At 67.7% G+C, this 57671-nt stretch carries 45 protein-coding genes and 2 tRNA genes (1 of these 47 running past the window's edge); 22 read left to right on the forward strand and 25 right to left on the reverse strand.

All coding sequences use genetic code 11. The features are described from left to right. Both BN3001_RS00565 and BN3001_RS00570 read left to right on the forward strand, forming a co-directional pair. On the forward strand, positions 1–1630 hold a 1630-nt coding region (locus BN3001_RS00565), incomplete at its 5' end, for a vWA domain-containing protein (protein ID WP_235814998.1). A gap of 36 nt (positions 1631–1666) precedes the next feature. Beyond that, positions 1667–3193, forward strand: coding sequence for an ATP-binding protein (locus BN3001_RS00570; RefSeq protein ID WP_058269899.1), 1527 nt, complete (start codon positions 1667–1669; stop codon positions 3191–3193). Positions 3194–3278: 85 nt separating this feature from the next. Here BN3001_RS00570 and BN3001_RS00575 read toward each other — a convergent pair whose 3' ends face one another. The 3 genes from BN3001_RS00575 to BN3001_RS00585 all read right to left on the reverse strand — a co-directional run bounded on the left by BN3001_RS00575 (position 3279) and on the right by BN3001_RS00585 (position 4721). Continuing rightward, entirely contained in the window at positions 3279–4487 is a 1209-nt protein-coding gene (locus tag BN3001_RS00575) for an FprA family A-type flavoprotein (RefSeq protein ID WP_058269900.1), read from the reverse strand. Between the two features lie 70 nt (positions 4488–4557). Then, positions 4558–4633 (reverse strand) — tRNA-Lys (locus BN3001_RS00580). A 12-nt stretch (positions 4634–4645) separates the two neighbouring features. Then, a tRNA-His gene (locus BN3001_RS00585) sits at positions 4646–4721 on the reverse strand. A 348-nt stretch (positions 4722–5069) separates the two neighbouring features. On the opposite strand from BN3001_RS00585, the gene BN3001_RS00590 reads away from it, so the two are divergent. From BN3001_RS00590 to BN3001_RS00615, 6 genes are all read left to right on the forward strand, one after another. Next, complete coding sequence (locus tag BN3001_RS00590) at positions 5070–5420, forward strand: hypothetical protein (RefSeq protein ID WP_058269901.1); 351 nt, start codon at positions 5070–5072, stop codon at positions 5418–5420. Next, positions 5417–10108 carry a VaFE repeat-containing surface-anchored protein gene (locus BN3001_RS00595; protein WP_058269902.1) on the forward strand — a complete coding sequence of 1564 codons (4692 nt, stop codon included), beginning with the start codon at positions 5417–5419 and terminating at the stop codon, positions 10106–10108. Before BN3001_RS00590 ends, BN3001_RS00595 begins: the two co-directional genes overlap by 4 nt. Further along, on the forward strand, positions 10105–10878 hold the full coding sequence (locus BN3001_RS00600; RefSeq protein ID WP_058269903.1) for a class B sortase: 774 nt from the start codon (positions 10105–10107) through the stop codon (positions 10876–10878). The genes BN3001_RS00595 and BN3001_RS00600 overlap by 4 nt, the downstream gene beginning before the upstream one ends. 188 nt (positions 10879–11066) lie before the next feature. Continuing rightward, a complete protein-coding gene (locus BN3001_RS00605) occupies positions 11067–11951 on the forward strand; it encodes a transporter substrate-binding domain-containing protein (RefSeq protein WP_058269904.1) in 885 nt (294 codons plus the stop codon). A 131-nt stretch (positions 11952–12082) separates the two neighbouring features. Then, positions 12083–12736 (forward strand): amino acid ABC transporter permease, encoded by a 654-nt coding sequence (locus tag BN3001_RS00610; RefSeq protein WP_058269905.1) that lies wholly within the window; start codon positions 12083–12085, stop codon positions 12734–12736. Continuing rightward, complete coding sequence (locus BN3001_RS00615) at positions 12729–13556, forward strand: amino acid ABC transporter ATP-binding protein (RefSeq protein ID WP_082629858.1); 828 nt, start codon at positions 12729–12731, stop codon at positions 13554–13556. The genes BN3001_RS00610 and BN3001_RS00615 overlap by 8 nt, the downstream gene beginning before the upstream one ends. A gap of 283 nt (positions 13557–13839) precedes the next feature. Here the strand turns inward: BN3001_RS00615 and BN3001_RS00620 are convergent, their stop codons facing one another. After that, a complete protein-coding gene (locus tag BN3001_RS00620) occupies positions 13840–14778 on the reverse strand; it encodes a bile acid:sodium symporter family protein (RefSeq protein ID WP_058269906.1) in 939 nt (312 codons plus the stop codon). Positions 14779–15010: 232 nt separating this feature from the next. Here BN3001_RS00620 and BN3001_RS00625 point away from each other — a divergent pair, with 232 nt between their 5' ends. The 9 genes from BN3001_RS00625 to BN3001_RS00665 all read left to right on the forward strand — a co-directional run bounded on the left by BN3001_RS00625 (position 15011) and on the right by BN3001_RS00665 (position 23984). Continuing rightward, entirely contained in the window at positions 15011–15844 is an 834-nt protein-coding gene (locus BN3001_RS00625; RefSeq protein WP_058269907.1) for a Cof-type HAD-IIB family hydrolase, read from the forward strand. 189 nt (positions 15845–16033) lie between these two features. Next, entirely contained in the window at positions 16034–16810 is a 777-nt protein-coding gene (gene sufC, locus BN3001_RS00630) for a Fe-S cluster assembly ATPase SufC (RefSeq protein WP_058269908.1), read from the forward strand. Beyond that, complete coding sequence (gene sufB / locus BN3001_RS00635) at positions 16807–18249, forward strand: Fe-S cluster assembly protein SufB (RefSeq protein WP_058269909.1); 1443 nt, start codon at positions 16807–16809, stop codon at positions 18247–18249. The genes sufC and sufB overlap by 4 nt, the downstream gene beginning before the upstream one ends. Next, complete coding sequence (locus BN3001_RS00640) at positions 18246–19367, forward strand: SufD family Fe-S cluster assembly protein (protein ID WP_058269910.1); 1122 nt, start codon at positions 18246–18248, stop codon at positions 19365–19367. The genes sufB and BN3001_RS00640 overlap by 4 nt, the downstream gene beginning before the upstream one ends. Then, entirely contained in the window at positions 19361–20626 is a 1266-nt protein-coding gene (locus tag BN3001_RS00645; RefSeq protein ID WP_058269911.1) for an aminotransferase class V-fold PLP-dependent enzyme, read from the forward strand. The genes BN3001_RS00640 and BN3001_RS00645 overlap by 7 nt, the downstream gene beginning before the upstream one ends. Beyond that, on the forward strand, positions 20619–21113 hold the full coding sequence (gene sufU, locus BN3001_RS00650; RefSeq protein ID WP_058269912.1) for a Fe-S cluster assembly sulfur transfer protein SufU: 495 nt from the start codon (positions 20619–20621) through the stop codon (positions 21111–21113). The genes BN3001_RS00645 and sufU overlap by 8 nt, the downstream gene beginning before the upstream one ends. Positions 21114–21118: 5 nt before the next feature. Beyond that, positions 21119–21550 carry an RrF2 family transcriptional regulator gene (locus tag BN3001_RS00655; protein WP_058269913.1) on the forward strand — a complete coding sequence of 144 codons (432 nt, stop codon included), beginning with the start codon at positions 21119–21121 and terminating at the stop codon, positions 21548–21550. A 75-nt stretch (positions 21551–21625) separates the two neighbouring features. Next, positions 21626–23140, forward strand: coding sequence for an alpha-amylase (locus BN3001_RS00660; protein WP_082629860.1), 1515 nt, complete (start codon positions 21626–21628; stop codon positions 23138–23140). Positions 23141–23168: 28 nt separating this feature from the next. Then, positions 23169–23984, forward strand: a complete 816-nt coding sequence (locus BN3001_RS00665; RefSeq protein ID WP_058269915.1) for a YaaA family protein — start codon at positions 23169–23171, stop codon at positions 23982–23984. Positions 23985–24324: 340 nt separating this feature from the next. Here the strand turns inward: BN3001_RS00665 and BN3001_RS00670 are convergent, their stop codons facing one another. From BN3001_RS00670 to BN3001_RS00740, 15 genes are all read right to left on the reverse strand, one after another. Beyond that, on the reverse strand, positions 24325–25449 hold the full coding sequence (locus BN3001_RS00670) for a nucleoid-associated protein (RefSeq protein WP_058270003.1): 1125 nt from the start codon (positions 25447–25449) through the stop codon (positions 24325–24327). Positions 25450–25628: 179 nt separating this feature from the next. Next, on the reverse strand, positions 25629–26282 hold the full coding sequence (locus tag BN3001_RS00675; protein WP_058269916.1) for a GNAT family N-acetyltransferase: 654 nt from the start codon (positions 26280–26282) through the stop codon (positions 25629–25631). Between the two features lie 326 nt (positions 26283–26608). Next, on the reverse strand, positions 26609–27442 hold the full coding sequence (locus BN3001_RS00680) for an ADP-ribosylglycohydrolase family protein (protein WP_058269917.1): 834 nt from the start codon (positions 27440–27442) through the stop codon (positions 26609–26611). Beyond that, a complete protein-coding gene (gene dcm, locus BN3001_RS00685; RefSeq protein WP_058269918.1) occupies positions 27442–28758 on the reverse strand; it encodes a DNA (cytosine-5-)-methyltransferase in 1317 nt (438 codons plus the stop codon). Before dcm ends, BN3001_RS00680 begins: the two co-directional genes overlap by 1 nt. A 92-nt stretch (positions 28759–28850) precedes the next feature. Continuing rightward, entirely contained in the window at positions 28851–30197 is a 1347-nt protein-coding gene (locus tag BN3001_RS00690; RefSeq protein WP_058269919.1) for a Sau3AI family type II restriction endonuclease, read from the reverse strand. A 25-nt stretch (positions 30198–30222) separates the two neighbouring features. Continuing rightward, a complete protein-coding gene (gene hydE / locus BN3001_RS00695) occupies positions 30223–31392 on the reverse strand; it encodes a [FeFe] hydrogenase H-cluster radical SAM maturase HydE (RefSeq protein ID WP_082629861.1) in 1170 nt (389 codons plus the stop codon). Continuing rightward, the gene (hydF, locus tag BN3001_RS00700; protein ID WP_082629862.1) at positions 31389–32669 is read right to left on the reverse strand and encodes a [FeFe] hydrogenase H-cluster maturation GTPase HydF; all 1281 of its coding nucleotides are present in this window, start codon (positions 32667–32669) and stop codon (positions 31389–31391) included. Before hydF ends, hydE begins: the two co-directional genes overlap by 4 nt. 4 nt (positions 32670–32673) lie before the next feature. Further along, a complete protein-coding gene (locus BN3001_RS00705; protein ID WP_058269920.1) occupies positions 32674–33909 on the reverse strand; it encodes a nitrogenase component 1 in 1236 nt (411 codons plus the stop codon). A gap of 10 nt (positions 33910–33919) precedes the next feature. Beyond that, positions 33920–35278: a nitrogenase component 1 gene (locus BN3001_RS00710; protein WP_058269921.1), complete on the reverse strand. Its 1359-nt coding sequence runs from the start codon at positions 35276–35278 to the stop codon at positions 33920–33922. 11 nt (positions 35279–35289) lie between these two features. Further along, positions 35290–36294, reverse strand: a complete 1005-nt coding sequence (gene hypE, locus BN3001_RS00715) for a hydrogenase expression/formation protein HypE (RefSeq protein ID WP_058269922.1) — start codon at positions 36292–36294, stop codon at positions 35290–35292. 3 nt (positions 36295–36297) lie between these two features. Next, a complete protein-coding gene (gene hypD, locus BN3001_RS00720; RefSeq protein WP_197407426.1) occupies positions 36298–37416 on the reverse strand; it encodes a hydrogenase formation protein HypD in 1119 nt (372 codons plus the stop codon). Beyond that, positions 37413–37625, reverse strand: coding sequence for a HypC/HybG/HupF family hydrogenase formation chaperone (locus BN3001_RS00725; protein WP_058269923.1), 213 nt, complete (start codon positions 37623–37625; stop codon positions 37413–37415). The genes hypD and BN3001_RS00725 overlap by 4 nt, the downstream gene beginning before the upstream one ends. 67 nt (positions 37626–37692) lie before the next feature. After that, positions 37693–40167 (reverse strand): carbamoyltransferase HypF, encoded by a 2475-nt coding sequence (gene hypF / locus BN3001_RS00730; RefSeq protein WP_197407427.1) that lies wholly within the window; start codon positions 40165–40167, stop codon positions 37693–37695. After that, positions 40164–42677: a nitrogenase component 1 gene (locus BN3001_RS08425; RefSeq protein ID WP_197407428.1), complete on the reverse strand. Its 2514-nt coding sequence runs from the start codon at positions 42675–42677 to the stop codon at positions 40164–40166. The genes hypF and BN3001_RS08425 overlap by 4 nt, the downstream gene beginning before the upstream one ends. Beyond that, positions 42674–43456 carry a nucleotide-binding protein gene (locus BN3001_RS00740; protein ID WP_058269925.1) on the reverse strand — a complete coding sequence of 261 codons (783 nt, stop codon included), beginning with the start codon at positions 43454–43456 and terminating at the stop codon, positions 42674–42676. The genes BN3001_RS08425 and BN3001_RS00740 overlap by 4 nt, the downstream gene beginning before the upstream one ends. Positions 43457–43720: 264 nt before the next feature. On the opposite strand from BN3001_RS00740, the gene BN3001_RS00745 reads away from it, so the two are divergent. Then, positions 43721–45202: a DUF1846 domain-containing protein gene (locus tag BN3001_RS00745; RefSeq protein ID WP_058269926.1), complete on the forward strand. Its 1482-nt coding sequence runs from the start codon at positions 43721–43723 to the stop codon at positions 45200–45202. Between the two features lie 128 nt (positions 45203–45330). Here the strand turns inward: BN3001_RS00745 and BN3001_RS00750 are convergent, their stop codons facing one another. Beyond that, a complete protein-coding gene (locus tag BN3001_RS00750) occupies positions 45331–46179 on the reverse strand; it encodes a DegV family protein (protein WP_058269927.1) in 849 nt (282 codons plus the stop codon). Positions 46180–46357: 178 nt separating this feature from the next. Here BN3001_RS00750 and BN3001_RS00755 point away from each other — a divergent pair, with 178 nt between their 5' ends. Further along, positions 46358–47824 carry a L,D-transpeptidase gene (locus BN3001_RS00755; RefSeq protein WP_082629863.1) on the forward strand — a complete coding sequence of 489 codons (1467 nt, stop codon included), beginning with the start codon at positions 46358–46360 and terminating at the stop codon, positions 47822–47824. Between the two features lie 71 nt (positions 47825–47895). Here BN3001_RS00755 and BN3001_RS00760 read toward each other — a convergent pair whose 3' ends face one another. Further along, the gene (locus tag BN3001_RS00760; RefSeq protein ID WP_058269929.1) at positions 47896–48951 is read right to left on the reverse strand and encodes a CPBP family intramembrane glutamic endopeptidase; all 1056 of its coding nucleotides are present in this window, start codon (positions 48949–48951) and stop codon (positions 47896–47898) included. A gap of 234 nt (positions 48952–49185) precedes the next feature. Further along, the gene (cysK, locus tag BN3001_RS00765) at positions 49186–50097 is read right to left on the reverse strand and encodes a cysteine synthase A (RefSeq protein WP_058269930.1); all 912 of its coding nucleotides are present in this window, start codon (positions 50095–50097) and stop codon (positions 49186–49188) included. Positions 50098–50676: 579 nt separating this feature from the next. Here cysK and BN3001_RS00770 point away from each other — a divergent pair. The 3 genes from BN3001_RS00770 to BN3001_RS00780 all read left to right on the forward strand — a co-directional run bounded on the left by BN3001_RS00770 (position 50677) and on the right by BN3001_RS00780 (position 54412). Continuing rightward, positions 50677–51753: a 6-phosphofructokinase gene (locus tag BN3001_RS00770; RefSeq protein WP_058269931.1), complete on the forward strand. Its 1077-nt coding sequence runs from the start codon at positions 50677–50679 to the stop codon at positions 51751–51753. Positions 51754–51926: 173 nt separating this feature from the next. Further along, positions 51927–52820, forward strand: a complete 894-nt coding sequence (locus tag BN3001_RS00775; RefSeq protein ID WP_058269932.1) for a class II glutamine amidotransferase — start codon at positions 51927–51929, stop codon at positions 52818–52820. 623 nt (positions 52821–53443) lie between these two features. After that, positions 53444–54412 (forward strand): 3'-5' exonuclease, encoded by a 969-nt coding sequence (locus BN3001_RS00780; RefSeq protein ID WP_058269933.1) that lies wholly within the window; start codon positions 53444–53446, stop codon positions 54410–54412. 134 nt (positions 54413–54546) lie between these two features. On the opposite strand, the gene BN3001_RS00785 is transcribed toward BN3001_RS00780, so the two are convergent. The 3 genes from BN3001_RS00785 to BN3001_RS00795 all read right to left on the reverse strand — a co-directional run. Beyond that, positions 54547–54783 (reverse strand): hypothetical protein, encoded by a 237-nt coding sequence (locus BN3001_RS00785; protein WP_058269934.1) that lies wholly within the window; start codon positions 54781–54783, stop codon positions 54547–54549. A 141-nt stretch (positions 54784–54924) separates the two neighbouring features. Next, positions 54925–56895 carry a molecular chaperone HtpG gene (gene htpG, locus BN3001_RS00790; RefSeq protein ID WP_058269935.1) on the reverse strand — a complete coding sequence of 657 codons (1971 nt, stop codon included), beginning with the start codon at positions 56893–56895 and terminating at the stop codon, positions 54925–54927. 167 nt (positions 56896–57062) lie between these two features. Then, a protein-coding gene (locus BN3001_RS00795) for a class I SAM-dependent methyltransferase (protein WP_058269936.1) crosses the window boundary here: on the reverse strand, positions 57063–57671 show its 3' portion. It continues 63 nt past the right edge of the window; only the last 609 of its 672 coding nucleotides appear in the window; its start codon lies beyond the right edge, outside the window; the stop codon is at positions 57063–57065.

The following is a 57671-nucleotide window of genomic DNA, read 5'->3' on the forward strand; positions in this document are numbered from 1 at the left end:
GCACGTCCTGTTTGCGGAGGTACATCCGGCGAACGTGTCCGACGGGGTGGCGCCGTCCGCCACGCCGCACAGGGAGGAAGGCGCTCAGGGCGTGGCCCCCTCCGACAAGACCGCGGCGGCCGGAGCCGACCCGGAGGCAGATGCGCTCGCCCGCCAGATCCTTGAGCTGGCCCGCTGCGAGGTCGTGGCGCGCAACCCCTTCCTGGCGAGCTCCCTCTCGCTGCTGACGCCCGTCGCCGGCCACGGGTCATCCAGCCTGTTTCGCGTGGACGGGCGCAGCCTTAGCTATGACGTTGAGCGTGTGATGGGCGACTTTGTGGAGCATCGCCGCGCGCCGACCCATGACCTCGTCCACGCGCTCGCCCACTGCCTGCTGCTCCACCCCTTCGTGGGGGGAAGCCTGCGCAGACGGCACTGGGACCTCGCCGCCGACATCGCCGCAGAGGCGGTGGTCGCCGAGCTCATGGGACCGCGAGACGGCCTGCGAGGCAGTCGGGAGCAGGCGGCGTTCGACCAGCTGGGCGCCGTCCTCGCGGGGCGCCTCGGTGCCGAGCGCATCTATCGCGCGCTGGGAGAGGGACGCTTTGAGAACGACGTCGAGCAGTGGGAGCGACTCTTCGTCTCCGACGATCACGGCAGCTGGTATCCCGAGCCGCAGGACGCACCCGCGGACGACGGGAAGGGCGACGAGGGCGCCCCCCGGCAGGGCGAGCGGTCTGGCCGGACCTCAAACCCCGACGAGGGAGAGGGTCCCTCCGAGGGTCCCGGCGCCGCCCGTGACGACGATCAGGCACGCGACCTGCCAGAAGCTTACGATGGCGCGCCCCACGACGGCCCGCCACCCGCGAGCGGGGACGCAAGGGCCGCCTGCGAGGACGCGTGCGCGCAGGAGCGCTGGGCCAAGGCCGCAAAGTCTCTGCGCGTTGACCTCGAGACGCTCTCGCGGTCCTACGGCTCCCAGGCGCAGGGGCTCGTGCGCGAGCTTGCCGTCAGCACGCACGAGCAGGTGGACTATCGCGAGTTTCTCCGCCAGTTTGCCGTGTCCAGCGAGGAGATGCACCTCTCTGACTCCGAGTTCGACTACGTCTTCTACACCTACGGACTCCAGCTGTACGGCGACACACCCCTCATAGAGCCCCTGGAATTTAGGGACGAGAAGCGCATCAGGGACTTTGCCATCGTCATCGACACGTCGAGCTCGGTGACGGCGACGGTGGTCCAGCAGTTCGTGGACGCCACCTTTGACGTGCTCACGAGCGCGTCAAGCTTCTTCGAGCGCACGAACATCCACATCATCCAGGCCGACGCCCGCGTGCAGGGCGACACCAAGATCAGCTCGCTCGCCGACCTCGACCGCTGGCGCCGGTCCATTCGTCTCAAGGGGTTCGGGGGCACGGACTTTCGACCGGCCTTCCGCTACGTGCGCGAGCTCAGGGAGCGAGGGGAGTTCGATGACTTTCAGGGGCTCATCTACTTCACCGACGGCTGGGGCATCTATCCCGAGCAGATGCCCCCCTATAAGACCACCTTCGTCTTCTACGACGAGGACCACCGACCCGAGCTCGTGCCCGCCTGGGCGTTGCAGATCACGCTGCATCCCGGCGAGTTCGAGAGCATGTCCGTCTACTGAGCCGCTCCAGGCGACCCGGGCGGAGAGGAGCGTCACATGAACATAGCCGAGGCAACCGAGCAGATCGAGGGTGCCGTGAGGGCCTACCTCGCCAAGGACGACGACGGACTGGACATGGTACCGCCCCCGATGCAGCGCCCCATCATCCTGATGGGCCCCCCGGGCATCGGCAAGACGGCCGTCGTGAGCCAGGTGGCCGAGCGTCTGGGCATCAACTTCGTGTCCTACTCGATCACCCATCACACCCGGCAGAGCGCCCTGGGCCTCCCCTACATCGGCGGGGCGCGCTTTGGCGAGCGTGACTATCGCGTCAGCCGCTACACCATGAGCGAGATCATCGCCGCCGCCTACGACGCCGTCGAGCGGTCCGGCACGAGGGAGGGCATCCTCTTCTTGGACGAGGTCAACTGCGCCTCAGAGACGCTCATGCCTTCCATGCTGCAGTTTCTGCAGTACAAGACCTTCGGGCAGCACCGCCTGCCTGCCGACTGGGTCATCGTCTGCGCCGGCAACCCCCCCGAGTACAACCGGGCGGCGCGCGAGTTTGACCCCGCCATGATGGACCGTCTCAAGCGCATTGACATCGAGCCCGACCTCGACGTGTGGATGGACTACGCCACGACGCATGGCGTCCATCCCGCCGTCACGAGCTACCTGGCAAGCAAGCCCGCGTACTTCTATCGCCTGCGGGCGGGCGTCAGGGGGGCGCGCATCGTGACGGCACGCGGATGGGAGGACCTCTCCCGCATGATAGGCGCGTACCGCCGCGAGGGCATGGGCGTCTCGCTCGCGCTCGTCTCGCAGTACCTGCAGGACCGTGAGGTCGCGGAGGACTTCTCGCTGTACCTCGAGCTCTTCTCGAAATATGAGGACGACTACAAGGTCCAGGACATCCTGGGCGGCACCGCCGCGCCCGGCATCGCCGATCGCGCCCGGGACGCCGCCCTGGACGAGCGCATCGCCCTCATCAACCTGCTGCTGGGCGCCGTCCTGGCTGACGTCCATGCGCTCGACCAGGCACGCGGCGCCCTCGAGCTGACGCGGCGCGCCCTTGACGGTCGCGACGCCCACGCGGGCGACGCCCTGCCGTCATGGCTTAAGGCGCAGGAGCGGTCGTGCCGAACGACGGTGGCCCAGGCGCGCGCCAAGGGCACGACCAGCGAGGGGCGCCTCAAGACCCTCCTGGCCCAGGCGTCGCTTCTCGCGCGACTGCGCAGGGAGCTGCTCAGGGCCCGGACGCTGGGCGACGGCGACGAGGGCGTCGTCTGCGCGCAGGCCCTGGCAAGGTGCGCGAGCGAGCTTGACGAGCGCGCGGGGTCGGTCATGGGGCGGGTGGACAACGCCCTTGACTTTCTGGACGCCTGCTGCGGCGACGGGCAGGAGATGCTCGTGTTCGTGACGCATCTTGCGGTGGACGAGCCCTTCATGCGGCTGGCGAGCGAAGGCGGCGCAGAGGCCTTCGTCAGGCACAGCCAGGCCCTCATGCTCCATGAGCGGGGCATCGACCTCTTGAGCCAGGCGGAGCGCGTCGCGGCACGCGCGGCCGGCACGAACGGCAGCTAGGGCCGACCCATAGACGCGCCGCCGCCCCCGTACGCTGGTTGGGAGACGGCGGCGCGGGACGAGACCACGGACGGCAGGACGAAGGCTAGCGCGCGAGGTCCTCGACGATGGCGTCCGCGAGGGCGTCGAGCTGCTCGACGTCCTCCTCGGTCACGCTCGACTTGATCTTGACCATGGGGTCAAGGATCTGGACGTTGGACATGCGTCCCAGGCGCTGCTTGAGGAGCGCGCCGGCCTGGGGCGACCAGCTGCCGTTCTCGATGATGGCGACCGTGCGGTTGCGCATGTTGTGCTTCACGAGGTCCTGCACGAAGTGGTCCATGCCGTCAAAGATGTCCAGGTTGTAGGTGGAGGAGGCAAACACGAGCGTGGAATACTGAAAGGCCCTGGACACGAGCTCCGAGACGTCGGTCTTGGACGAGTCGTAGACGCGGACGTTCTTGAGGCCGCGCTCGGCGAGCTTGCCGGCGAGGATGTCGGCGGCGTTGGCCGTATGACCGTAGACCGACCCGTAGAAGATGCAGACGCTGTCGTACTCCGGGGTGTAGCTCGCCCACTTCTGATAGCGCAAAAGGATGCGGTCAAAGTCCTGGCGCCAGAGGTGACCGTGCAGGGGGAAGATGTACTTGAGGTCGAGCTTGGCCGCCTTGGCCAGGACCGCCAGGGTCTGCGGACCGTACTTGCCCACGATGTTGGCGTAGTAGCGCCGCGCCTCGCGGGCGTAGGTGCGCGTCCACTTGACCTCGTCGGCAAAGAGGTTGCCGCCCAGGGCGCCAAACTCGCCGAAGGCGTCGGCCGAGAAGAGCGCGCCGGTGTGCACGTCAAAGCTCATGATGACCTCGGGCCAGTGGACCATGGGCGCCGTGATGAAGCGGAGCGTGTGACGCCCCAGCTCGAGCGTGTCGCCCTCCTTGACGACGATCTTGCGCGACTCGATGTCAAGGTCGGGATAGAACTGCCCCATGATCCTGAAGCCCTGCATGCTCGCGACGAGCTTGAGCTCGGGATAGCGTCGCACCAGGTCGGGAATGGCGGCGCAGTGGTCGGGCTCCATGTGGTCAACGACCAGGTAGTCAAGGGGACGGCCCCCCAGGACGTGCGCGAGGTTCTCAAAGAGCTGGTCGCGCACGGCGTTGTCGATGCCGTCGAGGAGGCAGGTCTTCTCGTCCATGATCACGAAGTTGTTGTAGGCCATGCCCTCGGGCGTGGGATAGTTGTTCTCAAAGAGCTCAAGGCGGCGGTCAGAGGCGCCCACCCACCACGTGTCCTCGCAAATCTGGCGAACGTTATGCATGAGCCACTCCTCACGTTATCGAACTACAAAAACGGCCAGACACGACGAGGTGCCTGGCCTACCGTTTCAATGGTGGGTCGTGAGGGGGTCGAACCCTCGACCTTGGGATTAAGAGTCCCCTGCTCTACCATCTGAGCTAACGACCCATCGACGTGAAATGGGGTGGGTAGAGGGGCTCGAACCCTCGACCTACGGAGCCACGGTCCGTCGCTCTGCCAACTGAGCTACACCCACCATGCCCCACCTCGTATCGCGCTTGACTATCATGCCCAAAGTCAGTTCCCTTTGCAAGGGTCTTTTCCAAAAAATCTCAGCGGGTGTGCCTGGCACGGCGAGGCGCGGGCGGTACGGCATGTTCCGCGCGGCGGACATGCCAGGGCGGGCGCGAGGTGACGGGCGCGCCAGCAGCCGACAAGACGCCGGCAACAAAGCCGCAAGCCTGCGGCAAGTAGCTTGCGGCGGCAGGCAGAGGGCCCCTCTTTCCCTTGATAAGCTCCGTGATTCCCTTTCGTGGCCCGTGCGGCGACCCAAAACTTGAGAGTGCCGACATCGGATGACGCGTCACGTGCGAAGGGAGCGATCATGAGCAGCTGTCCACAGCGTTCTGCCAACCTGACGATGGGAGGCCTTGGAGGTGGCCTTTCCGTGCGCGAGGGGCCCCGTCAGGGCCCGCGGGCCCACGCCCGCGCGCGTCTGGCGCAAAGCCCGCGCACCTGGCAGGCGCTCATCGCCGTGCTCGTCGCCGCCCTCGCGCTCCTAACGGCCCTGAGCGTGCCCGAGGGGCTCCAGAGCCTGCCCGTGACCCGTGCCGCGCGCGGGGCGGCGACCGGTGACGTCTGCGACGTGCGCCCGCTGCCTGCACGGGTCGTGCGGGAGGCCATGACGCTCGTCGGCTCCGGCGGCAGGTGCGCCCGGGGAGGCGATGCGCTATGAGGCCCCTCCTGCGCCGGGCGCTCATGGCCAGCGCCTGCCTCGCCTGCGCTCTTGTGGCGATCCTGTGCGTCGCGCCCCGAGCGGCGAGGGGAGCCGAGCCGCATCAGACGATCGACGTGGTCAAGACCTCCTTTGCGACCTTTTCCACGAGCCAGCCACATACCACGGCCTTCTGCTGCGAATATGGGGTGTCCCTCGGCACGACGACGAGCTTCGAGCGGCGCGAGCGCGTCACGGGGGCGCTGGGCTACGTGCTCTATCACGGTCATCCGGCATCTCAGCACGTCAAGGGGCTCTCGGGCAAAGACGCCCGCCTCGCCACCCAGTGGGCCGTCTGGCGCTGCACCGACGACCTGGGCTGGAACCGCTTTCCCGGCGACATGGGCATGGAGGGCTACGTCGTGCTGACCGATGACGTCGCGCGCGGCATGACCAAGACCGTGCGCGACGCGGGCGACGCCCTGTACCAGGAGGCCAAGGCCTGGGCGGCCTCAACGGCAAACGTTGACGCCGCCGCCGAGAATAACTGCTCGTGGCGCTACGAGAACGCGCGCAACCCCACGTCGCAGGCCCTGGTCGTCACCAACCTCGAGCATGAGGGATGGCTCAGGCTCACAAAGGCGAGCGCGGCGTCGTCCATCACCCAGGACAACGGCTGCTACTCCCTCGAGGGGGCGCGCTTCGTCGCCTACGCCGACAGCGCATGCACGCACGAGGTCGGGACCCTCACGACCAAGGCGGACGGCACGGCGAACGTCCTCTCGCTCCAGCCAGGCAGATACTGGGTGAGGGAGGTGGAGGCGCCGAGAGGCTACGCGCTCTCCCAAAAGACGAGGGAGGTAGACGTCGCCGCGGGCCGGGAGGCCGTCGTGAGCTTTGTCGACGAGCCGGCGGTGGACGACGGCTGGGCCCTCCTCAAGAAGGAGGACGAGGACACCAAGGGCGTGCCGCAGGGCGACGCCGGCCTGGGAGGGGCGCGCTTTCGCGTGAGCTTCTACGACAACGTGGACGGAACCACCACGGGCGCCCCAAGGCGCAGCTGGATCTTTGCGACCAACGAGGACGGATGGGTGGACTTTGGCAACGCCTCGAACCTCGTGGGCGGAGACGCGCCCTTCACCACCGCCGAGGGCAGGATCGTGATGCCGCTTGGCAGCTACCTCATACAGGAGGTCTGCGCCCCTGCGGGCTACGCCCTCCCCTCCCCTCCTCCCGCCTTCACGGCCGTCGTGAGCCAGGACGGCTCGACGAGGCGCGCCGTATGGCACGCCCAGACAGGGCCCACGACGACGGTTCCCGACGAGCCTGACGTCGTCAGCGTGGCAGCGGAGCGGCCCCAGAGAACGGGAGAGGTCTCGGGCACGAAGGTCGACGCCGAGCGCGACGCCGGCGTTCCCCAGGGGGACGCCTCTCTCGCCGGCGCCGTGCTCTCCATCCTCAACGCGTCAGACCACCCCGTGTCGTTCGGCGGCAGGGCGATCGACGTCGGGGCTGAGGTCACCACCGCCGTCACCAACGACGCCGGGGCCTGGCGCGTGGAAGGCCTTCCCTACGGCACCTACGCCGTGGTGGAGAAGTGCCCCTCGCCGGGCTACCTGCCCAACTCGACGTGGAGGCTCACGCTGAGGGCGCACGAGGGCGACGGTCGAAGCTACCGCCTACAGGCCCTCCCCGAGCAGGTGGTGCGCGGTGACGTCCGCGTCGCCAAGGTCTCCTGCGAGAACGGCGAGGGCAAGGCGGAGGGGGCGGCGACCCTCGAGGGCGCACAGCTCGTCATAACCAACCGCTCGACCGTCTCGGTGCTGGCCGACTCGGGCGAGCTGAGGGAGTGCCAGCCGGGCGCCTTCGTCCTCACCGTCACGACCAACGAGGGCGGCGTGGCGCAGACCGAGGGCAAGGCGCTGCCCTTTGGCAGCTACGAGGTCATGGAGAAGACGGCCCCCGAGGGCTACCTCGTCAACAAGGGGTGGAAGAAGCAGTTCTGCGTCAGGGAGGACGGCCAGAAAGTCGAGCTCGAAGGCCCCGACGCGACCGTGGCAGACCAGGTCAAGCGCGAGGGCTTCCACTTCTCGAAGAAGGACGCGCCCTCCATGGGCGCGCTGCCCCGCACCGCCTTCCTCGTCATCGCCCAGTCCGACCAGGACGGCGACGGGCGCAACGAGGCACACGTGATCGTGACGGACGAGAACGGCGCGTTCGACAGCGACAACTTTGACGAGGGCCGCCTTGACAACGCGAACGACGCGGCCGTGAGCGACCTCGCTTTTACGCATGACGACTCTGGCAGGGTCATTGCCGACCTCGATGCGCTCAAGCTGTCAGACGATGCGCTCGACCCCGAGAGAGGCGTCTGGTTCACGGGCCGCACCGACCTGACAACGCGGCCCAAGCCGGGCAGGAAGGCCTTTCCCTTTGACCGCTACACCGTGCAGGAGCTCCCCTGCAAGGCCAACGAGGGACGTCAGCTCGTCACGTTTGAGGTCGAGCTCAAGCCGGCGGACAGGAACGACGGCGCCACCGTGGACCTCGGCACCATCGACGACCACCCCGGCCCTCAGCTGAGGACGAGCGCCCAGGGCCCGGACGGCTCAAAGGTGCTGGAGGCGCAGGATGAGCTGAGCCTCAAGGACGCGGTTCACTACACCGGCCTCGAGCCCGGGGTGACCTACGAGCTGGAGGGCAGCCTGCACCTGCGCGACGTTGCAGGGACGGACCGTGGCCCCCTCTCGGACGCAGGCGGGACGGTGCGCGCCTCGCGCACCTTTACGCCCCAGGGCAGCTCGGGCACCGAGGAGCTCACGTTCACGTTTGGCGGGGCGTCACTGCAGGAGGGCGCCCAGCTCGTGGCCTTTGAGACGCTGAGCAAGGACGGGTCCGTCGTGACGCGGCACGAGGACATAGCGGACGCGGCGCAGACGGTTGTGGTGAGGGCGAGCGGGCGGACGAGGGCGACGGCCGCAGGGACGGGCAAGGGCCTCATGGGCGCCTCCGCCAACCAAACCATCAAGGACACGGTGACCTACCGGGGGCTCACGCCCGGCAAGACCTATGACGTGCTGGGCACCCTGCATCTGCGCGGATCGGACGGCGGCGACGGCGGCCAGCTCACGACGCCCGACGGGACGCCCGTCGAGGCGCGCACGTCCTTCACCCCAAGCGCGCCGACCGGTTCGGTGGAGCTGAGCTTCTCGGTGGACGCCTCCTCGCTCGAGGGGAGCACCCTCGTCGCCTTCGAGACGGTGAGCGCGGACGGCGCCGAGGTGTTCGTCCATGCCGACATCGCCGACGAGGGGCAGTCTATCCACATCCCCGCCATCCACACCACGGCGCACGGCGAGACGACCGAGGACGGCGGCATCGAGGCCGCCAGCGCGCAGCGCGTCGTTGACACGGTGCGCTACGAGAATCTCGTTCCCGGACAGCCGTGCCGCATGACGGGGACCCTCCACCGACGCGGGGATGACGGGTCCGACCAAGGGCCCGTCAAGGACGCCTCGGGCGCGGACCTCTCCTCGTCGGTGGACTTCACGCCCACGGAGCCCTCGGGCTACGTCGACGTCGTCTTCCAGGTGGACGGCTCAAACCTCAGGGGCGCGCGTCTCGTCGCCTTCGAGGAGCTGAGCGTGGACGGCGCCACCGTCGCCTCCCATGCCGACATCGACGACGAGGGGCAGACCGTGAGCGTCGCGGCCCTCTCGACGAGCGCGAGGGGGGCGGCGAGCGGGACGCACGAGGAGGAGGGACGCGGCACCACCAAGATCGTCGACACCGTCTCGTACGCGGGGCTCACGCCCAAAAAGGGCTATATCCTGACGGGGACGCTGCACGTGCGGGCCGACGACGGCTCCGACGCGGGCGTCCTCATGCAGGACGGCAGCGTCATGGACCCCGCGCGGGCAGACCTCTCCCAGGCGGTGAGCGCCTCGTTGGACCTGACGCCAGAGGCGTCGCAGGGGTCGGTGGACCTCGAGTTCACCTTTGACGGGACGCTTTTGCTGGGCAAGACCGTCGTCGCGTTCGAGAGGCTCTCCCACGAGGGGAGGACCGTCGCCGCTCACGCGGACGTCAGCGACGACGAGCAGGCGGTGAGCATACCCAAGATCCTGACGAGCGCAGAGACGGAGGGCAGGAAGACGGCCCCCGCGGCCGAGGTGAGCGTCACCGACCGCGTCAGCTACGAAAACGTGACCCCCGGCCAGACCTACCGCGTCGTGGGACGCATGGTGGACCAGACGGGCGAGGCGCTCTCGGACGAGAGGAGCGTCGAGTTCAAGGCCGAGGCGAGCGCGGGGTCCGTGGACGTTCCCCTGCAGGTTGACCTCTCCCGGCAGGCCGGCAGGAAGGTCGTCGCCTTCGAGCGTCTGGAGCGCGTCGGTGACGAGGACGCCGATACGGTCGTCGCCCGTCACGAGGACCTCACCGACGAGGCACAGACCGTCACGGTGGAAGCGCCCCCGAATGGTGGCGGTCCCAACGGAGGCTCCCCGCGTGGGGGCACCGGCGTGGGCAAGGCCCTGCGCAGCCTGGCCCAGACGGGCTCGGGGCCCCTCGCCTGGGTGCTCGGCGCGGCAGGGTCCGCCCTCCTTGGGTCTGCCCTCTGGCGGGCGCGCGGCCTCAGGGGCCCACGGCTGGGACGCACGGCCCGACGCGCGCTCAGGGGCCGTCGGCGCGCCCATACGCTCCCATGAGAAGGAGACCAGCGCCGCGCTGGGGCCTGCGCGCCGCGCTGACGCTGGTCGCGGCCCTGGGGGCGGGCGGCATCGCAGGAGGGTGCCGCCTGCTTCTGGGAGAGCTTTCCTCCATACGGCAGGTAGAGGCCGTGGCCGGGGCGGCCCGCCAGGAGGCGGGCCCGCCCTCCCTCGCGCGGGCGCGGCAGGAGGCCCCCTGCTGCCAGGCCTGGATCGAGGTGCCCGGCGCCCAGATTGACCTGCCCCTGGCGCAGGCAGACGCGTCGGACCCGGACTTCTTCCTCGGGCACGCCCTGGACGGGAGCCCCTCCTCGGCAGGCACGCCCTATGTGGACGCCCGCAGCCCTCTGGGTTCGCGCCACGTCGTCGTCTACGGCCACCACCTGACGAGCGTCGGGGGGATGTTCTCGGCCCTGTTTTGCTGCCATCAGCAGCGCGAGTTTGACGAGCGCTGCCGCCCGGGAGCCATCCTCACCACGCCCGCCCAGGGACGCGTGAGGCTGTCGGCGCTCTGCGCCCTTTCCGTTGACAAGTCAAACCAGGACGTCCAACAGTTTGCGTGGAGGGACGCCGCCTCGTTCAGGACATGGCTCGAGGGGCTCTGCCACAACGCCACGGCCCGCGCCCCCGACGCGGAGGCGCTCGTCACTCGGGCGACCGGCGCCGTCTCGCTTGTGACCTGCAGCTCGATATGGTCGGGCCGCAGGGGGCGCACCGTCGTCGTGTTCGTGCGCACGCAGGCGGGCAAGGCCAGGCTGCCCCCTCGATGAGCCCGGCGAAGGGCGGTCGTGGCCCCTCGCCTGCGGCCCGTCGTCAGGCAGATTGTGTCAGGTTGATAAAGGCCCCTTGCGAAGAGGGCGCGTCGCCCGTATGCTTTACTCAGATAAAGTGCTCCCGTCGAACGAGCCTGTACGCCTCGACCACGCACGAGCAATCGTCACACGCCAAGGAGACCGCCATGCCCAGCATCCGCCCCGCGCTCTCGCGCCGCCAGTTCCTGAACGCCCTGCTTCTGACCACCGCGACGGGCGCCCTCAGCGCCTGCGCAAACGGCGGTGCCTCGTCGTCCGGCTCCACGGGCGCGGCGGGCTCCGCCAGCTCGATACCCGGCTTTGACGGCACGTTCATCGTGGGCTTTGACGAGGACTTTCCACCCTACGGCTACAAGGGGGACGACGGCGAGTACACGGGCTTTGACCTTGACCTTGCCCAGAAGGTCTGCGAGAGGGAGCACTGGATCTACACCCCCATGCCCATCTCCTGGGACGCCAAGGACGCGCTGCTCGGCTCGGGGCAGATCACCTGCATCTGGAACGGCTTCACCATCGAGGGTCGCGAGGACAAGTACTACTTCGTGGACCCCTACATGGAAAACAAGCAGGTCGTCGTCGTGCTCGCCGGCTCGGGCATCACGGCGCTCTCGGACCTTGCCGGCAAGAACGTCATCACCCAGACCGACTCCGCCGCCTATGACCTGCTCAAGACCGACGGCGCCCAGGCGGAGCTCGGTGCGTCGTTTGCCCAGCTTAAGACCATCGGCGACTACAACACCGCCTTCATGATGCTCGAGAGCGGGTCCGTGGACGCCATCGCCTGCGACTACCCCGTGGCGGCGTTCAACGGCACGGGCAAGGAGGGCACGTTCTCCGTCCTTTCGGAGGCGCTCAACACGGAGCACTTTGGCGTGGGCTTTGACAAGACCGACACGGGCAAGGCGCTCGCCGCCCAGGTCGAGAAGGACCTCCAGGCCCTGGACGCGGACGGCACGGTCAAGGAGCTGTGCGCAAAGTACGCGTCGCAGGGAGTGTCGTATGATTTGTGGTGTCTCCCCAAGGCAAACTAGCCCCCGGGAAACAGGCAGGTGTCCCAGGCCGCCCTCCAGGCGGCCTTTCCCTGGCCGGAACCAGGTCCAATCTGCAGGTCCGCAACATGCGTAGGTCCAATCTGTCGTCCCAAGTTAGGCGGTAGCAGCTCGTGGAACTCTCCACCATGGTCGGCGTGCTCCTTGGGGGATACGCCACCTCTCTCCAGATCTTCGCCGTCACGCTCGTGGGGTCGCTCCCCCTGGGCGTGCTCGTCGCCGTGGGACGTCTGTCTCGCCTCAGGCCCCTGCGCCTCGTCTGCCAGCTCTTCATCTCCGTCATGCGGGGCACGCCCCTCATGCTCCAGATGTTCGCGGTGTTCTTCACGCCGTACTTCGTGTTTGGCATCAAGACGGGCCCGAGCTTCATGCTCGCGGCGGTGCTCATCGCCTTCGTCATCAACTACGCGGCCTACTTTGCCGAGATCTACCGCTCGGGCATCCAGTCAATCCCCCGGGGGCAGTACGAGGCGGCGGAGGTGCTCGGCTACGGCAAGCGTCAGACCTTCTTTCGCATCATCCTGCCCCAGGTGGTGAAAAGGGTGCTGCCCGCCATGGGAAACGAGGTCGTCACGCTGGTCAAGGACACCTCGCTCGCCTTCTCCATCGGCATCGCCGAGATGTTCACCGAGGGACGCGCGCTCGTCTCGTCCCAGCGCAGCATGACCCCCTTCATCATCGCGGCGCTCATCTACTGGGTGACCTGCCTCGTCATTGAGTTCGTCCTGCGTCGCGTCGAGAGGAAGCTGGGCTACTACCATGACTAAGCATGCGGCGTCCGCGCTCAAGCTCCCGCGCCCCGACCAAAGTTACGCCAGCTACCTGGGACTTCCGGCCGTCTACGTGAAGGGGGCGCGCAAGTCGTTTGGCGAGAGGGAGGTGCTCGGCGGCGTTGACCTCCTCATCAACAAGGGTGAGGTCGTCTCCATCATCGGGCCCTCGGGCGCAGGCAAGTCCACGCTCCTGCGCTGCCTCACCCTGCTCGACCGCTTTGACGAGGGGAGCCTCGCCTATGGGAGCGTGATGGTCGCCAAGGCGGGCGACGACGGCAGCGCCATCTACCATGAGGAGGCCATGCAGCAGGCGCGCATGCGCTTTGGCATCGTCTTTCAGAGCTTTAACCTCTTTCCCCACCTCACGGTCATGCAGAACGTCACCGACGCCCCCATCGTCGTGCAGGGGCGCGACCGCGAGGAGGTGTCGCAGGAGGCCCGCGAGCTTTTGCGCAGGCTCGATCTGACGGAGCATGCCGACAAGGTGCCCTGTGAGCTCTCGGGCGGCCAGCAGCAGCGTGCCGCCATCGCACGCGCCCTGTGCATGAGGCCCCAGATCATCTACTTTGACGAGGCGACCTCGGCCCTGGACCCCAAGCTCACGGCAGACATGCACACGCTCATCCGCGAGCTCGCCCAAGACGGCATGGCCGTGGGCATCGTGACGCACGAGATGGGCTTTGCCCGCGAGGTCTCCGACCGCGTCGCCTTTCTCTTTGAGGGAGCGATCGTCGAGGAGGGCGCCCCCGAGGAGGTCATCGGCAATCCCAAGGACGAGCGCACGCGGGCGTTTCTCGCCAACTCGCTGGACTGACGACGGCCGCTCACGCCGGCCCCCACACCCATTCTGCGCCTGCCAGCTGGGAACGTGCGGGTGACGTAGGGATGTCATCCGTCCCGACCCCTGTTGAGGCGGATGCCGGTCGCTCGCCGTTCGTCCGCGTTGTGCCACCCGAAGCCCTAGGGCGCGTCCCGGTCCGTGCCGGGCGTGGCCTCCACGGACTTGAGCCCCCACTCGAACGGTCGCGCGCCTTGCGCGGCGCTCGCGATGGCTGACAAGCAGCCCACGAAGACGCACCTCTGCGACAGGTCGGCGCTCACCCGCGCGGGCGAAGCCCCCTGCCACAGGCGGCCGCCAGAAACTGTTGGAAGAGCGTGCCCGCCATGACCGGGAACAAGGCTCCGGCAGGCATGGCCGTCATCGCCACGACCGCACCCGCCGAGATGTTCTTCATGGCGCCCGCAAACGCGAGCGCCGCCGCCTGGGGTCGCCTCAGACGGCACAGCCGCCCCGCGAGCAGGGCCGCCCCAAAGGCGCCCGCGCAGAAGACGCCCGTGAACGCGAGCACGCCCACGAGCTCGGCCGTCAGGTGCAGCATGGGCTCGCTGATGCCCGTGGAGTTGGCGATCACCAGAAGGACGAGCATGATGCGGGCAAGCGGCGCGAGCGCGGGCGAGAGGACCCTCGAGCCCCACCCCTGGCTTTTCTCATTGAGCGCGGTCGCCGCCACGGCCGGCAGCGCCACCATGAGAAGAAGCTCGCCCATCATGGCGGGCACGTCGATTGACACCGCCTCCCCCACGAGCAGCCCCATGGCGGCGGGCAGCGTGAAGGGGCAGATGACGGCGGAGATCAGCACCGCCGAGAGGCAGAGCGAGACGTCTCCCGCGCACATGCTCACCCACAGGAGGCTCGACGTGGCCACCGGCACCGAGTATTCCAGCACGAACCCCGCGACGATGACGGGGCTTTCCCCAAACAGGGGGCGTGCGAACGCGAACGCCGCCAGGGGCATGAGCAGGTGCGAGAAGGCGAGGATGCCCAGAAGGGGCAGCGGATGCGCGAAGGTGTCCCTGACGTCGGAGAGCCTGATGCAGAGCGCCCCCTGAAACGCCATCACCATGAACAGGGGGACCACCACGGCGTTGAGCGCCGAGAAGACCTGGGGAAGGAAGATGCCCAAGGCCAGGCAGACCGGAATCACCGCGACCATGTGTTCCGAGAGAAAACCGCCCAGGCGCTCCCAAGCCTCCATCGTCCTGCCCCTCCCCGGCGCGCGCCGGACGTCTCATGGCACCCCAGGGCGCATCCGCGGCGACCCAGGGCGCGATCATGGCAAACGACCGCATTTTTGCACACCGGCGCCCTGCGCGCGACCGTCGGGGGGTATTCTTGACGACGAGGAATTACGAACGAAACATCCCGCGCGGCAGATCCCCCGCAGCGCATCCTGCATGACACGACCACGCCGCCTTAAGGAGGCAACCATGAACGACACGGGCTATCGCATCGTCGCCAGCGACATGGACGAGACGTTCCTTGCCCACGACCATCACCTGCCTGCCGCCAACGTCGAGGCCATCCGCAAGCTGCGCGCGGTCGGCTGCCTCTTTGTCCCCGCCTCGGGAAGGGCCTACGGATCGGTCATGGCGTCCTTGGCCGAGCTGCCCGCCGAGCTCATGGAGGGGTCCTACGTCATCTCCTACAACGGCGGCTGCATCACGCGCTTTGGCGAGGACGCCCCGCTCGTCTCCCACACGATGGGCCGCGACAGGATCCGCGCCCTCTTTGACCATGGAAAGTCCCTGGGCATCTGCATGCACGTGTACGGCCTGGACGGCACCGTCTGGGGCTTTGACATGGTGCCAGCCGAGATCGACTACCTCAAGGGCCACATGGACTACGTGGACTGCGGCCACGGCGACCTTGACCTCGTGGGGGACGCGCCTTTGGCCAAGCTGCTGATGGTGCTGCCCGGCGCCCTCGACGAGCTGCATCGCCTGCGCGACGACATGGACCCCGAGCTCCTCGAGGGCGTTGACACGACCTTCTCGAGCGGCAGGTACCTGGAGCTCATCCCCAAGGGGGTCAACAAGGGGCGGGGGCTTGCCGCCGTGGCCCAGCTTGAGGGCGTTGACCTAGGGCGCACGATCGCCTGCGGCGACGCCGAGAACGACCTCGACATGATCGAGGTCGCCGGCGTGGGCGTGGCCGTCTCCAACGCCAGCGCGGACGTCAGGCGCAGGGCCAACCTGGTCACGACCACCAGCTGCGATGACGGCGTCCTCGCCGAGGTGTGGCATCGCCTCTTTGAGGCCTGAGCCGGCGAGGCAGCGCGCAGGTCCGCGGCTCTCAGGCCACGGCACCAGCCCGGGCGCGACGAGCGCATGTCGCCCCCATGAACATGGACGTTGAATGAATCGCCCTCTTGGGGGTAAAATCCCTCCACGTGAGTAGGATTTAATCGGCGCCCGCATCTGCCGCGGGCGCCCCTTGCGAGGAGAGACACCATGCCCAACACGTTGCTAGACATCTCGGGACTCTCGGCCGGCACCGAGGACAAGCCCATCCTTTCCGACGTCAACCTGAGCGTCGGGGCCGGCGAGTGTCACGTCCTCATGGGCCCCAACGGCGCCGGCAAGTCCACCTTGGGCCACGTCATCATGGGTGATCCCGCCTATCGCGTGAGCGCCGGCTCCATCACCTTCGACGGCGTCGACATCACCGGCCTGGGGGCCGACAAGCGCTCGCTCGCGGGCGTCTTTCTCTCCTATCAGGCCCCCGTCGAGGTGCCGGGCGTGCCCCTCTACAGCTTTCTGCGCACCATCTGCCAGATGCGTCCCGAGCTCAAGATGAACGCCCGCGGCTTCCGCGCGCGCGTCGCCCAGATCTCCGAGCAGCTCGACATCCCCGACGGCTTCCTCACGCGCGAGCTCAACGTGGGCTTCTCGGGCGGCGAGAAGAAGAAGATCGAGATGCTGCAGCTGCTGCTGCTTCGCCCCAAGCTGGCCATCCTCGACGAGACCGACTCCGGACTGGACGTAGACGCGCTCACCGTGGTCTCGCGCGCCATCGAGGCCTACCGTCAGGACGTCCAGGGCGCCCTGTTCATGATCACCCACAACACGCGCATCCTCGAGAGGCTCTCCGTCGATCGCACGCACGTCATGGTCAGGGGCCGCCTTGTGGCCGAAGGGCCCGCCTCCCTCATCGACGACATCGACGCCAACGGCTTCGCGCGCTTTGAGGACCAGCAAGAGGCGCAGGATAGCGAGGCCCTGCGATGAGCGACGTCATCCCACCCACGCTCGACGAGAGGGGCCGCTCCAAGGTGGCCGACGTCGACCGCTCCCTCTACGACTTCAAGATGAGCGAGGAGGGCTACGAGCGCTACGCCGACGGCCTGACCCCCGACATCGTCCGAGCCATCAGCGGGAAGAAGGGCGAGCCCGCCTGGATGCTCGAGCTGCGCCTGAAGGCCCTTGACGTCTACCATCGGCGTGACATGGCCCCCAACTGGGGTCCTGACATCTCGGGGCTGGACCTTGACCACATCTCCACGTACGTGAGCGCCGGCGCCGCTCAGGCGCGCGACTGGGACGACGTTCCCACGGACATCAAGGACACCTTCGAGCGCCTGGGCATCCCCGAGGCGGAGCGCAAGAGCCTTGCGGGCGTGGGGGCCCAGTACGACTCCGAGATCGTGTACCACAACATGCGCGAGGAGGTCGCCAAGAGCGGCGTCGTCTACACGACCATCGAGGACGCCCTGCGCGACCCCCAGTGGGAGGGGGTCGTCCGCGCGTACTTTGGCAAGCTCATCCCCATGGACGACCACAAGTTCGCGGCCCTGCACTATGCCGTGTGGTCGGGCGGCTCCTTCGTCTTCGTGCCCGCAGGCGTCCGCGTGGACTACCCCCTGCAGAGCTACTTCCGCCTCAACGCGTCGGGGGCCGGGCAGTTCGAGCACACGCTCATCATCGTCGAGGAGGGCGCCGACCTCCACTTCATCGAAGGCTGCTCGGCGCCCAAGTACTACGAGGCCAACCTCCACGCCGGCGCCGTGGAGCTCTACGTGAAGGACGGCGCGCGCCTGCGCTACTCCACGATCGAGAACTGGTCCAAGAACATGTACAACCTCAACACCAAGCGCGCCACGGTGGGCGCGGACGCAAAGATGGAGTGGGTCTCGGGCTCCTTCGGCAGCCATGTGAGCTACCTCTATCCCACCACCATCCTGGCCGGCGCCAACTCCACCTGCGAGTTCACGGGCATCACCTTCGCGGGCGCGGGCCAGGACCTCGACACGGGCTGCAAGGTCGTCCTGGGCGGCGCGAACACGGCCGCCTCGGTGGACACCAAGTCCATCTCCAAGGACGGCGGCGTCAACACCTTCCGCAGTGCCGTCGTGGTGGGCAGAAGGGCCGACCACGCGCGGGCGAGCGTGAGCTGCCAGTCGCTCATGCTCGACGACATCAGCCGCTCCGACACCATCCCCGCCATGGACGTGCGTAACAACACGGCCGCCGTGGGTCACGAGGCCTCCATCGGCCGCATCTCCAACGACACGATCCTCTACCTCATGAGCCGCGGCTGCTCCGAGCAGGAGGCGCGCTCGATGGTCGTGAACGGCTTTGCCAACCCGGTCTCCAAGGAGCTGCCGCTCGAGTATGCCGTCGAGATGAACAACCTAATCAAACTCGAGATGGAAGGGGCGATCGGATGATGGACGCAGGCTCCTGCACCACGCTCGAGCACGTCAACGTGCCACCCGCCCAAACCTGGAACTACCTCAAGATCAACGAGGCCACGCTCAGGATGCCCACCCCCCCGGCGAAGGGCGAGGTGACCTCCCGCCTGCCGCGCCTCTTTTGTGCCGTCGAGGACGGCATCGGCGAGGCAGCCACCCGCTGGGTGGAGGACTCCGCCGGCGACGCCCGCTACATCGAGGTCCCTCGCCACACACGGCGCGAGGAGCCCATCCTCGTCGAGGTCGACGCCGACGAGGGCCAGGTCGCAGACACGGGCGTCCTCGTGCGCGAGGGGGCTGAGGCCACCGTCGCGCTCGTGAGCCACGCGACCGGCGACGGGCGGACCCACTCCGCCAACCTCGTCCGCATCATCTGCGAGCGGGGGGCGAGGCTCACGGTGAACGAGGTCGTGGCCCTGGGCAACACCCACACGCACCTCGAGGGCCTGGGCATACAGGTGGGCGAGGACGCCACGGTCACGCTGCGCCAGTACGCCCTCGGGGGCCACCAGGTCGCCCTGGGCATGGCCGTCGACCTGGTGGGCGACCGCTCCCGCCTCGAGCTGGAGACGCGCTACTTCGCCAACGGCGAGGAGCTGCTCGACGTCAACCACGTCGTTCGCCAGCGCGGACGCGACACCCGCGCCGACCTCCATGCCCATGGCCTTTTGGACGACGCCGCCCAGAAGACCCTGCGCGAGACCATCGACCTCGTCCACGGCGCCAGTAGATCCAAGGGCAACGAGTCCGAGACGGTCCTCGTGGTGGGCGAGGGCGTCACCAACAAGACCCTCCCCGTCATCCTCTGCGACGAGGACGACGTCCAGGGCAACCACGGCGCGTCCATCGGCTCGGTGGGCGCCGACCAGCTGGCGTACCTGGCGGCCCGCGGGCTCTCAGAGGAGGCCGCCTTCGCCCTCTTTGCCCGCGCCGTCTTTGACGACGCGATGATCCATGCCGCGGTGAGCGAGGCGCGCGCGGCCGCGCTCGCACGTGCCACGGAGGTTCTCGGCGCAGATGTCGCCCGGGACCTCTCCGAGGCGCTCGAGCTTGGGCAGGACAGCCCTGCCGAAAGGGATGATGCCACGTGCTAACGCCACATCAGCTCGCAGACATTGAGCGCAATCCCCACAAGGGGGACTTCCCCCTCCTCGCGGCCGACGAGAACATGGCCTTCCTTGACAGCGCGGCCACCTCGCAGCGCCCCGCCTGCGTGCTCGACGCCCAGCGCGCCTTCTACGAGACCATGAACGCCAACCCCCTGCGCGGCCTCTACCGTCTGTCCGTGGCGGCCACCGCCGCCATCGACGAAGCCCGCGCCCACGTTGCCCGCTTCATCGGCGCCGTGGACGCGCAGGGGACGCCCCAGGCAGACCAGATCGTCTTCACCCGCAACACGAGCGAGTCGCTCAACCTCGTGGCCAGCTCGCTGGGGCGCGGCGTGCTCGGGCCTGGCGACGAGGTGGTCGTCTCCATCATGGAGCACCATTCCAACCTCATCCCCTGGCAGCAGGTCTGCGCCGCAACGGGGGCCAGGCTCGTGTACCTGCGCCTCTCGGACGACTACCGCATCACGCCCGAGGAGATCGAGGCCAAGATCGGCCCCAGGGCCAAGATCGTCTCGGTGACGCAGGTGTCCAACGTCCTCGGCGTGCAGAACGACGTGAGCGCCATCGCGCGGCGCGCCCACGAGACGGGGGCCTATCTGGTGGTGGACGGCGCGCAGGGAGCCCCTCACGTGGCCACCGACGTGCGCGAGCTCGGTTGCGACCTCTACGCGCTCAGCGCCCACAAGATGATGGGGCCCATGGGCGTCGGCGTGCTGTGGGGCACGCGCGAGGCTCTTGACCTCATGCCCCCCTTCCTCACCGGCGGCGAGATGATCGACTCCGTCACGGAGCAGGGCGCCGTGTGGGCGCCCGTCCCCCAGAAGTTCGAGGCGGGAACCCAGGACGCTGCCGGCATCTACGCCTTTGACGCGGCCCTCTCCTACCTCGAGGGGCTTGGGATGGACCTGGTGGAGGCGCGCGAGCGAGCGCTCGCCACCTACCTCACCGACCAGCTGGCCGCCCTCGACTTCGTGGACGTCGTCGGGCCCGCCGAGGGCAGCCGTCACGTGGGCGCCGTCTCCTTCAACGTCCGCGGCGTCCATCCTCACGACGTGGCCTCCATCCTGGACGGGTCAGACGTCTGCATCCGCGCCGGCCACCACTGCGCCCAGCCGCTCCTCTCCTACCTGGGCGTCCAGATGGGCAGCACCTGCCGCGCGAGCGTCGCCCTCTACAACGACAAGACGGACATTGACCGCCTCGTGAGCGGCCTCACCAACGTTTGGAGCATCTTCAATGGATAGCCCTGCCGCCGGCGTGACCGGCCTCTACAATCCCGAGTTCATGGACCACGTCCAGCACCCGGACTACAAGTACCCCATGAAGGACGCCACCCACGTCCTTGAGGGCGTGAACCCCTCCTGCGGCGACGAGCTCACGTTCTTCGTGCGCATGGCAGCCGACGGCACGATCGAGGAGGCCTCGTACCAGGGGCACGGCTGCGCCATCAGCCAGGCCTCCGCCGACATGATGAGCGACCTCATGGTGGGCAAGACCCCCCAGGAGGCCATCGAGCGCTGCCGCCTGTTTGGGCAGATGCTGCGCGGCGAGCAGACCGACGAGGCCCTTCTCGACGAGAAGCTCGAGGACGCCTTCATGCTCAAGGACATCTCGCACATGCCCGCGCGCGTCAAGTGCGCCGAGCTCGCCTGGCGCACGCTCGAGGAGATGCTGGACGGCGGCGGGAGGGCGGACGCGGGCGAGGGACCGTCTGCCACGGAGGGGGCGTAGGCGCCATGGCTGGGATGTTCTCCACGAAGGGCCGCTACGCCCTGCGCGTCATGGGAGATCTGGCGACGCATGAGGGATGGGTGTCCCTGGGTGACGTCGCCAAGCGCCAGGGCATCTCGCGCAAGTATCTTGACCAGGTGGTCTCTCTCATGCACAAGGCGGGCTACGTCGAGAGCATGCGCGGCAAGGGAGGCGGCTACCGCCTGACGCGCCGGCCCGACCAGATCACCCTGGGGCAGATCCTGCGCGCGGCCGAGGGGTCGCTCGCGCCGGTGGCCTGCCTGGACTGCACCAACGACGAGATCTGCCCCCAGGTGAGCAGGTGTCCCACGGTGGGCATGTGGCGCGACCTGGGCGCCATGACGGCGGAGTTCCTTGACGGGCGCACGCTCGCGGACATCATCAGACGTGAGCAGACGCAGGACGACGAGGACTAGCGGCAGGGCGGCATTCGGACGGCAGTGCGGCGTCCGCGGGACCCGCGGGGCCAAACGGCTTGGGAAGGGATGTTCATGAACGGAACCATGCTTCAGGGCTTCTCCTGGTATCTGCCCGCCGACGGCAAGCACTGGGAGCGCCTGCGCACCAACGCCAAGGCCTTTGCGGAGGTCGGCATCACGAGCGTGTGGCTGCCTCCGGCCTACAAGGGGCAGGCCGGCGCCGAGGACGTGGGCTATGGCGTGTACGACCTGTACGACCTGGGCGAGTTTGACCAGAAGGGCAGCGTGGCCACCAAGTACGGCACCAAGGACGAGTATCTCGCCGCCATCAGGGAGCTCAAGGCCCAGGGCATTCAGGTGCTGGCCGACGTCGTGCTCAACCACCGCATGGGCGCCGACGAGTGCGAGCAGGTGGAGGCCGTGGAGGTCAATGCCGACGACCGCACCCAGGACTCCTCGGGCACGCAGGTCATCACGGCCTGGAGCCGCTACACCTTCCCCGGGCGCAAGGGCGCCTACTCTGACTTCGTTTGGGATCACAGCTGCTTTCATGGCTGCGACTACGACGAGGCCACCCAGCGCAAGGCCATCTTCCGCTTTGCCGACAAGCAGTGGGACCCTGACGTCACGCACGAGAACGGCAACTACGACTATCTCATGGGAGACGACGTGGACGTCACGCACCCACCCGTCTACGACGAACTCGTGTCCTGGGGCGCGTGGTATGTTGACGCCTGCGACCTGGACGGCTTTCGCCTTGACGCCGTCAAGCACATTGAGCGTGACTTCTACCGCCGCTGGCTCGACGAGCTGCGCGAGCGCACGGGCAAGGAGCTCTTTACCGTGGGCGAGTACTGGTCAAGCGACCTCGACGAGCTCAGGGGCTACCTTGGCGATGATGCTCCCATGAGCCTCTTTGACGTGCCGCTGCACTTCAAGCTCTTCCAGGCGTCCACCTCGGACGGCCAGATGGACCTCTCAAGGCTCTTCGAGGGGACGCTCGTCGCAAGCGACCCCACCCATGCGGTCACCTTCGTGGAAAATCACGACACCCAGCCCGGGCAGGCGCTCCAGTCGTTCATCGAGCCATGGTTCAAGCCAAGCGCCTACGCTTGCATCCTGCTGCGCGAGGCAGGCTACCCCTGCGTCTTCTATGGCGACCTCTTTGGCATGCCCAACGGCGGCGACATCCCCGCCGTGGAGGAGCTTCCCCTGCTCATGGAGATCAGGCGCCGCTTCGCCTATGGCCCGCAGCACGACTTCCTTGACAGCCCCGACCTCATCGGCTGGACACGCGAGGGTGACGACGAGCATGAGGCCTCCGGCGTCGCCGTGCTCCTGACCGACGGGGAGCAGTCGCAGGCCCAGATGAACGTGGGCGCCTCCCATGCGGGCGAGACCTGGCGCTGCGTCATCGGCGACGAGGCGTCGGTGACCATAGGCGACGACGGCTCGGCCACGTTCAGCGTCGGGGGCGGGCGGCTGTCGGTCTACCTGTCCGATACGGCCATCCCCACGCTGCGGAGCGACCGTCGTCGTCTGAGGCGCGCCGAGGCCAAGGGGACCGACCCCTCCCCCGCCGCCTAGGCAGACCGTCTGACGACGCCGCCAGATCATGGGCTTTCGCATCATCATATCCCCCGCCAAGCGCATGGTAGCAAGCGACGATGAGCCGAGGCCCGCACAGGCGCCTCGGCTTCTCGAGGACGCTCGGACCCTGGCCGCCGCCCTCCTTGCCCTGGGCCGCGAGGACGCCCAGAGGCTATGGCGCTGCTCGGACGCCCTGGCGGGCGCTGCCTGGGCTCAGACCCTCGCGCTCGGCGAGGCGCTACGTCAGGGTCCCGCGTCCCTGACCGCAGCCGTGACCTGCTATAACGGCATCCAGTACACCCATTTGGCCGCCGCCGTCATGAGCACGGAGGAGCTCGCCTGGCTCGAGGGGCATCTGCGCATCGTGTCCGGCATGTATGGGGCGCTCCGCCCCCTGGACGGCGTGGCTCCCTACCGACTTGAGATGCAGGCGCGCCTGGCGCCGAAAGGCGCGCGCAACCTCTACGAGTTCTGGGGCGATCGCATCTGTAAGGAGGTCATCCGTGGTGCAGACGATGCCGGTGGCGGCGCGGACGGCACGGGCGACGGCGCGACCGCCATCGTGAACGTCGCGTCGGCAGAGTACGCCCGCGCCGTCCTCCCCGCAGCCCGCGCGGCGGGAGTCAGGGTGATCACCTGCGGGTTCTTCGCGCCGCGCCCGCGGGACGGCAAGCTCGTGCAGGCCGCCACGGAGGCCAAGGCAACGCGGGGCGGCTTCGTGCGCTGGGCGGCGGAACGCCGGATAGGCAACGTGGAGGACCTGCGACGCTTTGACGACCGAGGGTACGTCCTTGACCAGGGACGCTCCTCCAAGGATGACTGGGTCTTCATACGGCGCTAGCGCGGCGAGCGGAAGGGCATGGGGGCAAACCTGGCGCACATCCGCTCGCAGTACCACCTAATATGCATAAGTAAGTCATTCATATTCGTGTCCTACTTTGAGGGTTGTCAAAAAGTCGGCATTACTCGATGAAAAACGACCGATTTAGGTAAAAAATAGCGAGTAATGCCGACTCTGGGACATGTCACGCCACAAGCGATGCATAGGGGTGCCACACATACGCAACCGCTCGCTCATGAGCCCAGTCGGCCGACTCGTCGCGCGGGGTTGTGATGGCGTGAAGACGCCTGGCAGACGATGACGTCGTCACGTCACCGCGCCGCAGGGTTCCGGCCCGCACCTACTTGTTTTCGATTCGTCCCACGTTCTTGATGAGGATGGACACTCGCCCCTCGTCATCTGCCGTGAACTCGATGAAGTTGGCGTCCGCCGCATACTCGCTGGGGAAGCTGATCTCGATGCCGGTGTCGGTCTTGATGCGGTGGTTCTTGGCGATCCTGTTGGCCGCCGTACGCCGCATGGGCACCTCGTCGGGCAGGCTCGCCTCGCCCAAGGCGCTCTCATAGCGCTCCTGCAGCTCGGGACGGCGCTCAAAGACCTGCCTTCCCACCTCTGCCGGCGAGAACGCCTCCTCCCGCTCGGCGCTGGCCGCCACGGCATGCTTGGCCTGGGCGACCGCGCGCGACGCATGTTCGCCGTACTGCTGGGCCACCTCCTCGACGATGCGCTCGACCGTCTGCATCGCCTGCCTGGCCGAGGCCTGCGCACTGCACGCGAGCAGATGGTCGGCGATGAGGTCCACCTCGCTGCCGGCCTGGCTTCGCGGCTTGTCATGGAAGTCAATCGCACCGGTCGCCAGGTTCACCAGCAGATAGCTGTCAAGTTTCTGCGTGGGATTGGGAAGCGTGCAGTCCTGCCGCAAGATCTCGTTGGAGGGAGCGCCCGAGCCATCGGACCTCAGGTCATGGACGAACGACCGCCTGCGCGGCAGCAGCGCCGCGCCAAAGAAGCGCTCGGAGAGGTCTTCGCCGCCCAAGGAGGGCGCGGGGACCCTTGCAACCTTGACAGCTGCCGCAGCCGTCGTGGGCGCGACGGTCGCCTGAGACGTCGCCGCAGGTCCTGAGCCCAGGTCGCACGTGTCCGTGAAGTCGACGACCAAAAGGTCGCACTGCTCCAGGTCATCGCAGCGCCGCAGCTCCTCCCACAGGAACGCGGCCAGCTGCTGCGACAGCTCCACGAAGCCCAACGAGCCGCCGCGCGCATACTGCTCGAGCGCGTCGCCAAACGAGCTCTCCCGCGAGAAGGTGCCGTGCCGGCTCTCGACCGACGAGGCCAGCTTGCGCATGCAACGCTGCACATACGACTTGACTGGACGACTTCCCAGGTCGAGCTCGCGCTCGCTGGGGTACGAGGCGCCCCCCTCAAAGTCAAAGGCGTGAAGTATGGCATGCGTGATGCGCATCATGACGGTCACCGCGTTTCTCTGGATCAATGGGACATACAGCATAGCTCAGACTGGATATCCAATACGGAAGCGAGGCCGGGACACGCGGGGCGAAAAACCCAGCCGGGCGCGGCCAGGGGCCAACCAGACGGAGCCAGCCACCCGACCGGCCCGCTCCCACCTGTGACGGGACGGTATGGCTAGAGCCTGCGCGCCAGCAGCGACACCGTTCGCCTGCCGGAATCCCCCGCAGCGCCGCGCCGGCTCTCCACGACGCTCAAGCCGTGCTTGCGCATGAACTCGCTGTCAAAGTCATCGTCCACCACGCCAAAGCAGCCCTGTGCGCCGGCCTCCGCGAAGGCGGCGAGCATCGCGTCAAAGAGCGTCTGGCCGATGCCCTGACGCTGAAAGAGGGGGTGCACCACCAGCAGGTTGAACTCCGCCTGCGAGTTGGTGAACCCGCGCGAGATGAACACGTCAGCCACCGTGAACATGCGCAGCTTGCTGAACAGGCGCTCCTCCACGGCAATGCCGCCCAGCTTGGCGCGCTTGCGGGCGATGGCCATCGTGTCCTCGAAGCTCCTCTTCCACTTGTCGTTCTTCTCGAGGACGCCGTCCAGGCAGACGCCGCCAAAGCAGGCACCCACGACGCGGTCGCCCTTGGTGGCGACCTGCGTGATGCTCGAACGGCGCAACGCGCCCGCCGTCAGCACGCGACCAAAGATGATGCGGTCATACACGCCCTCGACGCTCTTGTACCAGGCGCGCGCGCACATGTCCGTCACGGCGTCAAAGTCCCCGCCCTCAAAGGGGCGGTACCCAAACGGTTGCGAGCTGTCTGCGAGAGCGGGCATGGATTTCCTTCCGAAACGTTTCGTATAGTCTATCGCACCCGGAGATGCTCGTCTATTTATCCAATAACAGATGGATTATTTTAAACGGTGGATGGTATCTTGCTCACAAAAGAATCAATTTTTTTAGTAAAAAATGCGTTATTGATTGCAGGTGGCAGCACGGCCGTCACCAGCGGCGACCCGCCGGTGAGCCGACCGTCAAAAGACGCCCGCCAACGCATAGCCGCGCGCGTGCTCACGCGCGGCGGGTTCGTGGCGTGCTCGCGACGAGTGACGACGAGGGCGGCCGGGTGCGCGACAAGGCCGCGACGGCCACCCCGGGCGCGTCAGAACAGGCATTCCTCGATGGTCCCCTTGCCCCTCAGGCGATCCATCCAAGCGGCGGGAATCGTGGCGGCGCCATAGATCACGCCCGCGAGCGCGCCGGCGACGGCGGCGGTGCTGTCGCTGTCGCCGCCCAGGTTCACGGCGGCAAGAACGCACTCCCGGTAGCTTCTCGTGGTGCCGACGCTCCAGAGCGCCGCGTCAAAGGTGTCGCGCACAAAGCCCGTGGAGCGCACGCGGCGGCGCGGACGCCCGCCCTGCTCAAGCGCCAGGCGCTCCCAGAGCGCCACCGAATCCCTGGCCGCCTCGCGCAGCAGGTGGACAAAGTCGACGCAGGTCTCGTAGCTCACGTGATGCGCGTGCGTGATGCCGCTCACGTCGCGCACGTCGTCGTCGCTGGCGTCGCAGAAGGCGAGAGGGCAGATGCGCATGAGGGACCCGTTGCCGTTGTCCCATTCGCCCCTAAGCCCGTGGCCGGACGTCAGCGCCGCGCGGGTGGTCCTGCCTACCGAGAAGCAGCCGTCCACGGTGTAGGCGCCCGTGAGCATCCACGACTCAAAGCGCAGGCGCAGGTCATAGGTATCGACCCTTCCGCAGGTCTTGATGGAGTCGCAGGTGGCGATCGTCATGGCGGTGTCGTCGGACCAGGTGCCCGCCGGCCGTTGATGCCTGCCTTTGCCCACCATGTCCGTGCAGGTAAAGCTGTCACGCGCAAGCCCCTCAAAGGGAACGCCGAGCGCGTCTCCCACCGCCTCGCCCCAGACGGCGTCCGCGAGGCCGCGAGCGGTGGTAAGGTCGATGTGCGGCACAGGATATCCTGCTTCCTCACACGCCATCATGCATCCTCTCGGCCAGCTTCATGCGCACGTCGCCCCTCGTCGGCCACGTCCACGATGGCTTTCCCTATACGATTGGGAATGCCAACCACCAGGGCATTTCCCATGCAGAAGGCCCTCTGTCCGTCCGTCATGCCCGTCGCAGTCCAACCCTTTGGAAAGCCCTGAAGCCGGTCAAGTTCGTCAGGCACAAGACGCCGGTACCGCCCGTTGACCTTTACCACATGCTTGAAGCGAGAGGGACTCGTACCCCCCTCTCCCGTCAGAATCGTCCTGCTGGGATTTTCCAGCAAGTCGGGAAACGCCATAGCACCCTCCGAGTACACATACTCATGGCCCGTCAGCTTGTTCTTGCGCGGAACTCGTTTTGCGCCTTTGAGGTATTCCCAGCGCGGAAGCTGCTCAGAAGGGATGACGTACGATGCGGGGACCTCAGTCTCCGGGACAAGGACGTCCCCCAAGCTTCCCCTGACTCCGTCATAGCTCTCGCGGGCATGGCAGGTAAGGGCCGTGTCTCCAACCATGACCCCTGCTTCAAGAAATGGGCTGGAGGGAGTCCTCGCCTCATTGAAGTGTCTCGTCGCCTCAAAGGGGTCGGGTGGTATCGTCACAGGCCGAGGCCCGCCGTCGATGGACATGGGAAACGCCCCCTGCATGACTCCGTCTCGCAGGCGGGCGTCAATGTCCCAACTGGGTGCGGCACGTTCCGCAAAGATATAGACGCGTTTCCTGCGCTGAGAGAACCCATAGGCGGCACTGTTGACTACGCGCCATTCCACGGCATATCCCAGCGATGCCAGACAGCTGAGAATGATGGCGAAATCTCTCCCCCGTCGAGAGGCGGGGCTCTTAAGCAATCGATCGACGTTCTCAAAAAGGCACCATCGCGCGTTTGCCGTATCGAGCGCAATCTGGTATTTGAGGAACCTAAAAATATCCCACCAAAGTACGCCCTTCTTGCCTTCGATACCGCCTGCCTGAGACAGCGAGCGAGCCACCGAATAATCTTGGCACGGAAAGCCGCCAACCACCATGTCAACGGCCGGAATGTCCAGCGCTCCCGCCTCCGCCTCGTTCATGACAAGATGGATGTCTCTGTTGACAAGCTCCCCCGTCCCAAAGCGTCGAGCATAGCAGCGCGCCGCAAACTGGCGGGCGTCGCTTCCAGGCTCCCATTGATTTGCCCAAATCGTCTCGAAGGGCCCTGCGGATGGAAGGTTCCACGAGGGATGACCCTCCGCCCGAAGGCCTTCAAGACCAAGTCGAAAGCCGCCGACTCCCGCAAAGAGCTCGGCGACGGTAATCCGTTTGTCCACGTTTCTCCATTCGCTGCTGTGGACGCCTACGTTCCTTCATCTTAGCCAATCACGTCGACAAGAATGGCATTTGCTCACCTTGGCACAACCGCCTAGAGTTTTTTCAGCTCTTCCGCAAGGTACTTCTTGTTGAGCCAGAAGCTTTTCTTTGTCACGGGCCTTCCGTGCGGCTGTGGCACCACATCAGAGGCCCTACGCCCATGCGGACGTACATGGCAGCAACGATTCTCGCTGGAGTGCACCGAATCCTCCGCCCTTCCCCTCCTGACGTTGTCCCTCATGTGCTCGTAGCAACGTCGCGCCTCATCAAGATCATCGTCGGGCATCTGCCAGAAGGCGACGTCGGACAAGACGTACGTCTCGCTCGCCCGACTGGTCTGCCGGTACATCACAAACAAGTATCGCTGCTGAAGCTGCTGGTAGAACTCCGAGCTCTCAAAATTGGTCGCCTCGAGCTCGCCATAGTCAAATGCCGGAAACGAGACGTCCTCCTTGGGAACGCCAGTCGTCTTGACGCGCATCGTCTTGGGCTTGATGCCTGCCTTCTCAAACTCCTCGATCTTTGCGTCATCGTCAATGCCCAGGATTCTCTTAGTAACAAGCGCGCAGGCGTTCTTTGCCTTGTGGCCGCGTTTCTCGCACAGGCCAAAATGTCTGAAAAGGGCGTCCTCCGTCATGCCGAAGTACGGCTGGAATCGCGCACGAACCACCTGAAGCAAATCAATCTGAGCCTCGCCCGCAACGCGCTTAATCCGCTGTCTGCGGCTAAGCAGAGCATTTTCCACAGCTGTCATGTACGAGGCCTTGAGAGCCCACGCACGGGGCTTGGCGGGAATCGCCGAGAAGGGCTGGGTCGTCCTCTTCCTTGAGTTCGTCGCCTTAGTACAGGCCTCAAGGTACAACGTGTCGGAGCCAGAGATGTCCTCGGCTCGTCCTTCCCTCACCTTGCCGACCACTGTCTCCCAATCACGCTTGATCTGAGGTAGGTCATCTTCCGGGATGCCCCATAGGTCAGCAAGTACGAACTCAAAGTCAAGTGGGTCCTTCTCCTTCTCGTAGAGATAGGCAAGGAGAAGTATGTTGCGGGCCTTGTCAAGAAAGTGGCTATGCTCAAAGTCCTCGTTGACGACCGAGTGGTAATCAATCATCGAGATGACGAGCCGTTCCTTGGCGGATAGGGACTGGTCCTTCAAGCGCTTCATGGGGGTCGTTTTTAGCTCGATTCCCACCTTCGGAAAGTCGGGACGAGGGTCGCTGTTGGGCGCATAGAGGAAGTACTTCTCCTCTACGAAGTTGCCCAGCGAGCCGCGACGTGACACAGGTGGCACGATGGTCTCCGCATCGACGTGCATCCTCAAGGTCGTGCCCGGAAGACGCTGGGCATATCTCAGGATGGACGCGGCGTCCGCGTCATCGTAGGGAAGCTCGCCCGCAGACATGCATGACCCCCTTCGCAGACTCAGCCTAGTCGTTTAAGTGTAGGCCTTCCAGCCTGGGACAGCGGCTTTTGTCGGAGCCCGCAGGCGTCATGGGCACGCGGCGTGGCGACTCGCCCTGACGCTGCGCCGCGCCTCGTTCGCCCGACGCCCACCGGGCATGGTCGCCGCGGCTCACCACCACCTGATAGCCCACGCTCTCCATGCGTCGCGCCATGCAGCGACAGCACTCCGCCGCCTCGTCGCCCGTGCAGATCTTGCCGTCGTAGAGCAGGTACTTGCCGCGGACGTCCCGGGGCGAGAGGTTGGGCATGACCACGTTGGCGCCGGCGAGCATGCCCAGCTCGCGTCCACGGGGATCGATGGTGCCCAGCGCCGTCGTGGCGGGCAGGAGCACCTCGGGCAGCATGAGCCGAATCACGGCCAGAAGATGGAGCGTGTCGGCGAGGGTCCCGGCCCTCTTGTGCGCGAAGGGCGTGTCGGCGTGCGGGATGAAGGGGCCTATCCCCACCATGTGCGGCTGGAAGTCCCGCATCCACAGCAGGTCCTCCACCACATGGTCCCAGGTCTGCCACGGCGACCCCACCATGATGCCGCACCCCACCTGATATCCTATGTCCTTGAGGTCCCTCAGGCAGCGCTTGCGCCCCTCGACAGACAGCTCGCTCGGATGCAGCAGGGCGTAGTGGGCGGGGTTGGACGTCTCCTGCCGCAGCAGGTAGCGGTCGGCGCCGGCGTCAAAGAAGGCCTCGTAGCTCGAGCGCGGGCGCTCGCCTATGGACAGGGTCACGGCGCAGTCGGGGTGCGCGGCGCGTATGGAGCGGACGAGGTCGCACACGAGCTCGTCCCCAAAGGCCGCGTCCTCCCCACCCTGGAGCACGAAGGTCCTGAATCCAAGGTCATATCCCGTGTCGCAGCAGGCGAGGATACGCTCGCTGCTCAGACGATAGCGCTGGGCGCGGCCGTTGCTGCGCCTGAGGCCGCAGTAGAGGCAGTCGTTGCGGCAGTAGCTGGTGAACTCCACCAGACCGCGCAGATACACGTCCTTGCCGTAGACCGCCTCGCGCACGGCGCGCGCCTGGGCATAGAGGAGCTCCTCCTCTGAGGACGTGAGAGAGGCGAGAAGCTCCGCCAGCGCGGCGGCGTCCAGGGTCCCCCGTTCCCGCAGCTGGGCTATGCGTCGCTCGTTCGCGGTCATGGGCGTCCCCTCACGATGGTGCCATCCCCTCGCCCGCCAGGCTTCGGACCGTCAGGCTCTCGACCGTCCGCCTCCAGCAGGCGCACGAGGTCGGGAAAGAGCGAGAGGCTCCTGGCGAGGATGCCCTTCATGTGCGCGATGGCCGTGCCGTAGTTGGTCAGGGGCACCCCCTGCGCGGCACAGGCGGCCGCGCGCCGCGCCAGCTCGCGCCCGTTGAGCATGCAGCCACCGCAGTGCAGGACGAGGCGGTAGGGCGTGAGGTCGTCAGGAAAGCCGTGGCCGGCCGTGGCGTCCACCATGAGCCTCTTGCCCGTGCGCTCCCGGAGCCAGGCGGGAATCTTCACCGTGCCTATGTCGCCGCACTGCCGATGGTGCGTGCATCCCTCGGCGACGAGCACGCGATCGCCGTCGCGCAGTCGGTCGATGGCGGCGACGCCCCGGACGGCACCGGCCAGCAGCCCCTTGCGACGGGCCATGAGGATGGAGAAGGACGTGAGGGGCACGTCCGCGGGGACGATGGCCGCCACCTGAGAAAACGCCTGACTGTCGGTGATGACCAGGGCAGGGCGCGCGTGGGGCGGCATGCGCCCCAGCACCACGGCCAGCTCGCTGTCACGCACCACCATCGACACGGCGCCGGCTTCGAGCACGTCCCGTATCGTCATCTGCTCGGGCAGGATGAGGCGACCCTTGGGCGCGGCCTTGTCAAGGGGGATCACGAGCACCACGAGGTCGCCCGGGGCTATGAGGTCGCGCACGAGGGGCCGCTCCCGGGCGCCGGTGGAGCCGAGACGTGCGATGCGCTCCCTCAGCGCGCCCACGCCCTCCCCCGTGAGGCCGCTCACGTACACCCTCGCGTCGTCATCGGCGGGCACGCGTGGCAGGAGGTCTCGCTTGGTGAGCGCGACGAGGTAGGGCACGTCATGCGAGCGGAAGAGCTCCTGAAGCTGGCGCTCGCAGGCGCCCATGCCCGCGGTGGCGTCCACCACGAGCACCGCCACGTCCGTCTGGTCCAGGATACGACGGGCCGCGCGCACGCGCCTCTCGCCCAAGGGACCCTCGTCGTCAAAGCCCGGCGTGTCGATGATGACGACCGGTCCCAGCGGCAGGATCTCCATGGACTTGCGCACGGGGTCGGTGGTGGTGCCAAGCTTTGGGGAGACCACGGACAAATCCTGGCCCGTCACGGCGTTGACCAGACTCGACTTGCCGGCGTTCCTGCGCCCGAAGAAGCCGATGTGAACCCGCTCGGCAGATGGGGCGTCATTGAGTCCCATGTCGTCACGCCCCCTTTCGCATGGCGTCGCCGACGAGCGCCATGGGGTCGACGCTCATGAGGTCGGGTATCTCGCGCAGCCACTGTCGGCCCGAGAGCGCCAGGTGCGGCAGGCGGCAGAGGCGCTGGTCGCGCGCGCAGACGTGGGAGAAAAACGGGTCGCCCACGACGATTGCCGCCTCCCGAAGGGCGCGTGCGACGCCCTCCTCGCCCCTGACGCAGACGTCGCCCAGCCGCGGGTCCACAAGGCGGCGCGCGTCCTCGACGGGGCTCACGAGACGCGCCGTCACGTCCCTGCCCCCCAGCGCCGCCGCCATGGATCCCATCGCGACGGGCTCGCCCACCAGGGCGAGCGCGGCGGAAGCCGGAGTGCGAGGTGCCTCGATGCCCCCCTTGAGCAGGTCTTTGTCACGGCTCTGCACAAGACGCAGCTCAAGATAGGCATTACGGCTCCTGCGCTCGTCACGGGCGCGATCGAGCGCCCGGGCGAGCGCGGGCCCAAAGCCCCTCACGGGCAGCCCCACCACATAGGGCTGCCCCAGCCTGCGCTCAAGCTCGCGGGCGGCGTCAAGGCCGCAGGCCGACACCACCAGGTTCACGTCCGCCTGGGAGGCGCGCATGACGTCATCCAGCGTGCAGCCAAGCGACCAGAGTGACGTGAGCGCAAAGCCCTCGCCCTCCAGCCAGCCCACGAGGCTCTCCCTCGACGTGGGAGCCGCGAAGTCGAGGGGCGTCATCCCCAGCACGTTGACGCGGGCGCGCGGCGGGCGCGCGGCACGGGTTCCCTCGCGCGCGGCGGTCACGAACGCGCGCGCGAGAAGCGCAAAGGCCAGGCCCGCCCCGCGCACGTAGTCATGCATGCCGTTCGTGGGCACGTGACGGCAGACGACGCCCGTGCGGGCCTCCACCAGCCGCGCCAGCGCCGCAAAGTCCGTCCCCACCTGGAAGGGCACGGGCGAGCCCGCCAGGACCACGAAGCGCGGTCGCGTCTGTCCCACGGCCTCGACCACGTCGGCGACGAGCCGCTCGTCGTTGCCCATGAGGGCGTCCGCGTGGCGCAGGCCCGAGACGAAGACGAGGCTGTCCTGGTCATACCAGCGCAGCTCGTCATGGGTGTTGTACGTGGAGTTACAGCCCGAGGGGTCGTGGATGACCACCATGCCGCCCAGCTCGAAGAGGGCCGAGCAGGCGCCCGAGACGTCGCCTGCGTAGACGGGCAGGATGCGCTGTGACTGTCTCATGTCTCCCTCCCTACCACGGCATCTGACAGGCGCACGGCAGTCCCAGCCCCTTGCGCGGCACGAGCGAGCGAACGTCGACGCTGGCTGCCCAGGCCCTCTCCATGAGCCCGACAAGGTGCAGGATGGCCTCATAGCCCCAGTGGCCGTCCGTCTCGATGACGTTGACCACGTGCGAGGTCCCCACGAACCAGGCCGCCTTGGGGCCGACGGCAAGCCAGCCATCCCCGTCGGTGCGGGGCCGCTGGCGCAGCGTGGGGTGAACGGTGCTCCAAAGCTCAAGGTCAGGGGCCTGGGAGCGAAGCCACGCCAGGGCGCCGCGCTCCTCGTCGCTCACAACGTCCAGATACACGCGACGCACGTCCAACCCATGCTCCAGCAGCAGGCGCGCGAGCTCGAGCGGGTGGTTGACCGCCAGGGCGTCGATCGCCACGGGCACGCCCGCAAGCCGGCGTGCGAGAGCGTCCAGGGCGGCGTCGCAGGCGCGGCGCTGCTCGCGCGTATTCGGCGTCGGGACGCCCAGCGCCTGGGCCAGACGCCCCAGGGAGGCGTCGATGGCCTCGTAGTCCAGCGCGGGGGGCAGGTACAGGTACGGCCTTTCCAGCCGGCGCGCCACCTTGGCAAGGCCCCACGCGGCCACGGCCGTCCTCGTCACCAGAAGCGAGCTGGCCCCCAGCGACAGATAGTCGTCAAGGCGCGCGCAGTCATGGAGCTGCATGAGCCTGCGGCCCGAGGAGCGCACGAGGCGGGCCAGGTCGGAGTCATCGGGCAGGCGCAGGTCGTCAGAGAGCACCCCCACCAGGTTCTCGTCTTGAGGCACAGGGTCAAGGAGCTCGGCCATGGCACGGCGCTGCCGCTGCTCGGGCGTGATGCCCGTCTTCTGCATGATGGGGTCCATCCAGCAGCGCAGGAAGCGCACGCGCGGAAAGCGCCGCTCTAGCTCCGCGTACACGTAGCGCACGTCGGTCCCCACAAAGTGGTGCAGACACACCAGAAACACCATCACGGCACGAGGGTGGTAGGTGAGCTTACGCAGCACGTCGCTCACGCCCTCGATCGTGACGGACTCGAGGTTGTCCCGCAGCAGGTCCGCCTCCTCGATGACGACGGACGAGAGGCGCTCTGACGCCCCCATCTCGGCCGCCGTGAGCACGACGCCCCTGAGGCAGTTGTCCGCGCACACGTAGATCTGATGACACTCGGGCATGAGCATGCCCGTGTGGACGATGTTCCAGTTCTCGTGCACGGGCGCGTTGAACTCCAGCACGTTGGGAACGGGACGGGGAAAGGACGCGTCGGCCGCCCGCACCCACGCGGGCGTCCTTTGGTCGCCCGCCTCAGGGGCCAAGGAGGGACGCAGCCGTCTGAGCATGGCGCACCTCCCTAGCAGATGCGGGGCAGCAGCTCGTTGCCGGGCTCCGGCAGGATGGTCTGCGTGCCTATCTCGGTCTGCATGACCACGAGGCCGGGGTCCTCTCGCGTGACGCTGCCGATGACGCAGGACCCCTCGGCGTGCGTGCTCGCGCGCAGGGCGGCAAGGACCGCGTCCACGGCGTCCGGCGGGCACACCACCACCAGGCGTCCCTCGCAGGCAAGGTAGAGCGGCTCGAGGCCCAGCATGCCGCACACGCCGGCCACCTCGGGCGCCACCGGGACCTTGGTGGCGTCCAGGCGCACGCCCACGCCGCTCTGGTGCGCGATCTCGTAGAGCACCGTCCCCACGCCGCCGCGCGTGGCGTCGCGGATGGTGTGGATGTCGTCGCAGGCGTCAAGGGCCGAGCGGATGGCGGCGGCAAGCGGGGCGCAGTCGCTCGTCACGTCCGCCTCGATGCCAAAGTCGTCGCGCGAGAGCAGGATGGCACAGCCATGGCGCCCCACGTCGCCCGTCACGATGACGGCGTCGCCCGGCCTCGCCGCCCCGCCGCGGGGACGCGCGCCCCTTCCCAGGACGCCCACGCCCGTCGTGGTGATGAACACGCCGTCGACCTGGCCCCGGCCCGCCACCTTGGTGTCGCCGGCGACCACGCTCACGCCCGCCTCCCGCGCGGCGGCGGCCATGGAGGCCACGATCGTCTCGAGTTGGGCCAGCGGATAGCCCTCCTCGATCTGGAAGGCGCAGGTCAGATACAGCGGCGTGGCGCCCATGCAGGCCACGTCGTTGACGGTGCCGCAGACGGCGAGCTTGCCCACGTCGCCGCCCGGGAAGAACGCCGGCGACACGATGAAGCCGTCGGTGGAGAGCGCCAGGCGGCCGGCCGGCACGTCCACGACGGCGGCGTCGTCCTCCGTGAGAAGCGGGTTGGCCAGGTGCGCCTTGAAGACGCGCTCGATGAGCTCGGAGGTCTGCTTGCCGCCCGCGCCCTGGGCCAAGGTCACAACGTCATTCATGAGCTATCCTTCCTCGTCGCCCTCGGGGGCGTGAGCATGCGCGGGCAGGTCGCGAGCTGCCCTGGGAACGTCGGCGCCGTAGAGGTAATAGGCCGAGCAGGCGCCCTCGCTTGAGACCATGCAGGCGCCCACGGGGTGCTCCGGCGTGCAGGCGCGGCCAAAGACGGGGCACGCGCCGGGGGCGCAGCGTCCCTGCAGTACCTCGCCGCAGCGGCAGGCCGGGTTCTCGCGGCCCTCCGAGGGGGCGACGTCAAACTTGACGCGGGCGTCCCAGGCCGCATGGCGCTCGCGCAGGCGCAGGCCCGACCCCTCGATGGTGCCGATGCCCCGCCAGCGGGCGTCGCAGGGCTCCATCATCTCGTCCACGATGCGACGGGCCGCGGGCGACCCCTCGGGCCGCACCACGCGCGGGTAGCAGTTGACGAAGAACGGCTCCCCCTCGGCGAACCTGGTGACGCCCACGGCGAGCGCCGTGACGAGCTCGCGCGCCGTGAAGCCGGCGACCACGCCGCTCACGCCCGCGCGGGCCAAATCCTCGCAGACCGCGGTGCCCGTGACGGCGTGGACGTGGCCGGGATACAAGAAGAGGTCCGTGGACCCCCGCATGGCCTCATAGGCCCCAGGCATGGTCTTGTTGGCCGTGAGCAGCGAGAAGTTGCAGACGTCCTGCTCCTTGGCCTGACGAACGGCGAGGCAGCACGAGGGCGTGGTGGTCTCGAAGCCCACGGAGAGGAAGACGACCTCCTCCTTGGGGTGCGCGGCGGCGTAGGCCTGCGCGTCCTGGGGCGACCAGACCACCCGCACGCGCGCGCCTCTCGCCCGGGCGTCCGCCAGAGACAGCCTGCTGCCGGGCACGCGCACGAGGTCCCCGAAGGTGGCGATCGTGCAGCCGCGCTCAAGGGCCAGGAAGAGCGCCTCGTCTATGAAGCCGACCGGCGTCACGCAGACGGGGCATCCCGGACCCGAGATGAGCTCCACCTGGGCGGGAAGCAGGCGGCGGATGCCCTGCCGAAAGATCTCGTGGGTGTGCGTTCCGCAGACCTCCATGATGCGCACGCGTGGCCCGTCATAGCCCTCCAAAGCCGCGCGAGCGACAGATCCGGCCGCCGACGTGCCGCTCACAACAGCTCCCTCTCGAGGTCGCCGGTCTCCGCGTCGTCATCGTCCGTGATGCGGGCGATGGCGGAGCCGGCGTGCACCATCACGTACTCACCCGGCTCGAGCCCCTCAAGAAGCTGGGCGGACACCTCGCGGCGGGCGCCCGTCGCCTCGACGAGGGCGGTGCCTGCCGCAGAAACCCTGATCACCCGTGCGGGCAGTCCTACGCACATGTCTTGGTCCCTTCTCATCCGGCGCCGCGCACGCACGTCGGCGCTACCTGCGTTTGCCGTTTCCCGCCTAGAAGGACGTGTCAAAAAACGACCGCCCGTCCTGCAGCGCCTGGGCCGCGACCACCGCCTGCCCCAGGCAGATGCCGCCGTCGTTGGGCGGTATGAGGCGATGGGTGAGCACTCGCAGGCCCGCCGCCTCAAGGTCGTCCTTTACCAGGGCCAGCAGGAGCGTGTTTTGAAAGCACCCCCCGCTCAGGGCCACGGTGGTGAGCTTGCGCCGTCGGGCGACCCACCGCGCCGCCCCAGCCACCTGCCGCGCGAGGCCCACGTGGAAGGCGTAGGCCAGGCGCCCCGCGTCGTCTCCCGCCAGTCGGCGTGCGACGAGCCAGCCCACGAGGCGGTCGGTGGGAAGCGTCATGAGCCCCTCGTCGCCGAGCGCCCAGGCGGCGGGCGCGCCCGGCATCGGCAGTCCGACGGCAGAGACGGGCGAGCCTTGGTCGGCTGCCCAGCGCTCGGCGCGGTGCTGGAGCAGCACGGCGGACTCCCCCTCGAAGCTCGACGTGCGGCTGACGCCCAGAAGGGCGCTCACGGCGTCAAAGAGCCTGCCCGCGGAGGTCGAGGTCACGGCATTGACGCGCCGGCGCGTCATGGCCAGCTGCGCGCGCGCCTCCTGGGGCGAGCAGAGCCTCAGGCGTCGGACGAGCGAGAGCGTCTCGTCCGACGTATCGTCCGCCAGGCCCGCAAGCCCCCCCAGCAGCGACACGGCGACGCGCCAGCCCTCCAGCGCGGCGGCGTCTCCCCCCGCCTGACAGAAGGGCGCGATGCGCCCCACGCGCTCAAAGCCATGGAAGTCGCAGACCATGAGCTCCCCGCCCCAGACGCTGCCGTCCTCGCCGTAGCCCGTGCCGTCAAACGAGACGCCCACGACGGGCTCGGTGACGTCGTTCTCGGCCATGCACGAGACGACGTGCGCAAAGTGATGCTGCACCCGCACGAGGGGGACGCCCGCGTCCCGGGCCATCCTCTGTGCGACGCTCGTCGCGTGGTAGCGAGGATGCAGGTCGCAGGCGACGACCTCGGGGGCCACCTCAAGCAGCGCCTCCATCCGCCCCACGGACGCCTCGAGCGCGTGCACGGCGCGCAGGTCGGCAAGGTCGCCCACATAGGACGAGGGATAGAAGAGGCCGCCCGTGCCGACGCAGAACGTGTTCTTGAGCTCGCCGCCCACGGCGAGGACGCGCACGTTGGAGGTGTCCTCGTCCGTCCCTGTTCGCCCGTCGTGCCGAAACGGCGTCGAGAGCACCACGGGCAGCGGCGCGTAGCCGCGCGAGCGCCGCACCATGTAGGGGCGCCCCTCAAACCAGTCCATGACGGAGTCGTCGGCGCGCGTGCGTATCGTCCGGTCATGCGAGAGCACGAGGTCCGCGATGCCCCCCAGCTGCTCGCGGACGTCGTCATCATCCTTGCAGATGGGGGCGCCCGACACGTTCGCGCTGGTCATGACCAGGACGTCGGGCGTCATGACGTCATCGTCATAGGCAAAGAGCAGCAGCTGCACGGGCGCGTACGGGAGCATGACGCCCAGGCTGGGGGCCTGGGGCGCCACGCAGGGCGCCACCCGCCCGCCCGCGCGGCGCCGCAGCAGCAGGATGGGCCTCTGGTGGCCCGCGAGGACCTCGCGCTGGGCGTCCGAGAGCTCGCACTCGCGACGCACGACCCCCTCGTCGGCCATCATCACGGCAAGGGGCTTGCTCGGCCGGCGCTTGCGCCGGCGCAGCCGGCTCACCGCGTCCTCGTTCGTGGCGTCGCAGCACAGATGGAAGCCCCCGATGCCCTTGACGGCCACGATGCCGCCCGCAGCCAGGCAGCGGCGCGTGGCCGTGATGGCCTCGGCGCCCCGCTCGTCGCGGTCCAGAAGGTAGACCGCAGGACCGCAGTCGTTGCAGCAGACCGGCTGGGCGTCATAGCGGCGGGAGGCGGGGTCATGGTATTCGCGCGCGCAGTCGGGACAGAGGGAAAACGCCCGCATGCTCGTGCGCTCGCGGTCGTACGGGAGCGCGTCCAGGATGGTCAGGCGCGGTCCGCAGCAGGTGCAGTTGATGAAGGGGTGCAGGTAGCGACGGTTCGTGGGGTCAAAGAGCTCGCGCCTGCAGTCGTCGCAAATGGCGATGTCGGGCGAGACGAAGACCTCGCCCGCGGTCTTCTCGCTCACGACGATCCTGAAGCCCTCGAGGCGCCCGACCTGTGCGGTGGGCACCTCCTGGGACTCCAGGCGGACGATGTCGGCGCGTCGCGGCGGCTCCGTGCGCACGAGACGCTCGAACTCCCGCACCTGGTCGGCCGTCCCCTGAGCGTAGATCTCGACGTAGGGGCCCTTGTTGCAGACGCTGCCGCAGACGCCCGCAGTCGCGGCGTGACGGTCCACCGTGGGCCTGAAGCCCACGCCCTGGACGATGCCGTGGACGCGCAGGCGGTGGGTCACCGGCCGCGCGCCGTCATGCCCCGCCTCCGTCGCGGCGCCTGTGAGCATCCTCTCGCTCATGTCCCCGACACCGCCGCGAGCCGCGTCAGGTGCCCTGACAGGGCAAAGTGGGTCTCGTCGAAGAAGTCGCCGTCGTAGCCGTCGAGCAGGGGCCTGAGCACGGCGTCGGCGAGCACCACGTCGGCGCCCATGTCATCGACCGCGCGGCGAAGGTCCGCCTCCTCGCGCAGCGCGACGTCGCCAGGTCGCGTGACCTCGTCGGGTCGCATGAAGAAGCTCGCGCAGCGCACGTCGGCGCAGCCGCGAGACAAGAGCTCGCGGCGCAGGGCGTCGGCGGCCACCTGCTGATGCACCACCAGAACGCGCCTCCCCTCCCAGCCGATGGGGGGAATGAGGGCGCTCACCAGGGGAAAGCCAATGTCATAGGGCGTGCCGAAGCGCTCCTTGAGGAGCTTTGCCGCCGCGAGGCCCGAGGGTGCCACCACCAGGTTGCGCTCGGCGGCACCCGCGCTCATGACGTCGTCAAGCGAGGCGCCCATACCAAAGCAGGTCACGCGCCGCCAGCCCGCCGCGCAGAGCGCCCCCGCGAGCGCCTGTGCCGCGCCGGGGTCCGAGAGGTCCATGGGCGTGGCGCCCAGGACGCCCAGCCGTCCGGGCTCCCTGGCGGGACGCTCCCCGCGATCCGCGCGGATGCCGTCGGCAAAGGTCAGGAAGAGCTCGCAATAGGCGCGCTCGGCCCCCACGTCGTAGAGGCGCATGCCGTTGGCGTCGACGGCCACGGCGGGCAGGCCCGTGGCTCGCTCGCTCATGCGGCGCAGGGCGGTGAGGTCCGTGCCTATGACCGCCGGGACGGGCGTGCCCACGAGGGCGACAAAGCGAGCGTCGATCTTGCCCGCGGCGGCGGCGAGCTTCTTCACGAGCAGGTCGTCCCTGCCCATGATGGCGTCCATGTCGCGCAGTCCGGCACTGAAGACGGCATCCGCGCCCGCAAACCAGCGCGGCTCGTCAAAGCCGCAGACGTTGCCGGTGCAGCCGCCCGCGTCGACGATGACCGAGAGGCCCCCCAGGCCGAAGAGCACCGAGACGGCGCCGGACTGGTCCGGCGCGAAGGGGGTGAGCACCCGGCGCAGCCCCTTGACCTCAAGAGAGGGCTGTCGCAGGACAGTCCGCCCCGCGGCCCTGACCGGACGCGGGCCCGGGCGGGACGACCGACCGGCCGCAAGGTCCTGCGCGCGCTCGTCTCTCAGCGAGATGGCGCCGGGGCGCTCGGCCTTTCCCGACAGCACGCGCTCGAGGGACGCAAAGAGGCCCATGACCGCCGTGTAGCCAAAGGGCTGGACGTCGTCGTTCCAGGCCAGGTTGGGGCGGTCGGGATGATAGTGACCGGCGTCGCGGCCGACGGTCAGCGTGACTGCGGCGTCGGGCTCGTAGCCGATCATCGTGGGCTCGAGGTTGGAGTAGACGCGCGTCTGGGGGGAGAGCTCGGCCAGGCGGGCAAGATGGCTGAAGCGCTCGGGCGCGAGGGTCCCAAAGACCTCCGCCACCCCAAACCCGTAGCGCACGAGGGCGAGCGCCAGCTCGAAGGGGTCGGCGTTGCAGCACTCGCCCACCGCGAAGACCTCGCGCGCGTGGCGGGCCCCAAACGCGCGCACGGCGTCTTGGGCCCTCTCGCGCCAGGGCGCCTGATCGAGGCGCACGCCCAGGGCGCTCCCGAGCGCCTCGTACTGGCTGTGGATGCGGTCAACCTGATAGAGGCGCGAGAGCTCGATCCAGGGGATGCCCAGCCGCTCGCTCAGGTCCTGGGCCGCGGGCGCGGCCTCGGGGTTGAGCACCAGGTTGAAGTTGGCGCGGGCCATGTCCCGAAAGTCCTCGAACGTCGCGCAGGAGCCCACCTCGCGCACGTGGCGCACCCCGGCGCGCTCGAGGAGTCCCTTGAGGTCGGAGTCCTGCTCCACCGGCGCAAAGTGACCCAGGAGGTTGCAGGAGCGCGGGTCCCTGCGGGCGGGCTCCAGCAGCGAGTAGATGGACTGACGCACGTTGACCATGGGCGGCCGGCGGCCCTCGCGGGTGAGCGCGTACATGTAGCAGGGACGCACGCGAACGCCGGCGAGGTCCTCCGCCGCGCGGCAGACGCGCTCCATGTCCGTGCCCAGAAGGGCGTCCACGCAGGTGATGCACACCATGACCACGGACGGCGGGTCGGGCAGGCTTTCGCAGACGGCCTTGACCGCCCGGGGTATGCGCGCCAGATGGCGGGCGGTGATGAGGTCCGTCTCGCTCATGAGCAGGTAGAAGAAGCGATGCTCATAGCCCGGCAGCTCCGACACGGAGCTGGTGTTGCGGCCGCAGCAGCCGGGCGCCACGACGAGCATAACCGAGCCGGGAACGGAGAGGCCGGCCCGTTTGACGCCAAAGCCCTCGGCGCCCGGCGAGTTGAAGGCGAGGGCCGCCGGGGAGCTGTAGATGAGATGCGTGGACGAGACGAGCTCGGCGGGGATGTCGTCGGGGCCGCGCCGCCAGAGCTCCGCGGCCGTGTACGAGGCGACACGGGCGCGCGGTCGCAGGCTCATAGGAGCGCCTCGCGAGAACGCGCCGGGGCGTCGTCGGCGAGGAGCCTTTGGGCCAGGTCGATGAAGACCCGGGAGACGGGCAGGCTCGCGTCGCCCTCGATGACGGTCTTGCCCTCGTCCTCGAAGCGGTTGACGTCGTCGGAGCGGGGAATGTCGCCTACCACCTCCAGGCCGGCCAAGACGGCGAAGTCCCTCACCTTCCGCTCCTCGTCCGGGACGTTGCGCCGGTTGAGGATGATGCCGCCCAGCTGGGCGTAGCCGCGCTCCTCGAAGTTGCGCACGGCGGTGCTGATGTTGCCGGCAGCGTAGAGGGCCATCTTCTCGCCGCTGGTCACGATGAGGACCTTCTGGGCGTAGCCCTCGCGGATGGGGGCCGCAAACCCGCCGCAGACGACGTCGCCCAGAACGTCAAAGAGGACCACGTCGGGCTCGTAGGTCTCAAAGAGCCGCAGCTCCTCGAGGAGGTTGAACGTGGCGATGATGCCGCGGCCGGCGCAGCCCAGGCCCGGCGTGGGCCCGCCCGTCTCGATGCAGAGCACCCCGCCGAAGCCCACGCGCGATATGTCCGCGAGGGACGGGGGCTCCTCGTCCTCGCCACGCAGATAGTCCATCACGGGACGCAGGGCCTTGCCCCCGAGGAGGTTGATCGTGGAGTCCGCCTTGGGGTCACAGCCGATCTGGATGGTGCGCCGGCCCAGCGTCGCGAACGCCGCCGCCAGGTTGCTGGTGACGGTGGACTTGCCGATGCCGCCCTTGCCATAGACCGCGATTCTGAGCATGCGCACCCCTCGCCCGTAGGGGCACGCCGACGAAGAGGCCCGCGCCACGAGTGGCGCCGTCTGCTGGTGCGACATGGCCGTCTTTCGAATCGAGCTGGCTCTCTTCGTCAGATACCCCTTGCCAGAACATGTCATTTGACCTTCCGGGCCGAGTCACCTCTCCCCGTCAGGCCGATTCAGTTTACCATAGGTGCCGATGCGACCCCGCCGCGACGGCACGTCCGCCTGCGGCGAGGACCCCCTATCACCAGCCTCGGAGGGCCCATGGACACCGGTTTTGACAACGACCTCTACATTCGCACCCAGGCCTCGCGCATCCGCGAGCGCATAGGGCAGTTTGGGGGCAAGCTCTACCTTGAGTTTGGGGGCAAGCTCTTTGACGACTACCACGCCAGCCGCGTGCTGCCGGGCTTCCAGCCCGACTCCAAGGCGCGCATGCTCTCCGAGCTCGCGCCCGACGCCGAGGTGGTCTTTGCCATCTGCGCCTCGGACATCGAGTCGGGCAAGCGCCGCAGCGACGTCGGCGTGACCTACGACGAGGACGTGCTGCGACTGATGGACGTCTTTCGCGGCATGGGGATGGCGGTGGGCGGCGTGGTTATCACGCGCTTCTCGGGCCAGCCCAAGGCCGAGGCCTACCAGCGCCACCTGGAGCAGCTGGGCATCCGGGTCTATCGCCACTATCCCATCGAGGGCTACCCCTCCAACATCAACTTGATCGTCTCGGACGACGGCTTCGGCCGCAACGACTTCGTGCCGACGGAGCGCCCCCTCGTGGTGGTGACGGGGCCAGGGCCCGGCTCGGGCAAGCTGGCGGTGTGCCTGTCGCAGCTGTGGGGCGAGCATCGGCGCGGGGTGGAGGCGGGCTACGCCAAGTTCGAGACCTTCCCCGTATGGAACCTCCCCCTCAAGCACCCCGTCAACGTCGCCTACGAGGCCGCCACCGCCGACCTCGACGACAACAACATCATCGACCCCTATCACCTTGAGGCCCATGGCGAGATCGTCGTCAACTACAACCGCGACGTCGAGACCTTCCCCGTGCTCAAGGCGACGATGGAGCGCATCGGCGGCGTGAGCCCCTATCTCTCGCCCACCGACATGGGCGTCAACATGGTGGGGCTGTGCATCAGCGACGACGAGCTCTGCCAGAGGGCGGCCCGCGAGGAGATCGTGCGCAGATGGTTCTGGTGCGCCGAGAAGATCGCGCGCACGGGCGAGGGCCGGGAGGAGCTCGCCAAGATCGGCCTCCTCATGAAGGAGGTGGGCGTTGACGAGGGCCTCTCCCCCGCTCGCGCCGCGGCGCTGCTCAAGGAGGAGGTCACGGGAGGGCCTGCGGGCGCCCTCGTCCTGCCCGACGGCTCGGTGGTCACGGGACGCACGAGCAAGCTGTTGGGGGCCGCCTCGTCGCTTCTGCTCAACGCCCTCAAGCGGACGGCGGGTGTGGACAAGGACCACTGGGTGGTGTCCGACACGGCGCTCGCGCCCATCTCGCGCCTCAAGACGGAGCACCTCAGGAGCGTCAACCCGCGCCTGCACAGCGACGAGACGCTCATCGCGCTCTCCATCTCAAGCGTCACCAACCCCGAGGCCCAGCGCGTCATCGACGCCACCAGGCAGCTCAAGGGCTGCACGGCGTACTTCTCGGTCATCATCTCGAGCACGGACGAGCTGGTGTACCGCCGGCTGGGCATCAACGTCTGCTGCGAGCCCAAGTTCGAGCGGCACACCTTCTATCACGCCTAGCCACGCGGGGCGCCTCCGGCCGCCGGGGCGCGCCCCGCCCGAGCGGCCGGAGGCGCCCCCGGCGAGTGCCCTGAGGAGGCTCGCGCCAGCCAGCCGGACGACGGCCTGCCGATCAGCCGGTCGTCGGCCTACCGGTTGCCGAAAAACGCGATGATGATGGTCCCGGGGCCGGTGTGCGTGCCGATGGTCGCACCGCAGGACACGCGAGGAATCTGGTCCTCATGTCCCTGGAGGGTCTCGGCGCCGTCGCGCACGTACTTGTCGAGCAGCTCGCTTCCCAGGCCTGCGTATCCCATGCACACGGGCAGCGAGAAGTCGATGCCGCCCGCGGAGGTGACGAGCTGGCTCAGAAGGTTGCGCCCGTTCTTGGAGCCGCGCGCCTTGCCCAGCACCTGCACCGTGCCGTCCACGATGGAGATGACGGGCTTGATGGCGAGCATGGTGCCCAGCGCGCCGGCGACGTTGGATATGCGCCCGCCCCGACGCAGGTACTCGAGGGTGTCCAGCAGCGCCACGAGCTTGACGTTGCCGCGGCGGTCCTCGAGGTCGCGAGCCACCTCCTCCTTGCCGAGCCCCTCTGCCACGAGCCTGCGGGCGCGCTCCACCATGATGCGCTCGCCCACGCTGGCGTTGAGGGTGTCGACGACGCGAACGCGCTCGCCGTACTCCTGCGCGGCGAGGCAGGCCGACTGGTAGGTGCCCGAGAGCTTTGACGAGATGGTCAGGATGAGCGCCTCGTCCTCGTCGTTCTCGAGGGCCCGGGCGAGCACCTCCGAGAAGCCGAAGGGCGTCACCTGGCTCGTGGAGGGCAGCTCGTCCGACTCAATGAGCAGCTCATAGAAGCGCTGGTGGGAGAGGTCCACGCCGTCCTCGTACGAGGTTGATCCAAAGCAGATGGTCAGGGGTGCCACGAGCACGTCAGCGAACTCCCCCTGCTTGATGTCGGACGCCGAGTCGCAGATGATTCTCAGTGCCATGGTGGTTCCCCTTTGCCGTTCGTGCGGACATGACCTGCATGGCACCCGTCACGAGACGCGACTTCCCCACATGCGGGACCCGTGGCACCATTACAATCAAACAGTAGCATAGACCTGACGCCCGGCCGGCGAGTCCCTGCCGTCCGGGCGCCGCACCCGATAGATTGGCATATCAGGCATGAGCGACCGCCCCGAAGCAACCACGGCCGTACCCACCGTGCCCGCCGCGCCCGCACGACCGACGCAGGGGGAGCATCCGTCCCGCCCACCCGAGCCCGCAGGCGGCCTGAGGCGGCTCCTGCTGCCGTTGGGCATCTCCGTGGTGCTTCTCTGCGGCGCCTACGGCGTCGGGTGCCATCACTTTTCGACCCACTTCGTGCCGGGAACGACCGTTGACGGCATGGACGCGTCCGGGCTCACGCAGGCGGAGCTCGCGCAGGCCGTCACCAGCCATGCGGAGCACTGGACGACGACGGTCAGCGGGGACGGCATCGACCTCACCCTAAGCGCCGACGACATAGGCCTGAGCATTGACGGCCCCCTCAGGGCGCGCCGCGCCCGCCAGCAGGCGGATCCGGCGCGCTGGGTGTTGGACCTCGTCAGTCCCAACCACATTGACACCGGCGTCGACGCGAGCGTGAGCCAGGAGGCGGTGCTGGCGGCGGCGCAGGCGGCGGCCGACCAGGTCAACGCCACGGCCACGGCGCCCGTCAACGCGTTCGTGAGCTATGACGAGGGCCAGCATGCCTTTACCATCACCAGCGAGGTCGCCGGGACGCAGGTGGACGCGGCTGCTGCCGCCAGGGCCATCACAAAGGCGAGCCTCGCCCTCTCCCCGAGCGTCACGCTCGGCGACGGGGAGCTCGTACAGGCGGCGGTGAGGGCGGACGACGCCCGCCTGGCGGCCGCCCGTGACGAGGCCAATCGCATCATTGGCGTCGAGCTGCCGCTCACGAGGGGCTCCGAGGAGCTCGCACGCGTCACGAGGGACCTCTCGGCCGCCTGGGTCGCCATCGATGACGACTACGCCGTGAGCGTCAGCCAGGACGCCGTCAGGGACTGGGCCGCCGGGGAGCTCGGCGCGCGCGCCGCCACGTCCGACGAGGTGCATGACTACGGCCTTGACGCCGACACCCTCGCCGAGACCCTCGCCTCCCAGCTCGATCGCGGTGACGGCACCGCCGTCGAGCTTCCCCTCGTCGTCACGGCGACGCGGCCGGAGGAGTCGCAGGGGGCCCGCGAGCGCGGGCGACACGTTGACCTCAACCTCTCCACGCAGTACGCGCGTCTCTACGACAGCGACGGCGGCGTCCTGTGGCGCAGCTACTTCGTGTCCGGCAACACGAGCGAGCGTCGCTCCACGCCCACCGGTCGCTATGCGATCCTCGCCAAGCGCACGAACGAGACGCTCATCGGGGCCGACGAGGACAAGGACGGCAAGCCCGACTATAAGAGCCACGTCAACTACTGGATGCCCTTCATCGGGAACACGGTCGGCATGCACGACGCCGGCTGGCGTCGGAAGTTCGGAGGGAGCATCTATCAGTACAACGGCAGCCATGGCTGCGTGAACCTCCCGAGCGACGCCGCGCAGGAGCTCTATGCGCTCGTCAACGTCGGCGACGCGGTCTATGTCCATTGGTAGGCTGGCGAGACGTGCGCCGTGATGGCGCCGACCGGCGCCGGCAGAGAGGCCGCCGGCCCTCTCGCCAACCGTCAGGTCGACGGGAGGAAGGCCCCGCGATAGGTCTTTAGCCTGCCCAGGCGGCGGGCCGCCTTGACGGCGACGGGCAGATACAGGGCGATGAGCACGGCGTAGAGGATGATGGTCATGGTCGCCGACCCGTCCGTGCTCACGTAGCTCGTCTCGGTCATGGGGCTCAGCAGCGCGTCGGACAAAAGCAGGGTGACGAAGTCGTCAAGCCCATGAAAGAGCGCAAGTCCCAACAGACCGCCCTCCTCGCACTCGATGACGCAGCCTGACAGCGCAAACCCATAGACCCCCGTCTGTGCGATCTTGAGGCAGGCCTGCGCGACCTGGGTCGCGTCCCGAAGATCGAGGCTTCCCCACTCGATGTGGGCGGCGCCAAACAGGAGGGACGCGATCGTGACGCAGACGAGGACGCCCCGCGTGGTCCCGCCAAAGCGAGCCAGGAGCCCCTGGAGCAGCACGCCTCTGAAGATCCCCTCCTCGAAGAGGCCCACGAGCGCCATCAGGCCAACGAGATACAGCAGGTTGAGGGCCCAGTTGGGGTCAAGGGGCGTCCCGTCGAACAGATCGCCTGCAAGCTCGATCGCAAAGAGAGCAAAGGTCACGACGAGAAGCCAGGCGAGACGGCGAAACACCGCGCGAATGGCGGCAGGACGAAAGACCCACTGCCGCCATCCCCCCAAGGCGGCGCAGCCGGCAAGCGCCAGCGCGGCGCCCGACAGCTCAAAGGCGAGGTTCTCCTCCAAGCCGACGATATAGAAGAGGGCGCCCAGCGGATACATGAGAAAGTAGATGGCGAGGCCGACGAGAACCGACAGCGCGAGCACGCCGCCCCCCGAGCGTCCTCGTGAGGACGAGGTGGACGTGCCGTCGCCAAACGATTCTCCCCGGGCGGGGACGGGCAAGGCGACGGGCGGCACGACGGTGGCGGGCGACGGGACAGGGCCGCGTGCGGGGACGGGCGCGGCGACCAGTCCCGAGGGCGCGGGCGGACCCCCGGCCTGCCCCCCGGGCGGCAGCAGGCCCTCCCCGTCGGTGCGGTCGCTCTGCTGAAGGGGCATGATGAGTCCTCTCTGCCAGGCCGTACGAGGTTCGCCCCCAGGAACCCTGGGGCGCGACGATGCCACCCAAGAGGATACCCGTTGCTCCGGCGCTTGGCACGCCCCGCCCTCGCCTACCAAAAACGCCGACGGCGGCAGGGCGGCGTCTTCGCCCGTCGTAGAGGTATCAGGGGTCACGGTCGGGCGCCGGGCGCCAGGGGTCACAACCGAGCGGCGCGGCCGCGCCCACGATGCCTACAGGTCCATCGACAGGTAGCGCTCGCCCGTGTCGGGAAGGACCGCCACGATGACCTTGCCGGCAAGCGCGACTCGGCCCGCCAGCTCGACGGCCGCCGCCACGGCGGCGCCGGAGCTGATGCCCACGAGCAGGCCCAGCTCGCTTGAGAGGCGCCTCTTGGTCGCGATGGCGAGCTCGGAGTCAACGTGCACGACCTCGTCCACGACGTCGGCGTCGTAGGTCTTGGGCACGAAGCCGGCGCCGATGCCCTGGATGCGGTGGCTGCCGGGCTGGCCGCCCGTAAGGACGGGACTCTCGCTCGGCTCAACCGCGATGACCTTGACCTCGGGGTTTCTCTCCTTGAGGTACGCGCCGGCCCCGCTCACGGTGCCGCCCGTGCCCACGCCCGCCACGAAGGCCCCGACCGTGCCGTCCGTGTCGGCCCAGACCTCCGGGCCCGTGGTCTCGTAGTGCGCGCGGGGGTTGGCCGGGTTCACGAACTGCCCCGCCACGATGGCACCGGGCGTCTGGGCCTTGATCTGGTCGGCACGCTCTACGGCCCCCTTCATGCCGTCCTTGCCGGGCGTGAGCTCGATCCGCGCGCCATAGCTGGCGGCAAGCTTGCGACGCTCGACGGACATGGTCTCGGGCATGACCAGTATCATCTTGTAGCCCCGGGCCGCGGCGAGCATGGCCAGGCCCACGCCCGTGTTGCCGCTGGTGGGCTCGATGATGGTGCCACCCGGCCTCAGGGACCCGTCCCTCTCCGCCGCGTCTATCATGGCCCGGGCGATTCGGTCCTTGATGGAGCCGCCGGGGTTTGTCGCCTCGTACTTGCCCAGGATCGTGGCCCTGCCGTCCGCGAGGGACGAGAGGTCGATGAGGGGGGTCGATCCAATGACGGACTCAATCTTGTCTGCGTACTTCATGTGCCTCTCCCTTGTGTGCACGCCCGTGTGGGCATGATGTTCGTGACGTCTGCGGACGGCGTGGGCGACCTTCCGGGAATGGCCTCTCAAGATGGCGGCTCAAGACGGCCTCCCACACTGCGAAAATCCAGAAAAAAGGGCGCCGCGGCGCCTCCTGCCCTGCCTCTGCGTCTGGTGGGTGCCAAACGGCATGGCGCTCAGGCCACGGGTCGGGCACCCTCGCCACAGGTCGAGGGAGGCAGAGGACAAGCGCGACAACAGGCGCGGCCCCACGACGATGACAGGACGCTCACGGCCCCTCCCCTCTCATGACGAACGTCAGACTGTCTGACGTGACAAGAGAAGCGTACGCAGGGCGACGGATAATGTCAAGTAAAATACTAGGAATTAGTCTCGCTCGCTACGGGCGCCCCGTGACCACCGCAGGACGACGGCGGCGGGACCACGCACGGTCGAGCAGGACCGCTGACGACTCACGTCCCTAAGCTGGTCTCCATCTTCCTTCAAATATGCAAGAATCAAGGACGGCACCCATACCCCACCCTAGCGCCGCGGCGCCGGCGCACGAGAGGACGCACCATGCTCAGGATTGGATTGCTCACCAGCGGCGGAGACTGCCAGGCGCTCAATGCCACCATGCGCGGCATCGTGAAGACCGTCCTCAACAACGCGCAGGAATCCGTGAAGATCTACGGCTTCGAGGACGGCTACCAGGGCCTCATCTACGGGCGCTACCGAACCATGGCCTGGGACGACTTCTCGGGCGTCCTCACGCAGGGCGGCACCATCCTCGGCACGAGCCGCACGCCCTTCAAGCTTCTTGACACGCCCGAGGAGGACGGCGTCGAGAAGGTTCCCTCCATGATCAAGACCTACCGCGAACTCAAGCTCGACTGCCTGTTCATGCTGGGCGGCAACGGGTCCACCAAGACGGCCAACCGCCTGTCCAGCGAGGGCCTCAACGTCATCGCCCTGCCCAAGACCATCGACAACGACACCTGGGGTACGGACATCACCTTTGGCTTCACGAGCGCCATCGACGTGGCCACCACCTTCATCGACGAGATCAAGACCACGGCCAGCTCGCACGGTCGCGTCTTCGTCATCGAGATCATGGGGCACAAGGTGGGGTGGATTCCCCTGTATGCCGGCGTGGCGGGCGGCGCCGACGTGATCCTTCTCCCCGAGATCCCCTACGACATGCGCAACGTGGTGAAGGCCATCGAGAAGCGCGATGCCGACGGCGGCAGATTTGCCATAGTGGCCGTGGCCGAGGGGGCCATCTCCAAAAAGGAGGCGGCGCTATCCAAGAAGGAGTACAAGCGCAAGGTCGCCGCACGCAAGTATTCCGTAGCCTACGAGATCGCCGAGCAGGTGGCCTCCCTGACCGGTCGCGAGGTGCGCGTGGGCATCCCGGGCCACACGCAGCGCGGCGGCGCTCCCGACGCGCAGGACCGCATCCTGGCCACGCAGTGCGGCGTCGAGGCGGCGCGGGGATGCCTGGAGGGCCAGTACGGCTTCATGGTCGCCAAGGTGCGCAACCGGATGTGTCGCGTGCCCCTCAAGGACGTGGCCGGCAAGCTCAAGTACGTCGATCCCCAAAGCGACCTGGTGCGCGAGGCAAAGCTCATGGGCATCAGCTTTGGCGACGAATAGGCCGGGCAGGCCAACTGAATAGGTTTCCCGAACAGGCCTTTCGGCCTGCGCCCCCTGGCGCCGGTTCGAACCCTTGACCGCCTGGCCCCGTGCCATGCGGTAGGTCGGGAGATGGTTAATTTTTACGCATGGGCGCGCTCACCGCCGTACAATGGCCGGAAGGGAGGAAGCGCATGTGCGAGCTATTTGCCATCAACGGACGCAGGGATGTTCGCGCCAACGGATATCTGACGGAGTTCTTTGGCCATGGCGTCCAAAATCCTCACGGCTGGGGCGTCGCGCTGCGCGCGGATTGTCTTGCGGACGCGCCTGACGTCCGCGGTCGCGAGACCATCACCAACGACGAGCACGGCCTGCTTCTGCGCTGGCGCGAGCCCGTGGAGGCGTCGTCGTCCGCCCTCGCTCGCGAGCTTGTCTCGAGCCCCCTGACGGCGCGGCACCTCCTGGCCCACATCCGCAAGGCAACCTGCGCGACCCTCTCGAGAGAGAACTGCCATCCCTTTGTCGGCATGGACGTCACGGGGCGCACCTGGGCCATGGTTCACAACGGGGTCCTGCTCAACGAGGGCATGCTCTGGGGTTATGAGCGTCGTACCACAGGCCAGACGGACTCGGAGCGGACGCTGCTGTTTCTTTTGGACGTGCTTGACGAGGCGTCGCTGCGCAACGAGGGGTCCCTGGGCTTTGAGAAGACCTTTGACGCCCTGAGCGAGGCCATAGGCCAGCTGGGCAACCTCAACAAGCTCAACCTCATCCTGGATGACGGACAGTTCACCTTCGTCCACACCAACACCGACGAGCCCACCCTGCACTATCGCGAGGTCGCAGGCGCTGACGGCAGGACATTCGCAACGATGTTCGCCACGACGCCACTTGGCGGCGAGGGCGAGCGCGACGCCTGGAGACCCGTTCCCCGCAACCGGCTTCTTGCCTACCGGGATGGCCGGCTCGTGCGGGCCTCGGTCCCCCATGGCAACGTGTTCTGCGACGCCATCCTGGCGGCACAGCGCGCGCTCGGCGGCATCTGGGAACCGCAGTCAGGGCCGCTGACGAGCCGTTCAGGCTAGCGCGGACGTAGGCGCGCCCCTGGCCAGTCGCACCGCTCCTTGCCATCCAGCCCAATCGGCGCACGCCGGGCGCGGTGTTCCGAGCTGACGGGGCTTCGTTGCATATTTTTGGGGAGTTTATTCCTTCGCTATGTGACGGCCTCAGAAAAAGTCAGCACAACTCGACCTTTTTTGGCCAAAAGTGGCTCAAAAGGCAGGGTAATGCTGACTGGATGCGTATCCAAGACGCAACGGATGAATACACGCGCTCAATTCACGCAACGTTCTGTCGTGCGCCTCGAATCTCTCGTTTAGGCCGTCCCGACGCGTCGCACGTTACTGACCGACAGTGCTCGATGTGGGCATTATTTTTTTGCATCCTGCGGAAACGTAAAAATAATGACGAGAAACCCACTTGCCGGTCATTGATAACCTCCGGGCTGATGCTCGCCGGGCTGATGCTCGCCGGGCTGAACTTCAAGATGCTCCTCGGGCCGGCGCCAAGATCGTCGCTGACCCACCATGGACGATTTCCGCCAGTCGTGCCGCCCCAAACGCCCTACACTGAAGTATCTGGTACCCAGCAGACGGGCGTAAGGGCCAAGACCCCTCTTGCCCACCGACGCGCAAGCAAAGGCAGGAACATGAACCTTTCCCAGGCAATCGAGCACGCGAGCGCTTTCGTCTTTCCCGGCTTCCTCACCGACGACGAGACCCTCATCGCCGAGCGCGAGCGCAATGAGGAGGCCATCGGTCTTCTTATGTCCGCCTGGATGGCGGCCCCCTCCGGACAGGAGACCTTCTCGTTTGACCTCGTCCGTAACCTCGCGGACCGCAATCGTGCGAGTTGCGACAGCTTTGGCATCGAGCGGCTGCGCGACGTGGCGCCCGCGACGCTTGCGCGCAAGCTCTCCGACGACGACCTCGTGCGCGGCGTGGCGGCCCTGCAGCACCGCAGCGCGGACGAGGTGCGTCGCTCCGCCGGGGTGGCCTGCGCCGACCTGGGCATCGCCTACACCGAGCGGCCCGTCTCGGGTACGGTCTGCGGCATCGACATCGAGACCACCGACCGCGACCCCGCGCGCGGCTACATCATCAACGTGGGCCTGGAGTTCATGGACCTCTCGCCCAAGGCCAAGCCCGAGCACCCCTTCAGCGGCTACTGCGGCATCCCCGACATCTATGCCGACAAGGGCGTGCCCCTGGCCTTCGTGCATCACATCAGCTGGGAGGACCTTGAGGGCAAGAGGCCCCTGCGCCAGAACAAGAAGATGCAGCGGGCCATCCTCGCGGCCTTGGAGATGTACCCCTACATGGCCCACAACGCAAGCTTCGAGGACTCGTGGTTCATGCTGCAGATAGACGGCTACGCCGAGGCGCGCAAGGCGGGGCGCATCGTGCCCATTGACACCCGCGACATCTGCCGGCGCATTGACCCCGAGTACAAGACCCTCCCCCACGACTCGCGTCCTGCGGCCCTGGAAAGCTGGGCGCTCAGGCGCGGAACCCTCAAGAGGCACCAGAAGGAGACCCACCTTGGCCTTGAGGACGTGGACCTCATGTTCCGGACGGTCCAGGCCGAGTTTTCCGAGAGAAACATGTTCACGGCCTAGCCTGCGCGCCCTGCCCGCGCGTTTCGCGAGCCCTGGCCTGGCCCGCGCATGCTCTGGTCCATGTCCGCAAACGCAGGACCGCCAGCTACGGCTGGCGGTCCAAGCGTCGTGCGTCGATTAGGGCGTGTCGGCTGCTACGCCTCGAAGGCGGCCGCCTCGTCCTTGGTGACGGGCTTGAGGTCCTGGGCGGGATAGGGCGAGTCAGGCCCGCCGACGCCCACGACGAAGTACAGGCCCTGCTTGGTCTGATACAGCGTCTCCTCGTAGCCCGCAGGATCGCCAAACTGGCCAAAGCTGCGCCTGGCAAGCTCAGTGGACTTGTCCGTGTCGAAGGTGCGACGCTTGCCCTCAAAAGTCTTGACCTTACGCATGTTCCCATCCAATCACTCGGTCTGTCACGTCCAAGCTCGTGCGAAAATGGTGTGACCTTATGAAAAATGTAGCTGAAAGCCCTGTGCGCTGATGGCACGAAACCAAGTTTTCACACGCAGCTTGCCAAGACATGACACGCGCTACATCAGCTTGGTGACGTTCTTGGCGAACTCGATGGGGTCCTCGATCGGCAGGCCCTCCACCAGCAGCGCCTGATCGTACAGGATGGACCCCAACAGCTTGAGACGGTCGGCGTCGCCCGCGTCCTTGGCGGCGACGAGCTTGCCGAACACCGGGTGCGCGGCATTGAGCTGCAGGACGCGCTTGGCCTTGGGAGCCTGGTCGGCGTCGGGCCCCTGGCTGATGACGCGCTCCATCTCGAGCGACACGGGCCCCTCGGCGGCGATGGTGGCGGGGGCGTCCCCCAGACCCGCGGCGATGCGCACCGAGCTCACGCGCTCGCCCAGGTCCTCCTTGAGCTCGTCGAACAGCTCCTGATGCTCGCTTGTGGCCTTCTTGGCCTCGGCCTTCTCGTCCTCGGTGGCAAAGTCCAGGTCGGCGTTGGCGACGTTGGCCAGCTCAAGGTCGCGCTCGTCCGTGCCCGCGTGCTCGGAGTCGCCGGCGACGGCGTCCTGATGGTAGCTGCGCATGGCCTGGAACATGAACTCGTCCACGTCCTGCGTGCAGAGGAGCACGTCATGCCCATGGGCGAGCGCCGAGGTGACGGCCGGCACCTTCTCGAGGCGCTCGCGTGAGTCACCGGCGGCGAAGTAGATCTTGTCCTGACCCTCGGGCATGGCGGCGGCGTACTCCTTGAGGGTCACGAGCCTGCCCTCCTTGGCCGACCAGAAGAGCAAAAGGTCGGCGAGGTCGGACGCCTTGGAGCCATAGGAGCTGTAAATGCCAAACTTGAGGCTGCGCCCAAAGTTGTCGAAGAACTTCTCATAGGCCTCGCGGTCGTCGTCGCGCAGGGCGGCAAGCTCCGAGCCGATCTTCTTCTCGATGCGCCGGGCGATGGCTCTGAGCTGCGAGTTCTGCTGGAGGGTCTCACGCGAGATGTTGAGCGTCACGTCAGGGCTGTCCACGACGCCGCGCACGAAGTTGTAGTGGTCCGGCACGAGGTCGGCGCACTTCTCCTGGATGAGGACGTTGGAGCTGTAGAGCGCCAACCCCTTCTCGAAATCCTTGCTGTAGAGGTCAAAGGGGCGCTGGCTGGGAATGAAGAGCAGCGCGTCGTACGACAGGGCGCCCTCGGCGTGAAAGCTGATGGTGCGCGCGGGGTCGGCCCAGTCATGGAAGCTCGTCTGGTAGAACTCGTCGTAGTCCTCCTGCTTGACCTCGCTCTGGCGCCTCTTCCAGATGGGCGTCATGGAGTTGAGCGTTTCGAGCTCCTCGTACTGCTCGTACTCGGGCTTCCAGTCGTCGCCCGCGTCCTCGGGCTTGGGCTTCTGCCGACTCTTGGTGACCATCATCCGGATGGGGTGGCGCACATAGTTGGAGTAGCGGCGCACCAGGTCGCGCAGGCCCCACTCCGAGAGGAAGCGGTCGGTGTCGTCGCCCTCGGTAGACGGGCGCAGGACGAGCGTCACGTCGGTGCCATGGTCGTCGGCGCCGGGACGCTCGTCGTCCCGCGCGGCGGCGACGGTGTAGCCCTTGACGCCGTCAGACTCCCAGGCGCTGGCAGACGACGCCCCCAGGGCGCGACTCACCACGCGGACTCTCTCGGCTACCATGAAGCTGGAGTAGAAGCCCACGCCAAATTGGCCGATGATGTCGATGGCGTCGCCCTGGTGCTCGGCGTTGGCCTCCTTGAACGCCTCGGACCCCGAGTGTGCGATGGTGCCGAGGTTCTTCTCCAGCTCCTCGGCCGTCATGCCGATGCCGTTGTCGCTGACCGTGACGGTGCGGGCGTCCTTGTCAAACGAGACGCTAATGGCCAGGCTCGACTGGTCGATGCCCAGGGCGGGGTCCTTGATGGCCTCGAAGCTCAGCTTGTCCAGGGCATCCGAGGCGTTGGAGATGAGCTCGCGCAGGAAGATCTCGCGATTGGTGTAGATGGAGTTGATCATTAGGTCGAGCAACTTCTTGCTCTCGGTCTTGAACTGCTTCATGTGACGCGTGTCCCCTTTCGCCAACGTTCATGGTCCGCCCATTCTGATACCCCAAGCGCCTGCCGACAAAACGTCGCAGGCATAAAATCTTATACAAACGCACTTAGATGTCACCGTGCCGGCGCCGCGCGCGCTGGAATCATGGGCGGTCGAGCCAGCGGACCCGCCTAGCAAACCCCCTCGACGGCAATCCAGCTGGTTTCCTCCTTCAGGTGCGCGACGGCCGAGGAGAAGCCCGCCGCCAGAAGCAGGTCGCGGTACTCCCAGGGTTCCAGGACCGTAAGGTCGTGCTCCCTGATGTTGGCGAGGGTCTCGTCAGGAAGGTCGTCCCGGCGGTAGACGTCGCAGACCAACAGGAACCGGCCGCGCGGCCTGAGGACCCGGCGCACCTCGCGCAGGCCCCGTGCGGGGTCGGGCCAGAAGTAGAAGCTCTCCACCGTGGTCACCACGTCAAAGCTGGCATCGGGAAAGGGCAGCCGGTCAACGGAGGCCTCCGTCACGTCCATGAGCCCCGCACGGAGGGCGGCCTCGTTGAACGCACGCGACTCGGCGCAGGACACGCTCGAATAGTCCACCCCGCTCACGTGACCCTGCCCCTCCCCCGCGCCTGCGCCCGCCCGTGCGATGCGGTCGAGAATCCGTCGCATCGTGGCGCCCCCGCCGCACCCGACGTCAAGGGCTCGCAGGCCCGGACGCCAGGGTAAGAGGTCAAGGGCCCAGTTGGTCACGGCGGCGTGGCTCCTGTTCATGCGCCGCAGCATCCGCGACCCACAGGT

The organism is Olsenella massiliensis (assembly GCF_001457795.1).
GTDB classification, from domain to species: Bacteria; Actinomycetota; Coriobacteriia; order Coriobacteriales; family Atopobiaceae; genus Olsenella_F; species Olsenella_F massiliensis.

Bases quoted from the DNA above. Each gene is read 5' to 3' on its own strand.
- BN3001_RS00570 (WP_058269899.1), top strand. From the start codon at position 1,667: ATGAACATAGCCGAGGCAACCGAGCAGATCGAGGGTGCCGTGAGGGCC.
- BN3001_RS00575 (WP_058269900.1), bottom strand. From the start codon at position 4,487: ATGCATAACGTTCGCCAGATTTGCGAGGACACGTGGTGGGTGGGCGCC.
- BN3001_RS00590 (WP_058269901.1), top strand. From the start codon at position 5,070: ATGAGCAGCTGTCCACAGCGTTCTGCCAACCTGACGATGGGAGGCCTT.
- BN3001_RS00595 (WP_058269902.1), top strand. From the start codon at position 5,417: ATGAGGCCCCTCCTGCGCCGGGCGCTCATGGCCAGCGCCTGCCTCGCC.
- BN3001_RS00600 (WP_058269903.1), top strand. From the start codon at position 10,105: ATGAGAAGGAGACCAGCGCCGCGCTGGGGCCTGCGCGCCGCGCTGACG.
- BN3001_RS00605 (WP_058269904.1), top strand. From the start codon at position 11,067: ATGCCCAGCATCCGCCCCGCGCTCTCGCGCCGCCAGTTCCTGAACGCC.
- BN3001_RS00615 (WP_082629858.1), top strand. From the start codon at position 12,729: ATGACTAAGCATGCGGCGTCCGCGCTCAAGCTCCCGCGCCCCGACCAA.
- BN3001_RS00620 (WP_058269906.1), bottom strand. From the start codon at position 14,778: ATGGAGGCTTGGGAGCGCCTGGGCGGTTTTCTCTCGGAACACATGGTC.
- BN3001_RS00625 (WP_058269907.1), top strand. From the start codon at position 15,011: ATGAACGACACGGGCTATCGCATCGTCGCCAGCGACATGGACGAGACG.
- sufC (WP_058269908.1), top strand. From the start codon at position 16,034: ATGCCCAACACGTTGCTAGACATCTCGGGACTCTCGGCCGGCACCGAG.
- sufB (WP_058269909.1), top strand. From the start codon at position 16,807: ATGAGCGACGTCATCCCACCCACGCTCGACGAGAGGGGCCGCTCCAAG.
- BN3001_RS00640 (WP_058269910.1), top strand. From the start codon at position 18,246: ATGATGGACGCAGGCTCCTGCACCACGCTCGAGCACGTCAACGTGCCA.
- sufU (WP_058269912.1), top strand. From the start codon at position 20,619: ATGGATAGCCCTGCCGCCGGCGTGACCGGCCTCTACAATCCCGAGTTC.
- BN3001_RS00655 (WP_058269913.1), top strand. From the start codon at position 21,119: ATGGCTGGGATGTTCTCCACGAAGGGCCGCTACGCCCTGCGCGTCATG.
- BN3001_RS00660 (WP_082629860.1), top strand. From the start codon at position 21,626: ATGAACGGAACCATGCTTCAGGGCTTCTCCTGGTATCTGCCCGCCGAC.
- BN3001_RS00665 (WP_058269915.1), top strand. From the start codon at position 23,169: ATGGGCTTTCGCATCATCATATCCCCCGCCAAGCGCATGGTAGCAAGC.
- BN3001_RS00670 (WP_058270003.1), bottom strand. From the start codon at position 25,449: ATGATGCGCATCACGCATGCCATACTTCACGCCTTTGACTTTGAGGGG.
- BN3001_RS00675 (WP_058269916.1), bottom strand. From the start codon at position 26,282: ATGCCCGCTCTCGCAGACAGCTCGCAACCGTTTGGGTACCGCCCCTTT.
- BN3001_RS00680 (WP_058269917.1), bottom strand. From the start codon at position 27,442: ATGGCGTGTGAGGAAGCAGGATATCCTGTGCCGCACATCGACCTTACC.
- BN3001_RS00690 (WP_058269919.1), bottom strand. From the start codon at position 30,197: ATGTCTGCGGGCGAGCTTCCCTACGATGACGCGGACGCCGCGTCCATC.
- hydE (WP_082629861.1), bottom strand. From the start codon at position 31,392: ATGACCGCGAACGAGCGACGCATAGCCCAGCTGCGGGAACGGGGGACC.
- hydF (WP_082629862.1), bottom strand. From the start codon at position 32,669: ATGGGACTCAATGACGCCCCATCTGCCGAGCGGGTTCACATCGGCTTC.
- BN3001_RS00705 (WP_058269920.1), bottom strand. From the start codon at position 33,909: ATGAGACAGTCACAGCGCATCCTGCCCGTCTACGCAGGCGACGTCTCG.
- BN3001_RS00710 (WP_058269921.1), bottom strand. From the start codon at position 35,278: ATGCTCAGACGGCTGCGTCCCTCCTTGGCCCCTGAGGCGGGCGACCAA.
- hypE (WP_058269922.1), bottom strand. From the start codon at position 36,294: ATGAATGACGTTGTGACCTTGGCCCAGGGCGCGGGCGGCAAGCAGACC.
- BN3001_RS00725 (WP_058269923.1), bottom strand. From the start codon at position 37,625: ATGTGCGTAGGACTGCCCGCACGGGTGATCAGGGTTTCTGCGGCAGGC.
- hypF (WP_197407427.1), bottom strand. From the start codon at position 40,167: ATGAGCGAGAGGATGCTCACAGGCGCCGCGACGGAGGCGGGGCATGAC.
- BN3001_RS08425 (WP_197407428.1), bottom strand. From the start codon at position 42,677: ATGAGCCTGCGACCGCGCGCCCGTGTCGCCTCGTACACGGCCGCGGAG.
- BN3001_RS00740 (WP_058269925.1), bottom strand. From the start codon at position 43,456: ATGCTCAGAATCGCGGTCTATGGCAAGGGCGGCATCGGCAAGTCCACC.
- BN3001_RS00745 (WP_058269926.1), top strand. From the start codon at position 43,721: ATGGACACCGGTTTTGACAACGACCTCTACATTCGCACCCAGGCCTCG.
- BN3001_RS00750 (WP_058269927.1), bottom strand. From the start codon at position 46,179: ATGGCACTGAGAATCATCTGCGACTCGGCGTCCGACATCAAGCAGGGG.
- BN3001_RS00755 (WP_082629863.1), top strand. From the start codon at position 46,358: ATGAGCGACCGCCCCGAAGCAACCACGGCCGTACCCACCGTGCCCGCC.
- BN3001_RS00760 (WP_058269929.1), bottom strand. From the start codon at position 48,951: ATGCCCCTTCAGCAGAGCGACCGCACCGACGGGGAGGGCCTGCTGCCG.
- cysK (WP_058269930.1), bottom strand. From the start codon at position 50,097: ATGAAGTACGCAGACAAGATTGAGTCCGTCATTGGATCGACCCCCCTC.
- BN3001_RS00770 (WP_058269931.1), top strand. From the start codon at position 50,677: ATGCTCAGGATTGGATTGCTCACCAGCGGCGGAGACTGCCAGGCGCTC.
- BN3001_RS00775 (WP_058269932.1), top strand. From the start codon at position 51,927: ATGTGCGAGCTATTTGCCATCAACGGACGCAGGGATGTTCGCGCCAAC.
- BN3001_RS00780 (WP_058269933.1), top strand. From the start codon at position 53,444: ATGAACCTTTCCCAGGCAATCGAGCACGCGAGCGCTTTCGTCTTTCCC.
- BN3001_RS00785 (WP_058269934.1), bottom strand. From the start codon at position 54,783: ATGCGTAAGGTCAAGACTTTTGAGGGCAAGCGTCGCACCTTCGACACG.
- htpG (WP_058269935.1), bottom strand. From the start codon at position 56,895: ATGAAGCAGTTCAAGACCGAGAGCAAGAAGTTGCTCGACCTAATGATC.